General features: G+C 71.8%; 50 protein-coding genes and 1 pseudogene (1 of these 51 running past the window's edge). 32 read left to right on the top strand and 19 right to left on the bottom strand.

The window, feature by feature from the left end:
- The 4 genes from VH969_RS11905 to VH969_RS11890 form a co-directional block, all read right to left on the bottom strand.
- Positions 1-1220, bottom strand: partial view of a sensor histidine kinase gene (locus tag VH969_RS11905; protein WP_331973758.1) — the 5' portion only. It extends 1378 nt beyond the left edge of the window; the window shows 1220 of its 2598 coding nt (coding positions 1-1220); it begins with the start codon at positions 1218-1220; its stop codon lies beyond the left edge, outside the window.
- A complete protein-coding gene (locus VH969_RS11900) occupies positions 1217-1486 on the bottom strand; it encodes a hypothetical protein (RefSeq protein WP_331973757.1) in 270 nt (89 codons plus the stop codon). Before VH969_RS11900 ends, VH969_RS11905 begins: the two co-directional genes overlap by 4 nt.
- Positions 1483-2499 (bottom strand): ABC transporter substrate-binding protein, encoded by a 1017-nt coding sequence (locus VH969_RS11895; protein ID WP_331973756.1) that lies wholly within the window; start codon positions 2497-2499, stop codon positions 1483-1485. Before VH969_RS11895 ends, VH969_RS11900 begins: the two co-directional genes overlap by 4 nt.
- 128 nt (positions 2500-2627) lie before the next feature.
- Entirely contained in the window at positions 2628-3305 is a 678-nt protein-coding gene (locus tag VH969_RS11890; protein WP_331973755.1) for a response regulator transcription factor, read from the bottom strand.
- Between the two features lie 812 nt (positions 3306-4117).
- On the opposite strand from VH969_RS11890, the gene VH969_RS11885 reads away from it, so the two are divergent.
- Together VH969_RS11885 and VH969_RS11880 are read left to right on the top strand one after the other, a co-directional pair.
- Entirely contained in the window at positions 4118-5071 is a 954-nt protein-coding gene (locus VH969_RS11885) for a TIGR01777 family oxidoreductase (protein ID WP_331973754.1), read from the top strand.
- A 109-nt stretch (positions 5072-5180) separates the two neighbouring features.
- Positions 5181-6632: an aldehyde dehydrogenase gene (locus VH969_RS11880; RefSeq protein ID WP_331973772.1), complete on the top strand. Its 1452-nt coding sequence runs from the start codon at positions 5181-5183 to the stop codon at positions 6630-6632.
- Here the strand turns inward: VH969_RS11880 and VH969_RS11875 are convergent.
- Together VH969_RS11875 and VH969_RS11870 are read right to left on the bottom strand one after the other, a co-directional pair.
- Positions 6619-7578, bottom strand: coding sequence for a phage baseplate protein (locus VH969_RS11875; RefSeq protein ID WP_331973753.1), 960 nt, complete (start codon positions 7576-7578; stop codon positions 6619-6621). The two genes, VH969_RS11880 and VH969_RS11875, sit on opposite strands and share 14 nt — an antisense overlap.
- 115 nt (positions 7579-7693) lie before the next feature.
- The gene (locus VH969_RS11870; RefSeq protein ID WP_331973771.1) at positions 7694-9496 is read right to left on the bottom strand and encodes a sigma-54-dependent Fis family transcriptional regulator; all 1803 of its coding nucleotides are present in this window, start codon (positions 9494-9496) and stop codon (positions 7694-7696) included.
- Between the two features lie 165 nt (positions 9497-9661).
- Here VH969_RS11870 and VH969_RS11865 point away from each other — a divergent pair, with 165 nt between their 5' ends.
- The 11 genes from VH969_RS11865 to VH969_RS11815 all read left to right on the top strand — a co-directional run bounded on the left by VH969_RS11865 (position 9662) and on the right by VH969_RS11815 (position 21030).
- Positions 9662-9898 (top strand): hypothetical protein, encoded by a 237-nt coding sequence (locus tag VH969_RS11865; protein ID WP_414638484.1) that lies wholly within the window; start codon positions 9662-9664, stop codon positions 9896-9898.
- A gap of 162 nt (positions 9899-10060) precedes the next feature.
- Complete coding sequence (locus tag VH969_RS11860) at positions 10061-11713, top strand: ferritin family protein (protein WP_331973751.1); 1653 nt, start codon at positions 10061-10063, stop codon at positions 11711-11713.
- 120 nt (positions 11714-11833) lie between these two features.
- Positions 11834-12880 carry an NADH:ubiquinone reductase (Na(+)-transporting) subunit F gene (locus VH969_RS11855; RefSeq protein WP_331973750.1) on the top strand — a complete coding sequence of 349 codons (1047 nt, stop codon included), beginning with the start codon at positions 11834-11836 and terminating at the stop codon, positions 12878-12880.
- 42 nt (positions 12881-12922) lie between these two features.
- The gene (locus VH969_RS11850; protein WP_331973749.1) at positions 12923-14092 is read left to right on the top strand and encodes a ferritin family protein; all 1170 of its coding nucleotides are present in this window, start codon (positions 12923-12925) and stop codon (positions 14090-14092) included.
- Positions 14089-14469: a propane 2-monooxygenase effector subunit MimD gene (mimD, locus tag VH969_RS11845; RefSeq protein ID WP_331973748.1), complete on the top strand. Its 381-nt coding sequence runs from the start codon at positions 14089-14091 to the stop codon at positions 14467-14469. The genes VH969_RS11850 and mimD overlap by 4 nt, the downstream gene beginning before the upstream one ends.
- A gap of 109 nt (positions 14470-14578) precedes the next feature.
- Entirely contained in the window at positions 14579-15616 is a 1038-nt protein-coding gene (locus tag VH969_RS11840; protein ID WP_331973747.1) for an amidohydrolase family protein, read from the top strand.
- On the top strand, positions 15613-16365 hold the full coding sequence (locus VH969_RS11835; RefSeq protein WP_331973746.1) for a metal-sulfur cluster assembly factor: 753 nt from the start codon (positions 15613-15615) through the stop codon (positions 16363-16365). Before VH969_RS11840 ends, VH969_RS11835 begins: the two co-directional genes overlap by 4 nt.
- Positions 16362-17387, top strand: coding sequence for an NAD(P)-dependent alcohol dehydrogenase (locus VH969_RS11830; protein ID WP_331973745.1), 1026 nt, complete (start codon positions 16362-16364; stop codon positions 17385-17387). The genes VH969_RS11835 and VH969_RS11830 overlap by 4 nt, the downstream gene beginning before the upstream one ends.
- A gap of 17 nt (positions 17388-17404) precedes the next feature.
- Positions 17405-19096 carry a chaperonin GroEL gene (gene groL / locus VH969_RS11825; RefSeq protein WP_331973744.1) on the top strand — a complete coding sequence of 564 codons (1692 nt, stop codon included), beginning with the start codon at positions 17405-17407 and terminating at the stop codon, positions 19094-19096.
- Positions 19097-19289: 193 nt separating this feature from the next.
- Positions 19290-20561: an Nramp family divalent metal transporter gene (locus VH969_RS11820; RefSeq protein WP_331973743.1), complete on the top strand. Its 1272-nt coding sequence runs from the start codon at positions 19290-19292 to the stop codon at positions 20559-20561.
- Between the two features lie 241 nt (positions 20562-20802).
- The gene (locus VH969_RS11815; protein ID WP_331973742.1) at positions 20803-21030 is read left to right on the top strand and encodes a hypothetical protein; all 228 of its coding nucleotides are present in this window, start codon (positions 20803-20805) and stop codon (positions 21028-21030) included.
- An 18-nt stretch (positions 21031-21048) separates the two neighbouring features.
- Here VH969_RS11815 and VH969_RS11810 read toward each other — a convergent pair whose 3' ends face one another.
- Positions 21049-21621: a type 1 glutamine amidotransferase domain-containing protein gene (locus VH969_RS11810; RefSeq protein ID WP_331973741.1), complete on the bottom strand. Its 573-nt coding sequence runs from the start codon at positions 21619-21621 to the stop codon at positions 21049-21051.
- 631 nt (positions 21622-22252) lie between these two features.
- On the opposite strand from VH969_RS11810, the gene VH969_RS11805 reads away from it, so the two are divergent.
- From VH969_RS11805 to VH969_RS11785, 5 genes are read left to right on the top strand one after another with little or no spacing between them, the layout of a single operon-like run.
- Positions 22253-24121, top strand: coding sequence for a sensor histidine kinase (locus VH969_RS11805; protein ID WP_331973740.1), 1869 nt, complete (start codon positions 22253-22255; stop codon positions 24119-24121).
- The gene (locus tag VH969_RS11800) at positions 24106-24522 is read left to right on the top strand and encodes a roadblock/LC7 domain-containing protein (protein ID WP_331973739.1); all 417 of its coding nucleotides are present in this window, start codon (positions 24106-24108) and stop codon (positions 24520-24522) included. Before VH969_RS11805 ends, VH969_RS11800 begins: the two co-directional genes overlap by 16 nt.
- Before the next feature lie 2 nt (positions 24523-24524).
- Positions 24525-24935 (top strand): DUF742 domain-containing protein, encoded by a 411-nt coding sequence (locus VH969_RS11795; protein WP_331973738.1) that lies wholly within the window; start codon positions 24525-24527, stop codon positions 24933-24935.
- A complete protein-coding gene (locus tag VH969_RS11790; protein WP_414638483.1) occupies positions 24913-25536 on the top strand; it encodes a GTP-binding protein in 624 nt (207 codons plus the stop codon). Before VH969_RS11795 ends, VH969_RS11790 begins: the two co-directional genes overlap by 23 nt.
- Positions 25533-26096 (top strand): GAF domain-containing protein, encoded by a 564-nt coding sequence (locus VH969_RS11785; RefSeq protein ID WP_331973737.1) that lies wholly within the window; start codon positions 25533-25535, stop codon positions 26094-26096. The genes VH969_RS11790 and VH969_RS11785 overlap by 4 nt, the downstream gene beginning before the upstream one ends.
- Here the strand turns inward: VH969_RS11785 and VH969_RS11780 are convergent.
- The 3 genes from VH969_RS11780 to VH969_RS11770 all read right to left on the bottom strand — a co-directional run bounded on the left by VH969_RS11780 (position 26081) and on the right by VH969_RS11770 (position 30120).
- Positions 26081-27307, bottom strand: a complete 1227-nt coding sequence (locus VH969_RS11780; RefSeq protein WP_331973736.1) for an acyl-CoA dehydrogenase family protein — start codon at positions 27305-27307, stop codon at positions 26081-26083. The two genes, VH969_RS11785 and VH969_RS11780, sit on opposite strands and share 16 nt — an antisense overlap.
- Positions 27308-27508: 201 nt before the next feature.
- Positions 27509-29287, bottom strand: coding sequence for a sugar phosphate isomerase/epimerase and 4-hydroxyphenylpyruvate domain-containing protein (locus tag VH969_RS11775; RefSeq protein ID WP_331973735.1), 1779 nt, complete (start codon positions 29285-29287; stop codon positions 27509-27511).
- Complete coding sequence (locus tag VH969_RS11770; protein ID WP_331973734.1) at positions 29272-30120, bottom strand: shikimate dehydrogenase; 849 nt, start codon at positions 30118-30120, stop codon at positions 29272-29274. The genes VH969_RS11775 and VH969_RS11770 overlap by 16 nt, the downstream gene beginning before the upstream one ends.
- Before the next feature lie 49 nt (positions 30121-30169).
- On the opposite strand from VH969_RS11770, the gene VH969_RS11765 reads away from it, so the two are divergent.
- From VH969_RS11765 to VH969_RS11755, 3 genes are all read left to right on the top strand, one after another.
- A complete protein-coding gene (locus VH969_RS11765) occupies positions 30170-30802 on the top strand; it encodes a TetR/AcrR family transcriptional regulator (protein WP_414638482.1) in 633 nt (210 codons plus the stop codon).
- A 114-nt stretch (positions 30803-30916) separates the two neighbouring features.
- The gene (locus VH969_RS11760; protein ID WP_331973733.1) at positions 30917-32263 is read left to right on the top strand and encodes an MFS transporter; all 1347 of its coding nucleotides are present in this window, start codon (positions 30917-30919) and stop codon (positions 32261-32263) included.
- Between the two features lie 107 nt (positions 32264-32370).
- The gene (locus VH969_RS11755) at positions 32371-32793 is read left to right on the top strand and encodes an ATP-binding protein (RefSeq protein ID WP_331973732.1); all 423 of its coding nucleotides are present in this window, start codon (positions 32371-32373) and stop codon (positions 32791-32793) included.
- A 4-nt stretch (positions 32794-32797) separates the two neighbouring features.
- Here VH969_RS11755 and VH969_RS11750 read toward each other — a convergent pair whose 3' ends face one another.
- Entirely contained in the window at positions 32798-34012 is a 1215-nt protein-coding gene (locus VH969_RS11750; RefSeq protein WP_331973731.1) for a PP2C family protein-serine/threonine phosphatase, read from the bottom strand.
- A 43-nt stretch (positions 34013-34055) separates the two neighbouring features.
- Positions 34056-35297: an FUSC family protein gene (locus tag VH969_RS11745; protein ID WP_331973730.1), complete on the bottom strand. Its 1242-nt coding sequence runs from the start codon at positions 35295-35297 to the stop codon at positions 34056-34058.
- Positions 35298-35352: 55 nt separating this feature from the next.
- Between VH969_RS11745 and VH969_RS11740 the strand changes: the two genes are divergently transcribed.
- Positions 35353-36564 (top strand): MFS transporter, encoded by a 1212-nt coding sequence (locus VH969_RS11740; protein ID WP_331973729.1) that lies wholly within the window; start codon positions 35353-35355, stop codon positions 36562-36564.
- Between the two features lie 10 nt (positions 36565-36574).
- Here VH969_RS11740 and VH969_RS11735 read toward each other — a convergent pair whose 3' ends face one another.
- Entirely contained in the window at positions 36575-37000 is a 426-nt protein-coding gene (locus tag VH969_RS11735) for a hypothetical protein (RefSeq protein ID WP_331973728.1), read from the bottom strand.
- A gap of 219 nt (positions 37001-37219) precedes the next feature.
- On the opposite strand from VH969_RS11735, the gene VH969_RS11730 reads away from it, so the two are divergent.
- Positions 37220-37354 carry a hypothetical protein gene (locus tag VH969_RS11730; RefSeq protein ID WP_331973727.1) on the top strand — a complete coding sequence of 45 codons (135 nt, stop codon included), beginning with the start codon at positions 37220-37222 and terminating at the stop codon, positions 37352-37354.
- Positions 37355-37403: 49 nt separating this feature from the next.
- Here VH969_RS11730 and asnB read toward each other — a convergent pair whose 3' ends face one another.
- A complete protein-coding gene (asnB, locus tag VH969_RS11725; RefSeq protein ID WP_331973726.1) occupies positions 37404-39239 on the bottom strand; it encodes an asparagine synthase (glutamine-hydrolyzing) in 1836 nt (611 codons plus the stop codon).
- A gap of 204 nt (positions 39240-39443) precedes the next feature.
- On the opposite strand from asnB, the gene VH969_RS11720 reads away from it, so the two are divergent.
- Together VH969_RS11720 and VH969_RS11715 are read left to right on the top strand one after the other, a co-directional pair.
- Complete coding sequence (locus VH969_RS11720; protein WP_331973725.1) at positions 39444-40643, top strand: cation:proton antiporter; 1200 nt, start codon at positions 39444-39446, stop codon at positions 40641-40643.
- A 30-nt stretch (positions 40644-40673) separates the two neighbouring features.
- Positions 40674-43196: a glycoside hydrolase family 2 protein gene (locus VH969_RS11715; RefSeq protein ID WP_331973724.1), complete on the top strand. Its 2523-nt coding sequence runs from the start codon at positions 40674-40676 to the stop codon at positions 43194-43196.
- A gap of 235 nt (positions 43197-43431) precedes the next feature.
- On the opposite strand, the gene VH969_RS11710 is transcribed toward VH969_RS11715, so the two are convergent.
- The gene (locus VH969_RS11710) at positions 43432-44247 is read right to left on the bottom strand and encodes a mycofactocin-coupled SDR family oxidoreductase (protein WP_331973723.1); all 816 of its coding nucleotides are present in this window, start codon (positions 44245-44247) and stop codon (positions 43432-43434) included.
- Between the two features lie 44 nt (positions 44248-44291).
- Entirely contained in the window at positions 44292-45104 is an 813-nt protein-coding gene (locus VH969_RS11705) for a mycofactocin-coupled SDR family oxidoreductase (RefSeq protein WP_331973722.1), read from the bottom strand.
- 117 nt (positions 45105-45221) lie between these two features.
- Between VH969_RS11705 and mftR the strand changes: the two genes are divergently transcribed.
- The 7 genes from mftR to VH969_RS11670 all read left to right on the top strand — a co-directional run bounded on the left by mftR (position 45222) and on the right by VH969_RS11670 (position 53142).
- Positions 45222-45854 (top strand): mycofactocin system transcriptional regulator MftR, encoded by a 633-nt coding sequence (gene mftR, locus VH969_RS11700; RefSeq protein ID WP_331973721.1) that lies wholly within the window; start codon positions 45222-45224, stop codon positions 45852-45854.
- A 221-nt stretch (positions 45855-46075) separates the two neighbouring features.
- Complete coding sequence (locus VH969_RS11695; RefSeq protein ID WP_331973720.1) at positions 46076-47242, top strand: thioester domain-containing protein; 1167 nt, start codon at positions 46076-46078, stop codon at positions 47240-47242.
- A 173-nt stretch (positions 47243-47415) separates the two neighbouring features.
- Positions 47416-50310: a glycosyltransferase gene (locus tag VH969_RS11690; RefSeq protein WP_331973719.1), complete on the top strand. Its 2895-nt coding sequence runs from the start codon at positions 47416-47418 to the stop codon at positions 50308-50310.
- A 12-nt stretch (positions 50311-50322) separates the two neighbouring features.
- Entirely contained in the window at positions 50323-51168 is an 846-nt protein-coding gene (locus VH969_RS11685; RefSeq protein ID WP_331973718.1) for a DUF4397 domain-containing protein, read from the top strand.
- On the top strand, positions 51165-51875 hold the full coding sequence (locus tag VH969_RS11680; protein WP_331973717.1) for a class F sortase: 711 nt from the start codon (positions 51165-51167) through the stop codon (positions 51873-51875). Before VH969_RS11685 ends, VH969_RS11680 begins: the two co-directional genes overlap by 4 nt.
- 92 nt (positions 51876-51967) lie before the next feature.
- Positions 51968-52444: a helix-turn-helix transcriptional regulator gene (locus tag VH969_RS11675; RefSeq protein WP_331973716.1), complete on the top strand. Its 477-nt coding sequence runs from the start codon at positions 51968-51970 to the stop codon at positions 52442-52444.
- 77 nt (positions 52445-52521) lie between these two features.
- Positions 52522-53142, top strand: coding sequence for a hypothetical protein (locus VH969_RS11670; protein WP_331973715.1), 621 nt, complete (start codon positions 52522-52524; stop codon positions 53140-53142).
- A gap of 102 nt (positions 53143-53244) precedes the next feature.
- Here the strand turns inward: VH969_RS11670 and VH969_RS11665 are convergent, their stop codons facing one another.
- From VH969_RS11665 to VH969_RS11655, 3 genes and pseudogenes are all read right to left on the bottom strand, one after another.
- A complete protein-coding gene (locus tag VH969_RS11665) occupies positions 53245-55743 on the bottom strand; it encodes an Hsp70 family protein (protein WP_331973714.1) in 2499 nt (832 codons plus the stop codon).
- A gap of 20 nt (positions 55744-55763) precedes the next feature.
- Positions 55764-57233, bottom strand: a complete 1470-nt coding sequence (locus tag VH969_RS11660; protein WP_331973713.1) for a dynamin family protein — start codon at positions 57231-57233, stop codon at positions 55764-55766.
- Positions 57230-57671 (bottom strand): annotated as a pseudogene (locus VH969_RS11655) (Isoniazid-inducible protein iniA); the annotation flags it as partial. The gene VH969_RS11660 and the pseudogene VH969_RS11655, both read right to left, overlap by 4 nt.

Here is a 57671-nt window from a genome sequence, read left to right as displayed (position 1 = left end):
TGCCGTTCCACCAGCATGGCCGCGGTCGCCTGCACCCTGTTGAACGCGTGCGCGAGCTCGCCGACCTCGTCGCGGGTGGTCACCTCGATCGCGGCGAGCCGGGGCACCTGCTCGCTCGCCACCTCGGTGTCCGCGACGCGGACCAGCTCGGTGTCGGCCAGGTTGGCCACGTCCGTCGCGGCCGCGGTGAGCCGCCGCATCGGGCTCGCGATCGACCGGCTGACGACCACCGCGAGGGCGAGGACCAGCCCGATCAGCAGCAGCACGCCGCCACCGACGAGCCAGGCCAGGGTGGCCGCGCCGTCCGCCCGGGCCTGGGCCGCGTCGGTGATCTGTGAGGTGACCTGGTCCTGCGCGACCTCGCGGAGCTTCGACTGCGCGCCGACGCTGTTGTAGGCCGACGCGGCGAACGAGTCGGCCTCGCTCGGGCTGCGGGTATCGGTCGCGCGCTCGACGAGCGTCTTGACGGCGCGGGCCTCGTCGCCCTGCTCCACCGCGACGACGAGGCCCGCCTCGTCGATGTCCGCCTGCTGGACGAACCGTTCCGTCGAGATCTGCGCCTCGGCCTGGGCGTCGTCCAGGATCGGCAGGCCGGTCTCCTTGTCGGCCGCGGCGATGAGCAGCGCCATGCCGGCCAAAGTGGACTGTTCGTTCGCGCGGAGCAGCGCCTCGAGAGCGGTGAGCTGGCGGGTGCCCTCGGCGTCGCTGTTGCGCTGGGGAACCAGTCGCAGCGCGTCGATGAGCGCGTCGTCAGTGGCGCGGTAGGTACGGGCCAGGCTTTCCTGCGTGGCCGCCTTGTCGAGGACGGACTGGCGCAGGCTGTTCAGCGACGCGAGACCCTCCAGGGCCTGCGTCACCTCTTCGGACGCGTCCGCACCCAGGTCGGCCCGCACCCGCTTGGCGAGGTCGTCGACGATCTTCGTCTGCCGGGTCACGCTCTCGCGTTCGGTCACGTTCGAGAGGTAGGCCGACATCACGAGCCGTTCCCGCTGCAGCTCGGAGATGAGCGCGCCGAGCTCACGGGTCTGCCCGGACAACCGGGCGGTGCCCGCCGCGGACCTCGCGTTGTCGATCTGGACTATCACGAACGGGACTGCGACCAGCAGGATCGCGGCCAGCGGCAGGGCGACCAGCAGGTTCAGCTTGCCGCGGATGCGAAGTCTGTTGAGGACACCGCGTGCTGCGCCGGTGTAGCGGGCCAGCACATGTCGTCCACTCATGTCCCACTTCCTTTGCTCGCGGTGCCATGGTGCTGGGCACGGGCGGCGCCCTCGAGCGACGCGGGCAGCTCGAGGAGGTCCTGGTCGTGCTTGATCGCCAGTGCACGCCGGTCGCGCAACGGCGCCGTCAGCCGGGCGGCGATCCGGCCGGGGCCCGACGCCGGCACGACGGCATGCTGGCCGAGGAACACGGCCTCCGCCACATCGCCGCCGACCACGGGGTCGGCAGCGCTGGGCACCTCGTGCTCGTCGACGGTCGATCTCATTGCGCCGCGGCCTCCTTGACGAACTGGTCGTCGAGCAGGTTGTCGGTCTCCGGACGGATCGTCGCGAGCCCGGACTCGGTGAGGAAGTCCGCGATGTCCGCGGCCTGGAAGTTGAGGTTCTTCGGCGTGGTGCCCGGGGTGAACGCGTCGATGTTCTGCTGCAGCGTGTACGTCGAGAGACCGGCCGCGTAGCTGTCGTAGTCCTTCGGCTCCACGCCGACCTGCTTGGCGAGGATCTCGGTCGCGGCCTTCTTGTGGTCCCGGATCCAGGCCAGCGTGTCGAACCAGGTGTTGACCAGCGCCTGCACGTCGTCGGGCCGGTTCTTGATCATGTCTGCGGAGACGACAAGGTGGTCGGAGCACGCGTTCGGGAACTCCGCGGTCGTCGCGATCGCGTGGGCACCCTTGCGCTCCAGCGCGGTCGTCGTGAACGGCGGGTAGTTGACCACGGCGTCCACCTGGCCGTTGACGAACGCGGCGGTGGCGGCGTCGGTGGTCAGCAGGTCCAGCTCGACGTCATCGAAGGTGAGGTCGACCTCCTCGAGCGCGAGGCGCAGCCAGTAGTGGTCCACGATGCCCTCCTCGACCGCGATCTTCTTGCCCTTGAGGTCGTTCAGGCTCGAGATGCCCGGCCGCGCGATGATCTGGTCGGCGCCGGTGGAGGTGTCGTTGATGGTGACGATCTTCTGCGGCTTCGCGCCACCGCTCAGCATCGAAAGCGTGTCGTTGAGCGACTGGTTGTTGGCGTCGAGCGCGCCGCTCGCCATCGCGTTGTTGCCATCGCTGATGCTCTCGAAGTACTTCAGGTCGACGGAGATCCCGTTTTCCTCGAAGATGCCCTGCTCCTCGGCGACCTTCCAGGGCAGCCAGCCCGGGAACGCGCCGTAGCCGAGGGTGATTCTCTCGCCGGACCCACCGCCCTCCGCCGTACAGCCCGCGGTCGCGGCGACGGCGGACAGCGCGAGGACGCAGAGGAGTGCGGTGAGAAGTCGCTTGGGGCGGCGATTGGTCACGGTTGCTCCAGAGGGTGGGAGGAGAACTCGCATATAGCGGTCGGCTCGATCCGGCGACCGGTGGCAACTGGCTTGTGTTCCTGCCTCACATCCTGACTCTGGAACCCGTGGGCCACAGCAACATCGATTCACCCGCCGACCAAGTGGTAGGTATCGGGATCCTCGCCGCGCGACGACCGCTGCCTCGGCCCTCTGTCGAGATGCACGAGACCGATTTCGTATGCGTGAATGGCGGCGCTCACCCGATTGCGAACGCCGAGCTTGTTGAGCAGGTTCTGCACGTGCGACTTCACCGTGCTCTCGCCGAGTTGCAGGCGCGCGGAGATCTCCGCGTTCGTACAGCCCTCCGCGAGCAGCCGGAGCACGTCGACCTCCCGCGGGGTGAGCGAGTCGACGACGGCCGCGATGCGCCCGTTGACCGCATTGGACGGTCCGGGTGCGATGCAGTGACCTGCCGCGATCAGCCGCGCTGCCGCGATGAAGTGCTTCTCCGCGGCGGACTGCGGCAGCCACCCCCAGCCGGCCGGTGCGTACCGGCGGCCCAGCGAGTCCGGGAACCCGTCGCCACCGATCATGAGCAGCCTGACCGGCCACTGCGGCAGGGCCTCCGCCAACCGGCTGCACAGGTGAGCGGGATCGGTGGCCCCGGTGAACACCAGGACGTCGGCGCTCACACCCGCCGAACCGAGCAGCGAGATCGCCTCGTCGCAGTCGGTCGCCTCGGCCGTGATCTCCAGGTCGGCGGCTTCGGCGAGTGCGTCCCGCAGCGCCGCGCGAGTGATCCAGTGCTCGTCAAGCAGGAGCACACGCGCGGGTCGCTCGTCTGAGGTCTTTCGCTTGCGATCCACTGCGTCAAGTCACCTCGCGATGGCGCTGTGTGCAGAGCGGGTGCAGACTGCACCAGAACGGACGGACCGCACAACCTACTTTCGGCTTGGTCGGATGAGGGGAACGACGCCGCCTGATGGCCGACACGCTCCCCCGAAATATGGGGGACACCTACTCCTTTCGGCGGAGAACCGGCAGTTAGATCGTTTCAATCCCTGACTATCAGCGGCGACACCACCGCGCTGGCGTCGTTCGACCAGGATCGGCCCGGAAATTTCCGGTCGATGATCTCGCGGGGCAGCGTACCGGCGATCCGCCCGATCGGCGGACGGGGATCCGCCGTTCGTACCCTCCGGCGTCCGGACCCGCGCCACGGTTCCGGTCGGTCCCGCCGATCGGCTCCCCCGGCCGTCGCGACCTCCGCCATCCGGCTGCCACCACATGTCCACATTGGTCAGCTGACGACGTCCCACACCACCCGCCACCCGGCTGCGGAGCGCCCCGCCATCGGCCGTTCAGGATCGTCGAGCCGGGACCGTCCGGCGCCTGGTCGCGGGCCAGAACGACGGGTCCGGGAAGCGGGCCGGGACCGGCCTTCCCCACCGGCCGGATCGGCCGGTAACCGGAAGGCTGGCCCTGCTCTCTGAAGGCCAGGGCCGCACCCGAACCGGCCACCTCGCGGCACGTCCTCGCTCGCAGCCTTCGGGCGAACCGCTGGCGACAGGCTACCGGTCCACGTCCATGGCCCCGCTATCCTGCTTTTGAACACGTTCAAAACAGGAGGTGCGGAGTGCGGATCGTGCTGCCCGGCGGTACGGGCCACATCGGGACGTTCCTGAGCTCCGCCCTGGTCGCGGACGGCCACGAGGTCGTGGTCGTGTCCCGCGGAGCCCCGCGGCTGCCGGCCGGCGTGCGGGGCGTGCGGTGGGACGGCCGCACGCTCGGCGCGTGGGCGGCCGAGCTGGACGGGTGCGACGCGGTGATCAACCTGGCGGGTCGCAGCGTGAGCTGCCGCTACACCGACGCGAACCTGCGGGAGATGCTGTCCTCTCGGGTGGCCACGACGCGGCTCGTCGGTACCGCCATCGCCCGTGCCGCGCAGCCGCCGCCGGTGTGGCTGCAGATGAGCACGGCGACGATCTACGCCCACACGTACGGCCCGCCGCACGACGAGTCCGGCGAGCTCGGCGGCGCCGAGCCGGACGCGCCCGCGTACTGGTCGTACAGCGTGCGGATCGCGCGCGAGTGGGAGGCGGCGCAGTCGGCGGCGGACGCGCCGGCCACCCGCAAGGTGGCCTTGCGGACCGCGATCGTGCTGAGCGCCGTGCCGGGCGGCGCGTTCACCTTGCTGAGCAGGCTCGCCCGGCTCGGCCTCGGCGGCCCGGTGGCGGGTGGGCGGCAGTACGTGTCGTGGCTGCACGAGTCCGACTTCGTCGCCGCGGTCCGGTTCCTGCTGGCCCGCCCCGACATCGCCGGCCCGGTGAACCTCGCGGCCCCGAACCCGTTGCCGCATCGGGACTTCATGCGCGCGCTGCGCCGGGCCTGGCACGTCCCGTTCGGCCTGCCCGCCACCCGCTGGATGGCGGAGCTGGGCGCGTTCGCCCTCCGGTCGGACACGGAGCTGCTGCTGAAAAGCCGCCGGGTGATCCCGCGCCGGCTACCCGAGGCGGGCTTCGACTTCGCCCACCCCGACTGGCCGGCGGCCGCACGGGAGCTGGTGGCACGCGCGCGCGTCTCACGCTGAGACATCCCGTGGCGCGAGACGCCGCACGCGTCGTAGCGTGCCTTGCAGGGGTTGCGGGGGCACGGCCGAGGAGGCGGACGCGGTGGTAGACGAGCTCGAGCACTTCGCCATGCTGATCGGCGGCAAGGCCGTCGGCGCGCGGTCGGGCCGCACGTTCGAGTCGCAGAATCCCTACACCGGAAAGGCGTGGGCCGTGCTGCCCGACGCCGGGCCCGAGGACGTCGACGACGCGGTCGGCGCGGCCCGGGCGGCGCTCGACGGCGAGTGGGGTGCCACCACCGGCTTCGCGCGGGCCGCCCTCATGCGCCGGTTCGGCGATCTCATCGCCGAGAACGCCGACCGGCTCGCGCGGCTCGAGGTCAACGACTCCGGCAAGCTGTACCGGGAGATGATCGGCCAGCTGAGCGGGCTCGGCGGCTGGTACCACTACTACGCGGGGCTCGCCGACAAGATCGAGGGCAGGCAGATCCCGGCGCCGAACCCGAACTACCTGGTCTACACGCGACGCGAGCCCGTGGGCGTGGTCGCCGCGATCACGCCGTGGAACTCGCCACTGCTGCTGCTGACCTGGAAGCTCGCCCCGGCGCTGGCGGCCGGCTGCACGGTCGTGGCCAAGCCGTCCGAGCACTCCCCCGCCTCCACGCTGGGCCTGGCCGAGCTGTTCGAGCGGGCCGGGTTCCCGCCCGGCGTGCTCAACGTCGTCACCAGCGACTCGCGCGAGACCGGCGCGGCGCTCGCCGGGCACTCCGGTGTGGACAAGGTCGCCTTCACCGGCTCGACCGCGACCGGCCGTGCGGTCGCGCACGCCGCCGCGGAGAACCTCAACAAGGTCACCCTCGAGCTCGGCGGCAAGTCGCCACAGGTGGTCTTCCCCGACGCGGACCTCGCCGCCGCCGCGAACGGCGTGATCGCCGGCGTGTTCGCCGCGACCGGCCAGACCTGCATGGCCGGGTCCCGGCTGATCGTGCACGCCGACGTGCACGACGAGCTCGTCCGGCTCGTCGCGCAGCGGGCCGCCGCGATCAGGCTCGGCGACCCGGTCGCGGCCGAGACCGAGATGGGCCCGGTCGCCAACGCGCCGCAGTACGCCAAGGTGCTGGGCCTGCTGGAGACCGCGAAGGCCGAGGGCGCGACCGTCGTCCACGGCGGCGCCGCGGCGGCCGGCCTGGGCGGGTTCTTCGTGCAGCCGACCGTGCTCACCGGCGTGACGCCGGAGTCCACGATCTACCGCGAGGAGGTGTTCGGCCCCGTCCTCGCGGCGGTCATGTTCACCGACGAGGACGAGGCCGTGAAGCTGGCCAACGACACGCCCTACGGCCTCGCCGGTGCGGTGTGGACGAAGGACGTCCACCGCGCGCACCGCATGGCGGCCCGGATCAAGGCCGGCACCGTGTGGATCAACGCCTACCGCACGGTCGCACCGTCGGTGCCGTTCGGCGGGTACAAGAACTCCGGCCTCGGCCGCGAGAACGGCGTGGCCGCGGTCGACGAGTACCTGGAGAGCAAGTCCGTGTGGGTCGAGCTCACCGGCGGCACCCGCGACCCGTTCACGCTGGGCTGACGAGCACGTTCTTGTAGAAGATGTTGGCGTAGCGGTTGAGCTCGCCGATCCCGTCGTCACGGGAGCCGAAGCCGAGGAACAGCCGGGTCTCCCCGGCCACCGTGCGGTAGACGGCCATGCCCTCCGGCTCGCGGTAGACCAGAGTGCTGCCGGCGTGGGTGAGGAAGCGGTCCTCCTGCGCGCCGGTGTTCATGTCGATCCGGGTCACGTACGAGTCGATGTCGGCCGGGTCTTCGTGGCCGGATCCGTCCAGCGTGTACAGGTACTGGCCGTAGATCGCGTAGCCCTGGAAGACGGGGCCCAGCGGCGGCTCGGCGAAGTGCACCAGCGGCGAGCCGAAGTCACCCGCGGCGGCGTCGGCGAGCGAGTACAGGCTGTAGTGCATCACGCCGCCCTCCTTGCGGCGCACCACGATCCGTTCGTTGACCGGGTCGGTCGCGCAGGTGATCGTGTCGCTGCCGGTGAGGAACTTCCGCACCGACGGCGTCCCGCCGTTCACGAACTTGAAGCGCGCGAGCGCGGTGCCGCGCGCCGTGGGCCCGGTGCCGTCCGAGTCGCACTCCATCCAGATGTAGGAGTCCGTGCCGACGGGTTCGACACCGATCGAGACGCCGTGCCCGGCGCTGTCGAGGTGCATCGAGCCGACCTGGTTGCCGGCGAAGTCGAGCTGGTTGACGCACAGGTCGTCGCCGGACGACCCGTTCTGGGTCTGCACGACGAACAGCCGCCGGTTCACGTTGTCGAACGTGAAGCCCTGCATCACGTGGTGCGACTCGTGCAGCATCTTGCCGCGGAACAGGTCGTGCGAGTCCTTGGTGATGTCGAAGTACTCCGACTCCGGCACCGTGGCCGAGGCCGGCCCGGCGAGCGCCGTCCCGGCGCCCGCCAAAGCGGCGGTCGCGGCAATTCCGCCGCCGGCGCGCAGCAAACTACGACGTGAAAGCATGAGCTCCCCCAATACCCCCGATGTCAGCATTACGGCGCACGGCAGGAATGCCGTGTCGCCGTCATCCTCTCACGAACCGGAGAAGCCGTCCGCGAATTTCCACCGTCGGCTGAAATCAGGCCTGGGCCGGCACGACGATGCCGTAGTCGTGGATCTTGCGGTAGATCGTCGCGCGGGACATCCCCAGGAGCTTCGCCGCCTGGACCTTGTTGCCGCGGGCGTCCTCGAGGCCGCGCACGATGGCGTCGCGCTCGACCGCCTCGATGCGGTTGAGCGGGCGGCGCGGCGCGGTGCGGAACTCGGCCGGCAGGTCGGCCGGCTGGATCGCGCCCGCCCGCCGGTGCTGGGTCACCTGCTTGAGCACCTCGTAGAGCTGCGCGGCGTTCCCCGGCCAGCGCGCGCGGGTGAGCAGGTGCATGGTGGCGGGCGAGCAGGTCAGCGCGGCGCCCGCGCACAGCCGGTTGAGCATCAGCGGGACGATCTCGTTGAGGTCCTCGATGTGCCGGCGCAGCGGCGGCACGTCCACGGTCAGCGGGAACAGCGCCCACAGGTCCTTCGGCAGCTCGGCGTCGCCGCTCATCGTCAGCGTCACCCACGGGCCGCCGGCGGCCGCCCGGTTGTCCCGCGCCTCGCGCAGCACGGCGGCCATCGCCCGCGTGGTCTCCTCGTCGAGGCGGTCCACGTGCCGGACGACCAGCGTGTCCACCGGGTCGTCGATGAGCTCGGTGCGTACCTCGTCCGCGAGCCGGTCCGCCGGGATGGCCGCGGCGTCGAGCACGTGGATGCGGCCGAGCGAGTTGCGCCGCTGGTGCACGCCGCGAGCGACGGTCAGCTTCCCGACCCCGGCCTCGCCGGTCAGGATCAGCCAGTCGCCGCGCTCGTAGCCGGCGTCGACCTGGTGGCAGCAGCGCAGCCACGTCGACGCGGAACCCACCGCACCCGGCAGGAACATCGGCAGCACCGGGCCGGCGCTCGCCACCCGCTCCTCGTCCGCGTCGAGCAGCTCGGCCTGGATGACGCCGCCGGCGACGTCGTCGGCGTCCTGGCCGGCGACCGGCCGCACCCGTAGCCGCACCTTGGTCCCGGTCGCCAGCGTGGCCGTCGCCCCGCGGCCGCGCTCGGTCAGGATCTGCGTCGCCTGGCCGATGATGACCGACTGGTCACCCGGGTCCAGCAGCTGGCGGGCGCGGTCGTTCATCATCACGAGGTCGCTGTTGAACGCGATGACGATGCCGGTGGTGCGCCGGCAGGCCTGCAGGTACGAGCGGAACAGCGTCAGCTCGCGCATGTCGCTGTAGGTGAGCAGCGCCTGGCGGATCTGCTCGGCCGTGCTGCGGGCCAGCGCGACGAGCAGCCGCCCGGCGTCGCGCCGCCAGCAGGTCAGGTCGATCGCGCCCAGGGTCTTGCCCGAGATGGGGTGCCGGATGGGCACGCCCGCGCACGCGAGGTTCTCGAGGTTCTCCGCGTAGTGCTCGTGCCCGAACACGTGCATCGGCCTGCCCTCGGCCAGCGCCGTGCCGATCCCGTTGGTGCCGACGAACTGCTCGCCGTAGCTGAAGCCGGGCGCGAGCTCGACGCGCTCGAGGTGGCGGTGCAGGTCCGGGTCGCCCGTGTACTGCATGAGCACGACGCCGGTCGGGTCGGTGAGGATGAGGCTGATGGGCTGGCCGTCCAGCTGGTCGGAGAGCCGGCGCAGCACCGGTGCGGCACTGTGTGTGAGCGGCGTGTCCAGGTGTGGCCGGCCGGTGTAGGGCAGGTCGATGCGGTCCGCCGGCACGTCCAGGCGCCGCGACCGCCACCAGGAGGCGAGGATCGACTGGCGCACCTCGTCGGGCGCCACCGACTCCTCGGTCAGGAAGCGAACTCTGGTGTCGGCGAGCCCCACATCGTCGGCCGGGATCGGGGCCCGGGTCAGCATCGAGTCCGGGGTGCTCGCCGTGTCCGCCACATCCAGCTCCCTTACCGCGCGGTGCCCCAGACCAGCGTAAGCGGGTTCGCCACCACCCGGTGTCTCACATTGAGACATCCCGCGGCCGGGGAGAGCGGTCTCATGGACCAAAACACCTCCGGCGAGGGGCGAGACGTGAACGAACAGCAACCTGACGAGACCTACAGCCCGTGGACCGTGGTCAACCTGATCTTCGGCCATCTCGTCGACGAGGGCCTGCACCCGACGCTCGGCGCCGCCGGCAACCCGGGCGAGCCGGCGGCCGAGCTGCTGCGCGCGCTCGGCATCCGACCGGCGCTGGAAGGCGACTCCCGAGTCGGCGAGGCGACCAAGGAAAAGCTCGCCGAACTGCGGGCGACGATGGACGACTGAGACACCGCGCTGTCCAAAATTGAGACTCGCGTCACCGCCGCGGGGCGTTGTAATTCGTCTATCGGACGTGTGCCTGCCGCCCAGTCGGTGAGACCCACCAAAAACGGCCGGGTGTAGGTGAATCTGCCACCGTCAACCTGAGCGGTCGGGTTAGGAGAAAACATGAGCCGCCAGAGTGTTGCCAAGGCCCACCAGAAAATCCAGGAATTGTCCTGGGAACCGGCTTACCACACACCAGTCTCCCAGTACGGGACGGACTACACATTCCAGAAGGCCAAGAAGAAGGACCCGCTCAAGCAGGTCCTGCGCTCCTACTTCCCGATGCAGGAGGAGAAGGACCACCGCGTGTACGGCGCGGAGGACGGCGCGATCCGCGGGAACATGTTCCGGCAGGTACAGGAACGCTGGCTGGAGTGGCAGAAGCTGTTCCTGTCGATCATTCCGTTGCCGGAGATCTCCGCGGCGCGGGCGATGCCGCTGCTGTTCCGCACGGTGCCCAACCCCGAGCTGCACAACGGCCAGGCGATCCAGATGATCGACGAGGTACGGCACTCGACGATCCAGCAGAACCTGAAGCGCCTGTACATGAACAACTACATCGACCCCGCTGGCTTCAACTCCAGCCTGCGCAACTTCCAGAACGACTACTGCGGCACAATCGGCCGCCAGTTCGCGGAAGGCTTCATCACCGGTGACGCGATCACCGCGGCGAGCATCTACCTGACGATCGTCGCCGAGACCGCGTTCACCAACACGCTGTTCGTCGCCATGCCGGCGGAGGCCGCCGCCAACGGCGACTACCTGCTGCCGACGGTGTTCCACTCGGTGCAGTCCGACGAGTCGCGCCACATCAGCAACGGCTACGCCACCCTGCTGATGGCGCTCTCCGACGAGGCCAACCACCAGCTGCTCGAGCGCGACCTGCGCTACGCGTGGTGGAACAACCACCGCGTGGTCGACGCGGCGATCGGCACGTTCATCGAGTACGGCACGAAGGACCGCCGCAAGGACCGGGAAAGCTACGCGGAGATGTGGCGCCGGTGGATCTACGACGACTACTACCGCAGCTACCTCGTACCGCTGGAGAAGTACGGCCTGGTCGTCCCCCACGACCTCATCGAGGAGGCGTGGAACCAGATCTGGAACAAGGGCTACGTGCACGAGGTGGCCCAGTTCTTCGCCACCGGGTGGCTCGCCAACTACTGGCGCATCGACCCGATGACCGACGCCGACTTCGAGTGGTTCGAGTACAAGTACCCGGGTTGGTACGACAAGTACGGGAAGTGGTGGGAGAACTACAACCGGCTGTCGATCCCGAACGGGCACAACCCGATCGCGCTCGAGGACGTCGACTACGTCTACCCGCACCGCTGCTGGACGTGCATGGTGCCGTGCCTGGTCCGCGAGGACATGGTCATGGAACAGGTCGACGGCCAGTGGCGGACGTACTGCCACGAGGCCTGCCGCTGGACCGACGCCGAGGCGTTCCGGCCGACGTTCCAGGGGCGCAGCACGCCGAACATGGGCCAGCTGATCGGCTCCCGCGAGTGGGAGACGCTCTACCACGGCTGGAACTGGGCGGACGTGGTGTCGGACATGGGCTACGTGCGTGACGACGGCAAGACGCTCGTCGCGCAGCCGCACCTCAACCTCGACCCGAAGAAGATGTGGACGCTCGACCACCTGCGCCGGTGCCCGCCGCTGCAGAGCCCGAACGTCCTGCTGAACGAGATGACCGACGAGGAGCGCGCGGCGTTCCAGGCCGACTACAACCGGCAGGGGCCGGCCGGCCGGCCCGCTCCCGCGAGCGCCTGACCGCCTGGGGGAGCACCGGGGAGGACTCCGTCCCGCCAACGGGGTCCTCCCCATGCCACCCCCATGCCACGAACGGATCGGTACGGATCGGTACAGCAGCGGCGATCGGGTGAGGAATCCATGGCAGACAAGCACGTGGTGCGCTTCGAGCCGGTGGGCGTCGAGATCGAGGTCGACGAGGACCAGACGATCCTGCGCGCGGCCGCGGAGCAGGGCATCATGCTCATGCACGGCTGCAAGGAAGGTCAGTGCGCCTCCTGCAAGTCGTTCATCCTCGACGGCGACGACGTGGAGCTCGAGCGGTACTCCACGTTCGCGTTGCCCGAGTTCGAGAAGGACGAGGGCTACACGCTGCTGTGCCGGGCGCACGCGTACGAGGACCTCACGATCGAGCTGCTCAACTACGACGAGGAGATGATCCACTCAGGACTGCCGCTGCAGCGGGCGGTCGTGGAGGTGGAGTCGAACGAGAACGTCACGCACGACATGCGCCACCTGGTCGTGCGCCTCGTGGAGCCGACCACGTTCAAGTACTTCCCCGGCCAGTACGTGGACTTCACGATCCCGGGGACGGACTGGACCCGGTCGTTCTCGATGGCCACCACGCCGAGCACCGACGGCGACAAGCTCGAGTTCGTGATCAAGGTGTACCCGGAGGGCCTCTTCTCCCACTTCCTGGACACCGAGGTCGCCGTCGGCGACCGGCTGGAGATCAACGGTCCGTACGGGATGTTCACCCTCCGGGACGCGCCGGACAAGCCGATCGTGTTCGTCGGGGGCGGAGCGGGGATGGCGCCGATCCTGTGCCTGCTGCGGTCCATGGCCGACCGCGGCATCGACCGGCCGGCGACCTACTTCTACGGCGCGCGCCGGCGCCGCGACCTCTGCTTCGAGAAGGAGCTGACCGCTCTCGAGGAGAAGCTGCCGTCCTTCCACTTCGTACCGGCGCTGTCCGAGCCCGACGGCGAGGACTGGGACGGCGAGACCGGGCTGATCACCGATGTGGTGCGCAGCCGCGCCGCGGACCTCGCGGGCGCCGACGCGTACGTGTGCGGGCCGCCGCCGATGGTTGAGGCGGCACTCGAGCTGCTGCCCGAGCTCGGTGTGGCCGAGAAGCGCATTTTCTACGACAAGTTCACGACGACCGGCGACCCGGACGGCCCGTAGCCGCCGGCAGGGATGGGAACGGCCTGAGAGAAGGAAGTGTCGATGACCACCACGACAGAACGCAGTGTGCCGAAGCCGGTCTTCACCGACGCCGAGGCGGGCGCCAAGGTGTTCCCGGACTCGACCTCGCGTACGTTCAACTACTTCAACCCGGCGAAGCGCAAGCAGAGCCACTACGAGGACGTCACCGTCGAGGTCCAGCCCGACCCGCGGCACTACCTCGCCCAGGGCTGGCTGTACGGCTTCTCCGACGGCAAGGGCGGCTACCCTCTCGAGTGGACCGCGCTCAAGGCGTGGGGCACCGACCGGCCGGAGCCCACGCGCGGTCCGGGGTCGGGCGGCAAGGGCTACGACTGGCCGGCACACGGCTGGCACGAGTTCCGGGACCCCAACGAGGAGTGGGAGCTCACGCTCTACCGCTACAACGCGAACGTGGTCCGCCAGCTCAACCAGAACGTCGAGGCCGCCCGCCAGGCCAAGGCGTTCGAGCAGTGGAACCGCAACTGGGTGCAGTTCGTGGCGCAGCACGTGGGCGCGTGGATGCACGTGGACCACGGGCTCGGCCTGTACCTGTTCGCCAACGCCAACCGCCGGGCGCCGACGAACATGCACAACAACGCGATCTCGGTGAACAGCATGCACCGCATCCGCGCGGCGCAGGACCTCGCGCTGTACAACCTCACGCTCAGCGAGGAGATCGAGGACTTCGACGGCGCCGCGCACCTGACCACCTGGGACTCCGACCCGGCATGGCAGGGCGTGCGGGAGACCGCCGAGCAGCTCACGGCGATCTGGGACTGGTGCGAGGCGATCTTCGCGGCGAACGTGGTCTTCGAGCCACTGGTCGGCGAGATGTTCCGCAGCAACCTGGTCCAGCAGGCCGCCCCCGCCAACGGCGACTTCGTCACCCCGACGCTGGTCGGCGCCGAGGAGTACGACTACGCCGAGCGCGACCTGCGCTACACCCGGCCCATGTTCCGGCTGCTCGTCGACGACAAGGAGTTCGCCGACCACAACAAGAAGATCCTGCAGCAGTGGCTCGCCGACTGGGTGCCCCGGTGCATCGCGGCCGTGCGCACGCTGCAGCCGCTGTGGTCGCAGCCCGACGCCAAGCCGCCTCGCTTCGAGGACGGCCTCGACCGGGCGAAGAGCCGTTTCGCCGGGATCCTGTCCGATCTGGGTCTGCAAGCACCGAAGGAGCTGAGCCAGTGACCTCCGTCAAGTCCTTCAAGACCGCCGAGAGTCCGTACAAACAGGACAACACGGCGTCCAACAAGTGCGGGTTCACGCTGATGAACAACCAGGTCGGCGCGATCGTCGCCGCGGTCATGGCGCGCGAGTCGAACGTGACGATCACCCCGCTCCCCTCGATGATCCGCGTCGACGCCGTCGGTCGCATGGACGTGGTCTACGCCGACGTCGACGAGGCGGCCGGGGAAGAGGAGGGCTGGTTCAACGCGGCCGAGTTCGAGGAGAGCATGTCCACCCACTACGGGCGCATGGTGCACCTCGACGACCGCACGATCATGTTCGCCAACCCGGAGGACGCCGCCGAGTACCTCGACTTCGACCTGAAGCCGGTCAAGTAGCCCAGCCGACCCGATTGCAGTGTGAGGGTCCGGTTCGCCGCCCGGCGGTCGCCGATCCGCCGGCGGTGCGCCGGACCGTCACCCGCGACACACGCAGTGGAGTTGAAACATGTACACGAAGGACGGCGAGAACTACTTCGTGGTCGACGGCCACACCCACTTCTGGGACGCGAGCCCCGCGAACTGGGTACCCGGCCAGGAGCAGTACGCCAAGGGCTGGATCGAGTGCTTCCACGCCTACCAGGGACTCGGCCCGGCGGACACGCACTGGCCGATCGAGAAGTTCCAGAAGTACTCCGAAGAGACGATGATGCGTGACCTGTTCGACGAGGGCCACGTGGACATCGCGATCTTCCAGCCGACCAGCCTGAAGCAGTGGTACACCAACGGGTTCAACACGACGGAGAAGAACGCAGAGCTGGCCGAACGCCACCCCGGCAAGTTCATCGTGAACACCAACTGGGACCCCCGCGAGGGCGATGAAGGCCTCAAGGCACTCGAGGAGCGGGTGGCGCGCTTCGGCTGCAAGGGCGTCAAGCTCTACACCGCCGAGTGGCGCGGCGACTCCCGCGGCTGGAGCCTGAAGTCGCCGGAGGCGGCGCGCTACCTGGAGAAGTGCCAGGAGCTCGGGGTCCGGAACATCCACGTCCACAAGGGACCGACGATCTGGCCGCTGGACAAGGACGCCTTCGACGTGTCCGACGTCGACTACGCCGCGACCAACTTCCCCGAGCTGAACTTCATCGTCGAGCACGTGGGCCTGCCCCGCATCGAGGACTTCTGCTTCATGGCCACCCAGGAGCCGAACGTCTACGCGGGCCTCGCCGTGGTGATCGGCGGCCTGATGCACGCCCGCCCGCGGTTCTTCGCGAAGGTCATGGGCGAGCTCATGTTCTGGCTCGGTGAGGACAAGCTGATCTTCGGTGCGGACTACGCGATCTGGGAACCGAAGTGGCAGGTCGAGGGCTTCGTCGACTGGCAGATGCCGGACGACGAGGAGATGGCCGACTACGCCCCGCTCACCGTGACGCAGAAGAAGAAGATCCTCGGCCTGAACGCCGCGCGCCTGTACGACATCAAGGTGCCCGGCGAGCTGGAGGCCGAGAAGGAGAAGACCACCGAGCCGGTGGGGGTGCCTGCCTCGTGACGACCCCCGCCACCCAGACCGCCGGCGACACCGCGGCGATCCGGTCGGCGGTCTGGTCGGCACTGGGCACGGTGCTGGACCCGGAACTGGACGAGCCACTCACCGACCTGGGTTTCGTCTCGCACTGCGAGGTGAACCCGGCCGGTGAGGCCCTCGTCCGGTTGCGGCTGCCGACCTACTTCTGCGCGCCCAACTTCGCGTTCCTGATGGTGGCCGACGCCTACGACGCCGTGTCGGCGGTGGAGGGCGTCGGGCGCACGGTCGTGGAGCTGGACGACCACTTCGCCGCGGACGCGATCAACCGCGGCGTCGCCGCCCGGGCCGGCTTCCTCGGCACGTTCGCCGGGGAGGCCGCCGACGAGCTGGACGGCCTGCGCGCCGACTTCCTGCGCAAGGCCGTGCTCGCCGGCACGGACCGGGTGTGCCGGGCGCTGGTCGCCGCCGGCGCCGACCCCGCGAGCCTCGCCGGGCTCGCGCTGGGGGACGCGCCACCCACCGCCGACCGCGAGCGGCTGCGCCACCGCCGCCGCGAGCTCGGCCTGCCCGACACCGACCGCGACCCGCTCGTCCTCGACCCGGCCACCGGCGCCGGCGTGGACGAGCCGGGCATGCGGCGCCATCTTGGCCTCGCCCGCCTGACGCGGGTGAGCCAGGAGGCCAACTCCGGGGTGTGCCGGGGCATGCTGCGCGCCCGGTATCCGGAGTCCGCCCGTGACACCGCGACACACGGACAGGAGCACCAATCATGAAAGCAGTGCGGTTGCACAAGTATCACCAGCAACCCGTGATCGAGGAGGTACCCGAACCACGGGCCACCGGACCGTTCGACGTGGTGGTCAAGATCGGCGGCGCCGGGGTGTGCCGGACCGATCTGCACATCATCGAGGAGCAGTGGGCGGAGAAGTCCGGCGTCACGCTGCCCTACACGATCGGCCACGAGAACGCCGGCTGGGTCCACGAGGTCGGCCCCGGCGTGACCAATGTGGACGTCGGCGACACCGTCATCCTGCATCCCACGCCCACCTGCGGACTCTGTCCGGCCTGCCGCGGCGGCGACGACATGCACTGCGAGAACTCGGCGTTCCCCGGCATCGACAGCGACGGCGGGATGGCCGAGTACCTGCTCACCTCCGCCCGCGCCTGCATCAAGCTCGACCCCGAGACCAGGCCCGAGGACGTGGCGGCGCTGGCCGACGCCGGCATCACCGCGTACCACGCGGTGCGCAAGGCGGCGCCCAGGCTGCACCCGGGCACGGTGTGCGTCGTCAACGGCGCGGGCGGGCTCGGCCACATCGGCATCCAGTCGCTGCGCGCGCTGACCGCGTGCACGGTGGTCGTGGTGGACCGCAACGCCGCGGCACTCGACCTCGCGGCCGAGATCGGCGCGCACCACACCGTGCTGGCCGACGGCAAGCACGTCGAGGCCGTGCTCGACCTGACCAACGGGAACGGCGCCGAGGTCGTGCTCGACTTCGTCGCCGAGCAGGGCGCGCAACAGGACGCCTTCGCGATGACCCGGCGCAACGGGTCGCAGTTCATCATCGGCTACGGCAGCAACATCGACGTGCCGACGATCGACATCATCTCGACCGAACGCAACATCATCGGCAACCTCGTCGGCACCTACAACGACCTGGCGGAGCTGATGGTGCTGGCGCAGAGCGGCCAGGTCACGTTGCACACCAAGAAGTACCCGCTGGAGTCCGCTCTCGACGCACTCGCGGACCTCGACGCGGGCAAGGTCCGCGGCCGGGCGATCCTCACCCCCTGACGAGACAGGAGCACACGATGGCTAAGGAACTGCGTTTCGGTCCGGAGGCCCGCGACCTGCTGCTGTCCGGAGTGGACAAGCTGGCGGAGGCGGTGAAGTCCACGCTCGGTCCCAAGGGCCGCAATGTGATCATCGAGAAGATCACCGGCTCGCCGGTCGTCACGAACGACGGCGTGACGATCGCGCGCGAGATCCACCTCAAGAACCAGTTCGAGAACATGGGCGCGCAGCTGGTGAAGGAGGCGGCGATCAAGACCAACGACGTGGTCGGCGACGGCACGACCACGGCGACGGTCCTCGCCCAGGCGATCATCCGCGAGGGCATGAAGGCGATCGGCGGGGGCGGCAACCCGGTGCTGATCAAGCGGGGCATCGACAAGGCGGTGGCGCTGCTCGTCGGCCACCTGGAGAAGGTGGCGCACCCGGTGACGTCCGAACAGGACTACGCGCGGGTGGCCGCGATCTCCGCCAACGACGACGACGAGGTCGGCGCCGCGATCGGCCGCGCGCTGCACACGGTCGGCGAGGGCGGCGTGGTCACCGTCGAGGAGTCGGCGGCCATCGGCATGTCGGTGGACTTCGTGGAGGGCTTCGAGTTCGACAACGGCTACCTCTCGCCGTACCTGGTCACCGACCCGGGCCGGCTCGAGGCGGTCCTCGACGACCCCTACATCCTGATGTGCAGCGAGAAGATCACGAAGGTCCAGGAGCTGATGCCGATCCTGGACAAGATCATGCGTGATCCGCGCCCGCTGGTGCTCATCGCCGAGAACGTGGAGGGCACGGCGCTGTCCATGCTCGTGCACAACCACGTCAACGGCGCGTTCCAGTCCGTCGCCGTGCGGGCGCCCGGGTTCGGCGACCGCCGGCTGCACAAGCTGGAGGATCTCGCCGCGGTGGTCGGTGGCGCCGTGCTGAGCAAGCACTCGTCGTTCTCGCTGGACAGCATGGGCGTCCAGCACCTCGGCCGCGCCAAGCAGGTGCGGGTCACCGAGAACATGACGACGATCGTGGGCGGTGCGGGGTCCGCCCAGGACGTCGAGTTCCGGGTCGGTCAGCTGCGGGCGGAGCGGGAGCGCGCACAGTTCGGCGTGGACGAGGACGTCCTGACCGAACGGATCGGCGCGCTGACGGGCAAGGTCGCGGTGATCAAGGTCGGCGCGGCGACGCCCGCCGAGCTCAAGGAGCTGCAGCACCGGGTGGAGGACGCGCTGTCGGCCACCCGCGCCGCGATCGCGGAAGGGATCGTGGCGGGCGGCGGCGCCGCGCTGCTGCACTCCGAGCACGTGCTGAGCGGGCTCGCCCTGACCGGTGACGACGAGATCGGGGCGGCCATCGTCCGCGCGGCACTGTCCGAGCCCGCGTGGCTGATCGCCAGCAACGCCGGGCATCCGGCCGCCGAGGTGCTCGCGAAGACCCGCGAGCTCGGCCCCGACGAGGGGTTCGACGCGCTGCACGGGCGCTACGTGAACCTCGTCGAGGCCGGCGTCATCGACCCGCTGCGGGTCTGCCGCTCCGCGCTGCAGAACGGCGCCTCGGTGGCGGGGCTGCTGCTCACGACCAACTCGCTGATCGCCGAGGAGCAGACCCCGTGGGGCGGCAGCCCCGCGCTGATGACCGAGTTCGGCCCGCTCGACGAGGGCCTGCACCAGCCGTCGCCCGACGCCAGCACACCGCAGTCGCTGGGGCTCGGACCGTCGGTCGGCTGACGGATCCGCCTACCGGAATTTCATGCGGTGGTCTCGTCCCAGCGAACGATGCGGCAATCCGGTTGATTGTGGCTGGGTGCCGTCACGGTCCCCCTGAGGTTCCGGTGATCGGTACAAGACCTTCGCATGATGATCCACGAGGGAGACCTGAACCCTCAACACGACAACGGACGGACGCGGGGAGGTCGCGGCGGTGCTGAAGCGCAACCCGGTTGGTGACGTGACCTTCCTGCGTCCGGCGCCCAGGCCGCGCCGGACGGGGCTGGTGGTGTACGGCCCCGCCGTCGTGGCGAGCGTCGCGTACATCGACCCGGGCAACTTCGCCACGAACATCACCGCGGGCGCCCAGTTCGGCTACACGCTCGTGTGGGTCATCGTCATGGCGAACGCCATGGCGATCCTGGTGCAGTACCTGTCGGCGAAGCTCGGCATCGCCACCGGCCGCGACCTGCCGGAGATGTGCCGCGAGCACATGTCCCGGCCGGTGTCGGTCGCGCTGTGGATCCAGGCCGAGCTGGTCGCCATGGCGACCGACCTCGCCGAGTTCGTCGGCGCCGCCATCGGGCTCAACCTCCTGTTCGGAGTGCCGATGGCGGCGGCCGGCGTGATCACCGGCGTGGTCGCGTTCGCCCTGCTCGCCCTGGAGCAGCGCGGCTACCGGCGCTTCGAGCTCGCGATCGCCGGGCTGTTCGGAGTGGTGTTCCTGGGCTTCGCGTACAACGTCATCTGGGTCGGCGCGGACAGCGCCGGCATCGCGGCCGGCCTCGTGCCGAGCTTCGCCGGCACGGACAGCGTGCTGCTCGCGGTCGGCATCATCGGCGCGACCGTCATGCCCCACGTGATCTACCTGCACTCGGCGCTGACCAAGAACCGCGCGCGCTGGCACGACGAGCCGTCCCGGCGCCGGCTCCTGCGCTCGCAGCGGGTCGACGTGGCGGTGGCCCTCGGCGCGGCCGGCGTGACCAACCTGCTGATCCTCGTCCTCGCCGCGTCGCTGCTGCACGACGGGAACAGCGGGGCCGGCCTCGGCGACCACGACCCGATCGAGTTCGCGCACTCCGAGCTCGGCCGGGTGGTCGGGGGTGGTGCGGCGCTGGCGTTCGCGGCGGCGTTGCTCGCGTCCGGACTGTCGTCGTCGAGCGTCGGCACTTACGCGGGTCAGATCGTCATGCAGGGGTTCATCAAGCGCCGGGTGCCGCTGCTCGTGCGGCGCGGCGTGACGATGCTGCCCGCGCTGCTCGTGCTCACGCTGGGCCTGCCCGCGACGCAGGTGCTGGTGATCTCCCAGGTGACGCTGTCCTTCGGCATCCCCTTCGCCCTGGTGCCGTTGCTGCTGCTCACCAGGCGCAAGGACCTCATGGGCGTGTTCGTGAACAGGCCGCTGACCACCGCCACCGCGGCCTCCTGTGCGGCGTTGATCATTGGGCTCAACACGTTCCTCATCGTGGGGACGTTCGGCTCATGACCGCGCGCCGCACCCTCCCTCGACCGACGCCGGTTCCCGTCCGGCAGCGGTCGGCCCGGTCGCGGGCGGGGCGAGTCGCGGCGCCCGTCCCGCGGCCGGGCGCAGTTCCGCCCTGTTCCGCCTCCCCGGAATTCAGACTTTTGGTGACCGTGGGCAGGTGCCGTCCGGTTCGGTGCGTACCGGTGGCCGGGTTGCGTCCCGGTCCCCTTAGGTGCCGGTTGACAAGCAGTCAGGCTGTGTCATGGATGTAGAGGTTGCCCGGGAGGTCGCGGCCGCGCTCGTTCTGTTCGGGGCGACCGGGACCGTGTCGATGACCGTTTACCAGCTCGCGCTGAAGTCGTTCGACGTCGACCTCCTGCCGGCCGCGCTGGCCGGCCGCGTGCGGTGGTGGCGGGGCCACCGGCTCGCCGCGACCGCGTTCAGCGCGTGCCTGCTGGTGCTGGGCCTGCTCGGCCTGCTCGTTCTCTGATCTGCCGGCCGTGCTGTCTCAGCTGGACGGTTGCGCGACCGGGTGGCGGCCCTCGGCGAACTCCTCGACGACCTTGGCGCAGAACGCCGGCAGGTCGTCGGGTTTGCGGCTGGTGACCAGGCCGTTGTCGGTGACGACCTCCTGGTCCACGACGTTGCCGCCGGCGTTGCGGATGTCCGTGCGCACGCTCGGCCAGGACGTCAGCGTGCGGCCACGCACCACGTCGGCCTCGACCAGCATCCACGGGCCATGGCAGATGGCGGCGACGGGCTTGCCGGACTCCACGAACGTCCGCACGAACGACACCGCACTCGTGTTCATCCGCAGCCGGTCCGGGTTGCACGTGCCGCCCGGAAGGATCAGCGCGTCGTAGTCGCCGGGGTGCACGTCCGCCACCTGCGCCTCGACCGCGAACCGGTCGCCCTTCTCGGTGTCGTGGTTCATCGCCTGGATCTCGCCGTCGTGCGTCGAGATCAGCGTCGCCTGCGCGCCGGCCCGCTCGACCGCCTCGCGCGGCTGCTCGTACTCGACCTGCTCGACCCCGTCGGTGGCCAGGATCGCCACCCGGCGCCCATGTAGTTCGTCGGCCATCGGGACAACACCTCTCCGCTCGTTGGTTCGATGGGCTCAAGGCGCGGCTACCCGGCCGTACGCCGGTGAAACGCGGGCTCCGTTCGGGCACGCGCGTTGCGCCGGACGGGTCAGCCACGGCTGCCTGTCGAGGGCGAACGGAATTGATCGGCGGTCGACCCGTTGCGCGCCGTGGACCTCTACCGATCCACGTGCGCATGTCGGGAGGAACCGGCGCCGGGATTCGCCCCTCGGCGCCGGCTCGCCGGATCTAGGTCCCCCCGCCGCCACGGGCGGGCCTCGGCCCGACGAGCCCGTGGCGTCCTTCCCGGTGCGGGACCGGGAAGGACGCCACGCGGGGCATGCCAGCGGAACGTTCCGCTCACCTCACCGCAGCCGCGCCGCGCGACCTCGGAAAACGGCCGCCTCCGGATTTCTTCGAACGCCATACCCGCACGTCGGAAATCCGCCTCGTACAGCACCTAATTGGGTGAATGTGGTTGCGGTAACATCGCCGGGCCCACCGCCTCGTCCCGCGGGAAGCTGCCGACGCCGCACGGCTCGCACGCGTCACTCCCCGCCGGTCCGCTGGTACGGAAAGGACCAGATGTCTGACTTGCCCCGCACCGAGCCCTCTACCGAGCCTCGCGGGTTGCGACTGCCCTACGGCCCCATCGCACCGGCGCACGACGCTGCCGAGCAGATCGGCAGGCTCAGAAACCAGCTCGTGAACACGGCGATCATCGCGGGGTGCGTGATCGTGTTACTGGCCGCGGCCGGGTTCGGCGCGATCGCGGCGGGGTGGTACCCGACGACGAACGTCGCCTTCGGGCTCGCCGCCGGCACGGTCGTGGTCGGCATCGCCGCGGCGCTGCGCGTGTTCTTCGTTTTCCGCGCCCTGCAACAACAACCGCTGCCGGCGCCGATGCCGGCACCCGCGCCGCCGCCACGCGAGACCACCTATGTGGAGCCCGAGCCGTGGTCGCCGCCACCGGTGAAGGTCGAGCGCCCGCCGCCGCCGCTGTCGCCACCGGCCGCGATCGCCGTGCCGACGTTCGCCGCCGACGGCATCGAGCAGTGGGGCGACGTCTTCGGCAAGCTCTCCCGCCGGCTGCAGTCGCTGGTCAACCGGCTGATCCGCAGCATCGACAAGATGGAGCACGAGCTCGAGGATCCGGACCTGCTCGACATGCTCTGGGGCATCGACCACCTCGCCACCCTCGTGCGGCGCCAGGCGGAGAACATCGCCGTCCTCGGCGGGGAGACCCTCGAGCGGCGCTCCGACAACCCGGTCGACGTCAACGCCGTGCTGCGCTCGGCGGTCGCGGAGATCCAGCGCTACCGCCAGGTCGTCACGATCCCCATCCGTGACGCCCGTATCCACGGCCACGTGGTCGCCGAGATCATCCACCTGCTCTCCGAGCTGCTCGACAACGCCACGACGTTCAGCCCCGACGACGCGCCCAAGGTCGCCTTCCGCGCCCAGTACGTCACCGCGGGCCTCGCGATCCAGGTGCAGGACCGCGGCATCGGCATGAACAGCGAGGACCTGCGGCGCATCAACCACCTGCTCGACCGCGCCACGCACCTCGACGTCGGCGAGCTGTTCAAGGACGGCCGTATCGGCCTCGCCGTGGTGAAGGAGCTCGCGCGGCGGCACAACGTCGGCGTCGAGCTGCAGCCGAACATCTACGGCGGCATCGACGCGTCGATCGTCGTGCCACACAAGCTGCTGGACTCGCGGATGATCGACGGCCCGGCCACGCGCCGGCCCGCCGCCGCACTGCAGGAGCCGGCGCAGAGCCAGCCCGCGCGGACCGCCGTGGCGGAGAAGCCGTCGCTGGCCCCGGCCGCCCCGCCGGCACCGCAACGCCCGCCGCAGCCGGTGGCGCAGGCGGCGCCGGCCGCAGCCCAGCCGGCGGCACCCGCACCGCAATCCGCACCGCAACCGGCACCGCAACCGGCACCGCGACCGGCGCCGCAGCCGGTCGCCGTACCGGCGGCACAACCGGTCGCGCAGACGCAGGCGGCCCAGCCGGTCGCGGCCGCCCAGCCCGCGAGCTCCTCGTTCACCCCGCAGCAGCCCGAGGAGGCGCCGCCGAGCCGCGAGCGGGGCACGGCGTACGCCGCGATGCGTGCGGGACACAAGGCTGGCGCCGCGGGCGCGGCGACCACGTCCACGCCCACCACGACGGCTACCACGACGACCGCGGCCGGGGGGCAGGGTCCGCTCCCCGACCAGCCGGCGCCCACCGCCGGCGAACGTCCGGCCCTGCCGCAGCGCCGGACGCAGCCCTCGCACCTGCGCCCGGAGCTTCGCCAGGCACCCGTGCTGACCCGCCCGATCCCCGGGCACAGCCCGAACCTCCTGGCGGACCTCCAGCTCGGCCGCGTCGCGGGACAGCAGGAGATCGCGCAGCAGGAGGAGGCGAGCGGGTCGGCAGCCGACCAGGACGAGCAGCAGCAACGTGCGGACGAGCGCAACACCGAAGGAGACAAAGGCTCATGGCCGACGATCTGACCTGGCTACTCCGCCGTCTCGTGGAGGCGGTGCCCGGTGCGCAGAGCGCCGTGCTGTTGTCGGTCGACGGGATCGCCAAGTACTCGCACGGCCTTTCGCCGGAAGGCGCGGACACGCTCGCCGCGCTGTCGTGCGGGATGCTGTCGCTCGCGCAGCAGGTGGGGAAGAACTTCGGCAAGGGTGAGACCGACGGCGTGCGCCAGGTCGCCACGGAGCTCGACCACACCATCCTGTTCGTCACGTCGGCCAGCCTCGGCAGCCTGCTCGCGGTGGTGGCCAGCCGGGAGGTCGACGCCCGCGTGCTCAGCTTCGAGATGACCAAGCTGTGCCACCAGGTTCCGGCCTTCCTCGCCACGCCGAGCCGCCAGCAGAGCTCGACCGTCGGCAACGGTTCCCGGTGAGCATGACCGGCGACCAACCCGAGCAACGGACCGACCACCCGGCCGAACCCAGGACCGAACAGGACAGCCCCGCGAGCCACGACATGTGGGTCCGCCCCTACACCGCGACCTACGGGCGGACCCAGCCGAGCACCACGCTCGACCTCATGTCGCTGGTGAAGGCGACCGGCCGCAGCCGGATCTCGCTCGACCGCCTCGGCTACGAGCACGCGCAGGCGCTTCGGCTGTGCCGCGTGCCCATCGCCGTCGCCGAGGTGGCCGCGCACCTGCACCAGCCGGCGAACGTCGCCAAGGTCCTGCTCTCCGACCTCATCGACGCGGGCGCGGTGATCACCAAGCCGCCCGCGCACGACTCCTACACCAACAACCCGGAAATCCTGGAGGCATTGCTTGTTGGTCTCCGAAATCTCTGACGCCGACTTCCCGCGCCAGATAAAGATCCTCGTCGCGGGCGGCTTCGGCGTCGGGAAGACCACGTTCGTGGGCTCGGTGAGCGAGATCGAACCGCTCACCACCGAGGCCGCGCTGACGACCGCGAGCGTCGACTCCGACAGCGTGAGCGGTGTCGAGGGCAAGACCACGACGACCGTCGCGATGGACTTCGGCCGCATCACCTTTCCCGGCCCCAACCTGATGCTGTACCTCTTCGGCACCCCGGGCCAGGACCGGTTCTGGTTCATGTGGGACGAGCTGTCCCGCGGCGCGCTGGGAGCGGTGGTGCTGGCCGACACCCGCCGGCTCGCGGACTGCTTCGCCGCGGTCGAGTTCTTCGAACGGCGCGGCATCCGTTTCCTGGTGGCGCTCAACGAGTTCGACGGTGCCATCCGGTACGACACCGACGAGGTGCGGACCGCGCTCGACCTCAAACCCGAGATTCCACTGGTGCGCTGCGACGCGCGGGACAAGCACACCTCGTGCGCCGCGCTCATCGAACTCGTGGAACACGTCCTCGCCACCACGCGGGCCCGCTCCGCGAACGGTGACCACGCACAACCGATCCGGAGCAACCGATGATTGACGAGCACACCGACCGACGACTGCTCACCGCGCCGCTGGACCCGGAGGTCCACCAGCGCATGGCGCGCCTGCAGCAGCTCGGGCTGGGCAACCGTCCGGTCCGGGAGTTCGACGAGTTCGCCGCCCGCCTGGCGAGCTGGGCCCGCACCCCGCTGGCGATGGTCAACTTCATCGGCGAGGACCAGCAGTACTTCGCCGGTCTCTACGCGGGGAACAGCACCAACCAGGGCGTGCTCGAGGCGGCACAGTCGTCCTCGAACGCTTCGGTCAGCCGCGTCATGGCACGCGACCACGGCTGGTGTCCGTACGTCGTGGTGCGGCGCAAGGCTTTGGTGCTCGACGACGTCTGCGCGTACCCGCGCTTCAGCGGCAACCCCGTGGTGGACGAGATCGGCATCCGGTCTTACATCGGAGCGCCGCTGATCGACAGCACCGGCGTCGCGCTCGGCACGATCTGCGCGGTGGCCGACCACACGAGCGACTGGGGCAGGCCGGGGCTGGAGACAATCAAGTCGATGGCCGCCGAGCTCGTCGACATGATTCAGCGCCGGCGGTAGCCGCCCGCGCCCGCGGCCGAGGTCGCCCGCAGCGCCGCGCTGCTCGATCTGAGCCGTTCGGACAGTCGGTCCGACCACTGGCGCTTCGTGTCGCCCAGCGCGACCTCGGCGAGCCGGAGGCGCTGGATGTCGGAAGTGCCGGCCGGTGCGTAGATGTGGTGCGCATCGCGCAACAGGCGCTCGAGCTTGCGGCCCGCGGACAGCCCGTGCGCGGCGTGCACCTCCATCGCGGTGCGCGCCGCGTTGAGCGACAGCTCCACATTGACCAGCTTCGCGTTCATGAGCTCCGCGTCGCAGGGCAAACCCTCGTCGAGCATGTGCACGGCGTGGTAGAGGTTGATGCGCGCGGTCATCAGGTCCGACTGCAACTGGCCCAGCTTCTGCGTGATGGTGGGCATCTCGCTCAGCGGCCGGCCGTTGCGCACCCGCCGTTGTGCGAACTCGACAGTCTCCTCGACGATCGCCTGGTGCAGGCCGAGCGACACCGCGGCGAGGTTGGGCCGGCCGTAGAGGACGCTCGACGAGTAGGCGACCTCGAGCCCGTGCCCCTCAATGCCGAGGAGATTTTCGGCTGGGACACGGCAATTGTCGAAAATGAGCTCGCCGAAACTGAAGCCGGCCAGCCCCATAGACGGTTCGTGCTCGGCGAGCGCGAGCCCGGACGTGTTCGACTCCACCAGGAACGCGGAAAGGCCCGTGGAGCCGAGCCCGGTGCGGGCCACTACCCCGTGCAGGTCACCGATGTGGCTGTTGCCGACGAATACCTTGCGTCCGTTGAGCACGTAGTGGTCACCGTCGCGGGTCGCGGTGGAGGTCATGCCGAGGACATGACCGCCCGTCTCCCGTTCGGTGACGGCGATGGTGGGCAGGCAACGGCCGTCGCTGACGGCCGGCAGCCAGCGGCATTTCTGCTGTTCAGTGCCATAGTGCAGGATCTTTGCCGTACCGAGCTGCGAGGCCTGGACCATGGCGCCCATCGCGCCGCTGACCCGGGAAATCTCCTCGATGACGATCGTCTTCGCCAGGTGACCGAGACCCATCCCGCCGTACTCGGGGTCGACGGTGATACCGATCCATCCTTGCGCTGCGATCATCCGCGCGAGCTCGACCTCCACCGACCGGGACTTCTCCATGGCTGGTACCCGGGGTGCAATCTCTGATTCGGCGAAGGTGCGGACCTCGTCACGGAGTCGATGGTGGAGTTTGGTCATGAAATAGCCGTCCGAGACTATCCCCGTATGCAATTCGACGCCCCAATTTCGTCAATGACCAACACGATCTCCGGACTGATGTGCGACCTTTCCACTTTGCCAGTGACAGACAGGAAAGTGGTACCGCCTACATGGTGATGCAGACCACGTTGTGGATCACCATCGTCACTGCGCGCGACGAGAGGGGTTGCGCCCGGACGGTCAGAGACGGGACGGCTGTTCGACACGCAGCCGGCGATGTGCGGCCATGCGCACCGGCGAGTTGAGCACACCGTAGCCGGTGTAGCCAGCGATCCGTTGCACCACCTCGAAAAACACCCGGCCACCGAGGATCGCGGTGTAGAAGTGCAGGTACTCACCGTGCTCGTCCCGGTCGTACAGGACCGAGCCCACGCGCAGCTCGTCGAGCCGGGACGGCGCGAGCCGGGCGTCGAGGTCATCGTAGTAGTTGTCGGGGATGTCCAGCAGGGGCACACCGTTGTCCCGCATGCAACCGGCGGTCGCGATCGCATCCACCGTCGTGAAAGCGATGTGCTGCGGGTCGGGGACCGCCGGCGCCCACTCGCCGCGGCGCAGCATGGCCACGTTGTGCGCAATGCGAACGCGCTTGTCCGGGTCGCTCGCGGACAGTCCACGGACGAGCCCGAACGGCGCCGCGAACTCGACGTCCGGCTCCGGCTCGAGGCCGAGCACGCTGCGGTAGAACAGCGCGGTCTGGTCCACGTCGTCGTACGGGGCGGCGAGCGAGAGGTGGTCGATGCCGGTCAGCAGGCCGGGTTCGCCTTCCTCATGCCCCACGGTGAAGGCGATGGCCGTCCCGTCGGGAGCCGCGACCGTGCCGTCCGGCCGGGACCGGGCGAGCAGCCGCTCGGCCCGCCCGCGCGCGACGGCCGGGTCCGCACTGTCCACTTGGAACGCCGCGACGCGGGCCGTGTCCTCGTCCGTCGCGCGCACCAGCACCGACGCGGCGCCCTGCGTCCACAGCTTTGCGTCCGTCCCGGCGTCCCGGGCGCGGAAACCCATGGCCCGCAACGTGTTCGCGACCTCGGCCGGCTCCGGCGCCGCGACCACTGTGGACGCAAAGCCCGACAGCGGCGGGGCCGGCGGCAGGTCGCGCACCCGCACCCGCTCCCGCACCGCCGGCGGGCCGCTCGCGGCCGTGCGCTCGCGCAGCACGACGAGCGAGCGCATCGCGTCCACGGCCGTGCGGTACGGATCCGCCTGGCGGAACACGTCGTTGAAGACCTCGAGCGACAGCGGGCCGGCGTACCCGGTGGACAGCACGTGCCCGACGAACGCCGGCAGGTCGAACGCGCCCTGGCTCGGGAAGAGCCGGTGGTGGCGGCTCCATTGCAGGACGTCCATGCGCAACCGCGGCGCGTCCGCCAGCTGCACGAAGAAGAGCTTCTCGCCGGGGATGACCCGGATCGTGGCGGGGTCGCTGTCGCGGGAGAGGATGTGGAAGCTGTCCAGGCACAACCCGAGCGCCGCGTGGCCGGCCCGCCGCACGATGCGCCACGAGTGGTCGAAGGTGTCCACGAACCGGCCCCACGCAAGGGCTTCGTAGGCGATCCGCATCCCCCGCCGCGCGGCCCGTTCGGCGAGCGTGTGCAGCTGCTCCGCGGCGAGGTCGTCGTCGTCCACGGCGTCCGGCGAGACCGACGAGCACACCAGCATCGTGTCCGCGCCGAGCCGCTCCATCACGTCGAACTTGTGCTCCGCGCGCCGCAGGTTCGCCGCGAGCACGTCCGGCGGGACCGCCTCGAAGTCCCGGAACGGCTGGTACAGGTCGATCGTGAGGCCGAGCCCGGCGCAGCGCCCGCGGACCTGCTCCGGCGACCACGGCGAGACCACGAGGTCGTTCTCGAAGATCTCCACGCCGTCGAACCCGGCCGCGGCGACCGCGGCGAGCTTGTCGTCGAGCGTCCCGGACAGGCAGACGGTCGCGATGCCGAGCCGCGGGCTCACGGGGCCGGGCACGGCGCCTCCAGCGTGGCGAAGTGCGCGAGCATCCGGTCCGCGTCCGGCGTGTGGCCGGTGAACAGGCGGAACGAGTCGGCGGCCTGGAAGACCGCCATCCGCCCGCCGTCGAGCACCCGGCAGCCCCGCGCGCGGGCCGCCGCCACGAGCGGCGTGTTGAGCGGGCGGTAGACGATGTCGGCCACCCACAGCCGCCGGTCCAGCGCCGCGGCGGGCAGCGGCAGGCCGGGCTGGGCGTCCATGCCGGTCGGGGTCGCGTGGACGAGCCCGTCGGCGGCGGCCAGCGCGTCGTCGAGGTCCCGGATCGCGACCACCCGGTCCGCGCCGAGCCGGTCGGCGAGCGCGGCGGCCACCTCCGGCTTGCGGTCGAACACGTCGACCCGTTGTGCGCCAAGGGAGAGCAGCGCGTGCGCGCACGCCGCGCCCGCGCCGCCGGCACCGAGCAGGACGACGCGGTCGAGCGGGACGCCGGGCAATCCCACCTCGACCGCCCGCGCGAACCCGGTCGTGTCGGTGTTGTGGCCGATCGCGCGGTCGCCGGCGAACACCACGGTGTTGACCGCGCCGAGCGCCGCGGCCGTGGGGTGGACGTCGTCGAGGTGGGCGAGGACGAGCTGCTTGCACGGGTGGGTCACGTTGAGCCCGTCGTAGCCGGCGAGGCGGGCCGCGGCGAGGACCTCGCCGACGCGTTCCGCGGGCAGTCCGAGCTCGTCGAGGTCGAGCCGGCGGTAGAGGTAGCGCAGACCCAGCCGGCCGGCCTCGCGCTCGTGCAGGGCGGGACTCAGCGACGGACCGATGCCCGTCCCGACGAGGCCGACGAGAAAGCTGTCCACGCGAATTAACGTACCAGATAGTTAGTAAGCGCCGCGCTACATTTGCGGAGTGGCACAGCCCGACCGGACCCGCGACGCCGAGCGCACCCGCGCAGAGATCATCGAGGTGGCCACGCGCGAGTTCGCCGACAACGGCTACACGGGTGCCCGGGTGGACGAGATCGCCGCGAAGATGAGCACCACCAAGCGGATGATCTACTACTACTTCGGCAACAAGGAGCAGCTCTACGTCGAGGTGCTGGAGCACGCCTACGCGGGAATCCGCGCCATCGAACGGGGTCTGGACGTCGAGCACCTCGACCCCGTCGAGGCGATCCGGCAGCTGGCCGAGCTGACCTTCGACCACCACGAGTCGCACCCGGACTTCATCCGGCTCGTCAGCATCGAGAACATCCACCGCGCCGAGCACATCTCCCGCTCGACCGTCCTATCCGGACTCGCGAACCCGGCGCTGGACGTGCTGGCCCGCATCCTCGACCGCGGCCGGGAGGCCGGCGTGTTCCGCGACGGGGTGGACCCGCTCGACGTCCACATGGTGATCAGCTCCTACTGCGTCTTCCGCATCGCGAACCGGCACACGTTCAACGCCATCTTCAAGCGGGACATGCTCGATCCCGCCCGCCGCGGCCACCACCGCCAGCTGCTCGGCGACCTGGTGGTGGACTACCTGACCGCCGGCTGACCCGGGCGAGCCGCCACCCGCCCTCTTGACAACCCGGTGCCGACCCTCGTATTAACTATCCAGTTCGTTCGTACGCCTCCCGGTCCGCGACGCCGTACGACGAGAGGAGCCACCGTGAGCACCGAACCGGCCGAGTCCCCCACCGTCCACGGAAAGCCACGGCAGGCCGCGGTCGCCGCGTGGATCGGCAGCGCGCTGGAGTACTACGACTTCTTCATCTACGGCACCGCCGCCGCGCTCGTCTTCAACAAGGTCTTCTTCCCCGACTCCGACCCCGCGACCGGCACGCTGCTCGCGGTCGCCACGTACGGCGTCGGCTACGCGGCGCGCCCGATCGGGGCGTTCTTCCTGGGCCATGTCGGCGACCGGTTCGGGCGCAAGAAGGTCCTGGTCTTCACGGTGGTGCTGATGGGGATCGCGACGTTCCTCGTCGGCTGCCTGCCCACCTACGCGCAGGCCGGCGTGCTCGCCCCGGTGCTGCTCGTCGTGCTCCGGCTGCTGCAGGGCCTGTCCGCGTCCGGCGAGCAGGCGGGCGCGAACTCCATGAGCCTGGAGCACGCGCCGCCGAACCGCCGCGCGTACTACACGAGCTACACGCTGAGCGGCACCCAGGCCGGCCAGATCCTCGGCACCGCCGCGTTCCTGCCCGTCGCGGCCCTGCCCGAGGACGCGCTGCTGTCGTGGGGCTGGCGGATCCCGTTCTGGGCCAGCGCGATCGTCGTGGTCGTCGGCTACGTGATCCGGCGGCGGCTCGACGAGACACCCGTGTTCGCACGGCAGGCCGCGACCGCGGGCCTCGCCCGGCTGCCGGTCGTCGAGCTGTTCCGGGACCACTGGCGCGCGGTGCTGCGGGTCATCTGCGCGTCGTTGATCGCGACGGTCAGCACGATCTTCACCGTCTACGCGCTGAGCTTCGCGGTGAACACGGTCGGGCTGGACCGCACGCCGATGCTGTGGGTGGGGGTCCTGGCGAACGTCGTCGCGCTCGCCGCGCTGCCGCTGTGCGCCACGCTCGCCGACCGCGTCGGTCGCAAGCCGGTGTTCATCACCGGCTCGCTCGGCTGCGCGGTGCTGATGTTCGGCTACCTCGGCGCGATCGCGGCCGGCAACTACGTGCTGATCTTCGTGGTCGGGATCGTCATGTTCGGCGTCGTCTACAGCGCGACCAACGGCATCTGGCCGGCCTTCTACGGCGAGATGTTCTCGACCCAGGTGCGGCTGTCGGGGATGGCGATCGGCACGCAGATCGGCTTCGCGATCGCCGGCTTCTCCCCCACGATCGCCGCCGCGCTCGACGGCGAGGACGGCACGAGCTGGGTGCCGGTCGCGGTCCTCACCGCGGTGTTCTGCCTCGTGAACGTGCTGGCCGTGGCGTCCGGACGGGAGACCTACCGGGTGCCGACCGAGCAGCTCGGCAGCGAGCCGGCGGCTCCGTCCGCCGCCAGGCCCGTGACCGCCTGACGCGTTCCGCGCCACATTCGCGTCCGGCCCGTTTCGATCGCGGGCACATTGGGTAGCCGACCGGGCACCAGCCTTGAGCAGACAGGGCGTTGCGGAAGGGGACCTCGATGACGGCCGGTCTCGACCAGGAGAGGCGACCTTCCGAACTGGGTTTGCTGCCCGCTCAACCGCCACCACTCGCCGACGTGCGCACCTGGCTGTCCGCGGAGCTGGCCCGCCTCGGCGAGGACCACCTGTCGGTCGTGCTGCTCGTGGCCAACGAGCTCGTCACCAACGCCTACGAGCACGCCCGCTCCCCGCTGCGCATCGGCGTGCACCACCTGGACGGCCCCTGCCGCGTCCGGGTCGAGATCGTCGACGGCTCGGACGAGAACCTGACGCCCGGCCGGTCCCGTTTCGGCGACAACCGCGGCCGCGGCCTGGTCCTCGTGGACCGGCTCGCGCACGCGTGGGACGTCGACTTCCACCACGTGGGCAAGACCGTCTGGGCCGAGATCGACTGCGGCGAGGGCGGCATCGACCGCTGCTGAGAGATCAGTTCTCCGGCTGGTGACGGGCGGCGAGCAGCGCGATGTCGTCGGTCGCCGCCCGGGTGCCGACCATCGCCGACATGATCCGTGCGCACGCCACCTCCGGCGGTTCGGGCGCGACCGTGGCGAGCAGCCGGTCGAGCCGTTCGTCGAGGTCCTCGCCGCGGCGCTCGACCAGGCCGTCGGTGAACAGGGCGACGAGCGCGCCCGGCGGCACCTCGATCCGGCCGCTTCGCCTGCCCTCGATCGCGAGCCACTGCCCGACCGGCGGGCCGACCGGCACGTCGACGTAGACGGCGGGGCGACCCGGGACGGCGAGGACGGGCGGCAGGTGGCCGGCCAGCGCGAGGCGCAGGTGCTGCAGGTCGGTGTCGATCATCGCGTAGCCCACGGTGGCCATCGTGTTGTGCTCGAAGTGGCTGGCCTTGCGGTCGAGCCGGCCGAGCACCTCGGCCGGGTCGTCCAACTCCAGCGCGTAGGCACGAAGCGCGCTGCGCAGCCGGCCCATCACGACCGCCGCGGCGAGCCCGCTGCCGACGACGTCGCCGATGACCACCCCGAGCCGGCCGTCGGGCAGCGGGAAGACGTCGTACCAGTCGCCGCCCACCCCGCTGTCCGTGCCGGACACGTAGCGGGCGGCGAGCTCCCAGCCGGGCACCGTCGGCAGGTGCGCCGGCAGCAGGCTCGCCTGCAGCATCGTCGCGGCCGCCCGCTCGGAACGGGAGCGGTACGCGTTCGCGGCCAGCGCCAGGCGGTCGGCCACGAGCTGCAGCGAGCCGATGTCGGAGTCGGTGAACCGGCGCGGGACCGTGCTGCCGATGTGCAGCACACCGATGACCTGTCCGCCGACCACCATGGGCACGCCGAGCAGCACCTGCAGGCCACGCTCCCACAGCAGCGGGTTGACCACCGTCGACGGCCCGACCTGCTCGATCACCAGCGGCTCGCGACGGGCGGCGACCCGGCCGGCGAACCCGGAGCCGACGGGGACCCGGACGCCCTGGTAGACCTCCTCCTCCAAGCCGGCGGCGGCGGTGGCCACCAGGCGCTCGCGGGCGTCGTCGAGGAGCAGCACGGTCACGGTGTCGACGCCGAAGAGGTCGCGGACACGGCGCAGCAGGACGTCGAGGAGCTTCTCGAGCTCCAGCTCCGTCAGCGCGTTGTCGGTGACCGCGTCGAGCACCTGCCGACGGATCTCCGTGTCTCTGTCCCCGACCACGGATCCACCCTATCCGGGCGGCCGCGCCATCATGCGACACGACTCAGCGACGGCGCGCCCGCCGCAGCCGCGGCGGCCACGCTCGCCGGGTGCGGCGCTGCTCCACCAGGCGCTTCACGGCGCGCCGCTGCCGCTCGGTGATCGGCGTCGGCCGCCAGGTCTCGTCGGAGTGGCGCGCCGCCGACTCGATCTCCACGCGAAGCCGGTCGACCGCCGTCAGCAGCGCGCCGTGCTGCTGCCAGGCGCCCGGGTCGGCGTGCGGGTCGACCATGAGCAGGGCGGCGAGCCGGTCGCGGCGTCGTTCGAGCTCGGCAAGGTGGTCACCGACTCGCTCCCGCTCGCCGGCCACCGGCGTCGCCCCGGCCAGCTCGCCGACCGTGTCGGTCGCGTCGGCGGTGGCCTCGAGAAAGCCGGCGAGCGCGGCGCGGACCTCCTCGCTGTAGGCGGCGGTCAGCTCCTCCTCCGGGACGAAGTAGGTGCGATCGAGCAGCGCGCGGGTGACCTCGCGCAGCGACAGCTGGCAGCGTTCGAGGCCGGTCAGCGCCGTGCGCAGGCGCGGCTGCTGGCGCTTGATCGGCGCGGCGCGCGGGTTGAGCCGGGCGCTGGCCTCGGCCCGGGCGACGACCCGGTCGGCGCGGGCGACGTCGTCGTTCAGCGCCCGGGCCTCGTTGAGCCAGCGGTCGGCGTCGGCGCGCGACCACGGCCCCTCGAGCAGCGCTGCGGCCACGTTCCGGCTGAGGCTCGCCATCCGCGCGGCGAGGTCGCGCACCGCGTCCCCGGCCGGCTGCAGGTACAGCGGCGGCGCGACGACGAAGTTGACCAGTACCCCGACCGCGGCGCCGACCAGCGTCTCGTAGATGCGGCTGTCGGCCACGTCCTGGTCGCCGCCGACCGCGAGGATCAGCATCGCGGAGATCGGCATCTCCAGCAGCTGCGGGCCCAGCCGCAGCAGCGTGCCGGTCAGGAGGGAGACGCCGACGACCGCGCCGAGGCTCCACCAGGTGAGCCCGACGACGGCGGCCACCGCGACCGCGACGAGCACCCCGGCGACGACGCTCGCGACGCGCTGCAGGCTCTCGCGGACGGTGTCGTACATGGTCACCTGGATGACCAGCAGGGCGGTCAGCGGCGCGAGCACGGGCGCGTTGCTGGTCCCGATCCAGTCGGCGACCGCGTAGGACAGCATCGCCGCGAGGGTGGTCTTGGCCATCCGCAGCCCGGTGGTGCGGCCGCGCCGGCCCAGGTCGGTGACCCGTTCGGAGAGGACGCGATACGTCGATGCCATCGGGGCATGGTCTGCCCAATCCGCCCGTTCGCGAAACCGTGACTACCGTTGCGCCGTGACCTTCGACGGGACCTCCGCCGGGACCTTCGACGGGACCTCCGACGCGGCCCGTCGCCGGGCCGGGTGGCCGCTCTACGCGGCCGGGTTCACCACCGCTTTCGCGGCGCACGGGGTCGCCGCGAGTCTGGGTGCGGGCAGCGCCGACGCGGTCACCTCGCTGCTCGTCCTCGGTGGCCTGCTCGCGCTGTACGACGGCGCGGAGGTCGTGCTCAAGCCGGTCTTCGGCGCACTCGCCGACCGGATCGGCGCGCGGCCGGTGCTGCTCGGCGGGCTCGTCGCGTTCGCCGCCGCGTCGGCCCTGTACGCGGTCGGCGACGCGCCCGGCTGGCTCTGGGCGGCGCGGCTGGGCCAGGGCATGGCGGCGTCCGCGTTCTCGCCGGCCGCGTCCGCGCTGCTGGCCCGGCTGAACCCGGCCGGGCGGCACGGGCGGGTGTTCGGTGGGTACGGCTTCTACAAGAGCGTCGGCTACACGCTCGGCCCGCTGCTCGGCGGTGTGCTGGTGTGGGCGGGCGGGCTGGCGCTGCTGTTCGCGGTGCTGGCCGGTGTCGCGGTGGTGGTCGTGGTCTGGGCCGCGCTCGCGGTGCCGCGCGTGCCGCCGCTGCCCCGGGCCCGGCAGAGCGTGCTGGACCTGGCGAAGCGGCTCGCCGCGCCGGAGTTCTGGCAGCCGACCGCGGCGCTCGCCGGGGCGACCGCCGCGCTGTCGGTGGGTGTCGGGTTCCTGCCGGTCCGCGGCGCCGCGGCCGGCCTCGGCACGATCGCCACCGGCGCGGCGGTGTCGGTCCTGGCGGCGACGGCCGCGGTCGCGCAGCCGCTCGCCGGCCGCGCCCGCGACGCCGGCCGCATCGGTACCCGTGCCGGGCTCGTCGGCGGCCTGGCGGTCACCGCGGCCGGCCTGGGGTGCGCGATGCTGCCCGGCCTGGCCGGGATACTGGCCGCCGCGGTCCTGGTCGGGGCGGGTACCGGCCTGATCACGCCGCTGGGCTTCGCGGCGCTGGCGTCGTCGACGCCGCCCGAACGCCTCGGCCAGACCATGGGCGCGGCCGAGGTGGGCCGCGAGCTCGGCGACGCGGGCGGCCCGTTGCTGGTGGCCGCCGTCGCCACGGCCGCGAGCCTGCCCTACGGGTTCGCCGCGCTCGCCGTGGTGTTGCTCGCCGGCCCGGCCGTCGCGGCCGTCCGCCGGCCCGGCGAACGCGCCGCCAAGACGTGAGCGGCCACTGCTACCGGCCGGCCCGGCGGGCCAGCTCGTCGCGGGTCGCGCGCAGCCGGTCGGCCGGCTCGCCCAGCGAGGGCGCGATGGCCCGGCGCACGGCCGCGCGGTGCGCCGTCTTCGGGAAGGCGAGCCGCAGGGCGTAGTGCAGCAGCTGGCAGTGCTGCATGAGCAGCAGGGCGAGCAGCTCGCGCAGGGAGTCCCCGTCGGGGAGGTGGTCGGCGTCGGCGGCCCAGCCGTGCAGCCGGTGGTACTCGCCGGCGAGGTAGCCGCCCTCGCGGGCGAGCGCGGGTCCGGGCGGGTCCGCGGTGGCGCAGCGGCGGAGCACGGCCTCGGACCGCTCCTGCAGCTCACACCCGCGATCGGCTACCGCGAGCAACCCGAGCAGCCGCAGCTCCGCGCTGTCGGCTGGACTGTCGCTCCGGGAACCCGGCATCACCGGATTCTACGGCCGCCCGGACCATGCGACGGGCACTCGACTGAATCGCAACATTGCCTGGTCACGGCACGAAACGTGCGCATTTTCGACTCACGAGAACACGACAGAAAGTTGACGCCGTACCGATGTCGGACAATTCGCGGGCCAGGCACAGTAGTGTCGTGGGGTGCGCGGCGTGTGGGAGCGTCCGCGCCGATGGGGATTTGGGGAGGAACCATGTCCGACCGCGGTGTCACGACCACACCCATCTTCGACGAGCTCGCCCGGGAGATCGGCATCGAGATCGCCGGCACGGACGAGCCCGCGAAGGAGCCGGCCGAGGCCGCCGAGGAGGTCCGGAAGGCCGGCTGAGCCGGGGCCCAGGACGACAGGCCAGGACGGCGGCGTCAGAACAGCGGCGTCAGGACAGCTTCAGTACCGGCGAGTACATGTCCAGCCACACCGCCAGGTTCAGCACGCGCTCCAGGCCGAACCGCGCCCGCATGTCCAGCGACTCGACCTCGACGGTCCGGGCGAGCCAGTCGCGGCGGATCAGGTCGAACACCGGGTGAGCGGGTTCGGCCAGGTACTCGCGCGCCTGCCGCTGGAGGGCCACGACGTAGTTCGCGTCCTGTGTGGACGGATACGGCGACTTGACCCGGTCGGCCACCGACTGGGGCAGCACGTCCCGGGTCGCGCCGCGCAGCAGGGACTTCTCGCGGCCGTCGTAGTTCTTGAACGACCACGGCGTGTTGTACACGTACTCGACGAGCCGGTGGTCGCAGAACGGCACCCGCACCTCGAGCCCGACCGCCATCGACATGCGGTCCTTGCGGTCGAGCAGGATCCGCACGAAGTGGGTCAGGTGCAAAAAGCAGATCCGGCGCATGCGCCACTCGAGGTCGGACTCACCGTCGAGCCGCTGGATGTGCGCGACCGACGTGGCGTACGCGTCGCGCACGTAGCGCTCGAGGTCGAGTGACGCGGCGAAGCCCGGCGTGAAAAAGCCGTCCTCCTCGCCCGCGTGGCGCTGGAACTGGACCAGCCAGGGGAACGTGTCCGCCCGCCGCGCCTCGGGATCGAAGAACTGCCGGTACCCGCCGAACACCTCGTCGGCCGACTCCCCGGACAACGCCACCGTCGACTGCCCGCGGATGGCCTTGAACAGCAGGTACAGCGACGCGTCCAGGTCGCCGAGCCCGGCCGGCAGGTCGCGGGCCCGGATCACGGCCTCGCGCACGGCCGGGTCGGCGAGCTCGTCCGCGTTCAGCACGATGTCGCGGTGGTCCGTGCGCGACTTCGAAGCGACGTCGTGCACGAACGGGGCGTCGGGCGTGGGGCGGAACTCGTCGGCCACGAAGTTCTCGGTCTGGCCCACGAAGTCGACCGCGAAGCTGCGCACGGTCTCGCCGACCGCGCCGAGCTGCCGGGCGGCGATCGCGGTCATCGCGGAGGAGTCGAGGCCGCCGGAGAGCAGCGTGCACCGCGGCACGTCGGCGACGAGCTGGCGGCGCACGATGTCCTCGAGCAGCTCGCGCACGCGCGCGACGGTCGTGTCCTGGTCGTCGGTGTGCTCGCGGGTCTCGAGCGTCCAGTAGCGGGTGGTCCGCGGCCCCGACCGGTCGACGGTGACGACGGTGCCCGGCTCCACCTCGCGCATGCCGTCCCAGACGGCGTGCCCGGGCGTCTTGACGAACGCGAACAGCTCGCGGAACCCGTCGAGCGTGACGGTGGGCTCTACGGCCGGGTTCGCCAGGATCGCCTTCGGCTCGCTGCCGAACAGCACGCCGTCGGCGGTCTCGGTGAAGTAGAAGGGCTTGATGCCCATGCGGTCGCGGACCATGACGAGCCGCTCGGCGCGGCCGTCCCAGATCGCGAACGCGTACATGCCGTTGAGACGTTCCGCGAGCGCGGTGCCCCACTCGAGGTAGGCGTGCAGCACCACCTCGGTGTCCGACTCGGTGGTGAACGCGTGCCCGCGGCCGGCGAGCTCCGCGCGCAGCTCGGCGAAGTTGTAGGTCTCACCGGAGTAGACGATGGCGACCGGCCCGTCCGGCGTCGGCACGCTCATCGGCTGCCGCCCGCCCGGCAGGTCGATGATGGCGAGCCGCCGGTGACCGAGCGCCGCGTGCTCGGCGGAGAACGTGCCGACGTCGTCCGGCCCGCGGCAGGTCATCGTCGCCGTCATCGCGTCCACGGTCTCGCGCTCCGCGCGCAGGTCGCGCCGGAACGCGACCCAGCCCGTGATGCCGCACATCTGCCCTCCCGACTCGTGCGCATGCCGTCACGCAACGTGCACGTCCATTCAACGCCTATGTAAATCCGGCGGGCCGGTGGTGTTGCGGCGAGATGCCGGGAATGCCGCAAAGGCCGGACCCGGAAAGTCGGCGTTTACGCATGTCAGCCCGACTGCGACGAATAGTGTGAGGTGCGCCACCGGCGCCGCGGCCGAAGGATTCACGTGGACGGTGAGATCGGGATCAACTCGTTGCTGGCTGTCTCGGTCGTGTCGTTGCTGGCGCCGATACTGCTCGGCCTGCTCCCGGCTCGCTTCCGGGTGCCGCAGGTGGTGGTCCTGCTGGCGGGCGGCGTGCTCATCGGGCCGCAGGTGCTCGGCCTCGGGTCGCCGGGCGACGTGCGGCTGCTGGCGGAGGTCGGGCTCGGGTTCGTGTTCCTGCTCGCGGGCTACGAGGTGGACCTGCGGCTGTTCTGGCAGGACGCGGGCAAGCGCGCGATCGTCGGGTGGCTGATCTCGGTGGTGCTCGCGCTCGGCGTGATCGGGGTCCTCGCGCTGAGCGGGCTGGTGCGCGCCTACGTGCCGGTCGCGCTCGGGATGACCACGACCGCGCTCGGCACGCTGCTGCCGGTACTGCGCGAACGCGACATGCTCAGCGGGCGGCTCGGGCGGTGCCTGCTCGCGGCCGGCGCCGTCGGTGAGCTGTTCCCGATCATCGCGATCGCGATCTTCCTGGGCACGCAGAACCGGTTCGTCGCGCTCGCGTCGCTCGGCACCGTCGCGGTGCTGGCGGTCGTGCTGAGCTTCACCCCGCAGTTCGTGCGCCGCAGCCGGCGGCTGGCCGACGTCATCGAGCACGGCCACCACGAGACGTCGCAGATCATCCTGCGGGCCACCGTGCTGCTGCTGATCCTGCTGATCGCCGTGACGAACGAGTTCCACCTCGACGCCGTCCTCGGCGCGTTCCTCGCCGGCATGGTGCTCCGCCGCTGGGAGGGCGCCTCGGCACCGACGCTCGAGTTCAAGCTGGACGCGGTCGGCTACGGCTTCTTCGTGCCGGTCTTCTTCGTCTACTCCGGCATGGGCCTGAACATCCACTCGATCGCGGAGGCGCCGCTTCGGGTGCTGCTGTTCTTCGCGCTCATGCTCCTCATCCGCGGCGTGCCCGCCCTGCTGGTCTACCGCCGTGTGCTGAGCCTGCGCGAGCGCACGGAGGCCGTGCTGATCACCGCGACGACGCTGCCGCTCCTGGTCGCGCTGGCCGAGATCGGGCTGCGCAACGGCACGATGCTGTCCGAGAACGCCGCGGCGCTCGTCGGCGCCGGCGTGCTCACCGTCCTCGTCCTGCCCGCGATCGCGACGGCCCTGCACCGCCCGGAGGAGCTCGGCTCGTGGCATCCTTCCGAGGAGCAGCCAGAACGGTGACCGGTCGGGGGGCGGGACATGACCGCGGACATGACCGCAGTGTGCGCGGTGTCCAGTGTGGACCAAGGTTGGGAGCTGCGCGGGTTCCTCGGGGACGACTGGCAGCTGCACCGCGCGCAGCTGCACGCCCGCCGCGACGACGGCGCGGAGTGGGTGCCCGCGCGCGTGCCCGGCTCGGTGCTCGCGGACCTGGTCCGGGCCGGCCGGGTACCCGATCCGTACGTCGGGCGGCAGAGCCTGCTCAGCGAGTGGGTGCCGCAGCGGACGTGGGTCCACCGGACCCGGCTGGTGGCGCCGGCGGGTGGCGAGCGCTCCTTCCTCGAGTTCGACGGCATCGACCACGCCGCCTCGGTGTACCTGGACGGCGAGCGGATCGCGCGCCACGAGGGGATGTTCGTGCCGCTCGTGGTCGAGGTGAGCGGGCGGCTCGGGCGGGGCGAGCACAGCCTGTCGGTGGTGGTCGACCCGGCGCCGGTGAGCGAGCCGCAGGTCGGCTACACGGCGGCGGTGACTGTCCACAAGAGCCGGATGGGCTACGGGTGGGACTTCTGCCCGCGGCTGGTGCACCAGGGCCTCTGGGGCCCGGTCCGCCTGCGCACCACGGGCCCGCTGCGCCTCGCGGACGTGTGGGCGCGCACCGGCCCGTCGGGCCGGGTCACGGTGTCGGTGACAGTGGACGGTGGCGCGGACGGTGGCGCGGACGGTGACGTGGCCGGGGCGACCCTGGCGTGCACGCTGCTCGACGCGGACGGCACGGTGGCCGCGTCGGCACGCGGGCCCGCGACGGAGGTCGTGGTCGAGGTGCGCGACCCGAAACCCTGGTGCCCCAACGGTTCCGGTTCACCGCATCTGTACACACTGCACACCACGCTGCGCGACGCGCTCGGACGGGTCAGCGACGAGCATCGCGTGCGCGTGGGGATCCGCGACGTCCGGTTCACCCGGGACGCGGGCGCGCCCGCGGGGTCGCTGCCCTACCGGCTGACCGTCGGCGGGCGGCCCCGGGTCGTGCAGGGCTGGAACTGGGTACCGGCGGACGCGCTGTACGGCGCGGTCGGCGCGGATCGGCTGCGGCACCTGCTCACGCTCGCGCGCGACGCCGGGGTCAACATGCTGCGGGTGTGGGGCGGCGGGCTCGTCGAGTCCACGGCGTTCTACGACCTGTGCGACGAGCTCGGCATCCTCGTGTGGCAGGAGTTCGCGCAGTCGAGCTCGGGCATGCGCAGCGTGCCCAGCTCGGCGCCGGCGTTCGTGGCGCGGATGGCCGCCGAGGCGGAGCGGATCGTGCCGGCGCGGCGCAACCACCCGAGCCTCGCGATCTGGTGCGGCGGCAACGAGCTGCAGCGAGCCGACGGCGTGCCGCTGACCGACGGCGACTCACCGGTGCTCGCCGCGCTGCACGAGGTGGTGGCACGCCTCGATCCCGGCCGGCAGTGGCTGCCGACCTCGCCGTCGGGGCCGGTGTTCGGCAACACGCTCGACGACGTCGCGGCGGGCGCCGAACAGCACGACGTGCACGGGCCGTGGGAGCACCAGGGCCTCGACGACCACTACCGCCTGTACGACTCCGGGCGTGCGCTGCTGCAGAGCGAGTTCGGCGTGGAGGGCATGACGAACCTGCGGGCGATCGCCTCGGTGGTGCCCGTGGCGGACCAGGTGCTGCCGACCAAGGGCAACCCGGTGTGGGACCACCTGGGCCGGTGGTGGAACAACGAGCCGCTGGTGCGCGCGGCGTTCGGCGTCGACGACCTCGAGGGGCTGTCCCGCGCGAGCCAGTTCCTCCAGGCCGACGGGCTGCGCTACGCGGTCGAGGCGAGCAGGCGGCGGCCGGCGAGCTGCGGGGTGCTGCCGTGGCAGTTCAACGAGTCCTTCCCGAACGGCTGGTGCACGGCGGCGGTCGACTACTTCGGCGAGCCGAAGGCGGCGTACCACTACGTGCGCCGGGCGTACCGGCCCGGGCACGTCTGCGCCGAGCTGCCCGCGCCCCGGATCCGCGGCGACCTCGTGGCAGTGGTGTGGGCGTGGGCGGAGCCGGCCACCGAGCCGGCCACCGAGTCGCCCGCCGGCGTCACCGCCCGCGTCGTCCTGCTCGACGGCCGGGAGCTGGCTCGTGAGCGGTGGACATGCGCGCCCGGTGCGCCGCGCGCGGTCGGCGAGATCCGTTGTGCGGCAGGCGATCTCGCCGGGCGGGTGTTCGTGCTGGACCTCGCGGCCGGTCCGTGGACCAACCGCTACTTGCTCACGGCCGGCGCGGACTTCGCCGAGCTGACGACGCTGACACCGGCCCGCGTGGCGGCCGAGGCGCGCACCGACGGTCCGGAGTGGACCGTCTACCTGCGACACGAGGCCGGCCCGGTCGCCCCGTACGTCCGGCTGCTCGACGACCGCCCGGCCGCCGACCCGGGCCGGCTCCGCTGGAGCGACAACGCGATCGACCTGCTCCCCGGCGAGACGCGAACGCTGCGTGCCACGTGGGACGGCGTCCCGCCCGGACGCCGCCGGGTCCGGTTGGACGGCTGGAACGTCGAGCCGCGGGTGCTCACCGGCCCGTGACCAGCTCGCTCAGCGCGGGCGCCACGTCCCGGTGCGCGCGGATCCGGAACACGCGCCCACGACCCGCCGCCGCGAGCTCACGTGCGAGCGCCACAGCACGAGGTCGAGCTCGTGCCGCCGGCCGACCAGATGCCTCCGACGTCGCGGACCTCGGCCAGCGTGCCTGCCACCAACCCGCCTTCCCGGAACTCTCGATCTCTGGTCAGGTGGCCTGCTCACGGCACGTTTCCCCTCCCTACTTCTTGTTCGTGAAGCCGGCGTCGACGGGCAGCGTCACGCCGGTGACGTAGCGCGCGTCGTCGGAGACCAGCCAGAGGATCGCGTTGGAGATGTCCACCGGCTCGACCATGTCGACCGGCAGCGCGTTGGACATCGCCTGGGACAGCTGCGGGTCGGCCGCGAGGAACTCCTGCATCACGTCGTTGACGATCATGGGCGTGTTCACGCCGGTCGGGTGCACGGTGTTGACGCGGATCCGGTGCTGCGCGAGGAGGTTCGCGTACGAGCGCATCAAGCCGACCACGCCGTGCTTGGCCGCGGTGTAGCCGAGCCCGCCCGGCGCGCCGCCGCCGATGCCGTTGATGCCGGCGGTGGAGCTGGTCAGCACGATCGCGCCACCCTGCCCGCGTTCGATCATCGAGGGCGTGGCCACCTCGACCGTGTGGAAGACGCCGGTGAGGTTGACGTCGATGACGTCCTGCCACTCGTTCGGCTTGACCTCCATGGACATCGGCGCGATGCCGGCGTTCGCGAGCACGATGTCGGCGACGCCCAGCTCGGCGACCCCGGCGTCGTACGCGGCCTGCAGCGCGGCCCGGTCGCGCACGTCGGCCTCGGTGGCGACGATGCGCCGGTCGAGCGCCTCGACCTCCTTGACGGTCTGGGCGAGGTCCTCCGAAGTCGCCATCGGGTAGCTCACGCTCGCGATCTGCCCGCAGATGTCGACGGCGATGACGTTCGCGCCCTCCTGGGCCAGGCGGATGGCGTGGCTACGCCCCTGGCCGCGGGCCGCACCGGTGATGAACGCGACCTTCCCGTCCAGCTTTCCCATGTCTTCGTCCTCCTCGTCGAAGTCCTGTCAGTGTTGAAGTCCTGTCAGTACTGGGTGTTGCCCGCGTCGACGGTCATGGTCAGCGCGGTGACGTAGCGGGCCTCGTCGGAGGCGAGGAAGAGCACGGCGTTGCTGATGTCGGCGGGCTGGGTCACCTCGACCGGCAGGCTGTTGACGAACATCCCGCCGAGCCGCGGGTGCTCGCCGATCCACCGCTGGAGCAGCTCGCCGCCGTCGCCCGCGCCCATCGGGGTGTCCACACCGGTCGGGTGCACGGAGTTGACGCGGATGTCGTGCTCGGCGAGCTCGTGCGCGAACGCGCGCATCAGCCCGACCATGCCGTGCTTGGCGGCGACGTACGGGGAGAGGAACGGCAGGCCCTTGAGGCCCGCGGCGGAGCTGGTGAGCACGATCGACCCGCCGCCGGCGGCGACGAGGTGCGGCGCGGCAAGCTGCACGGTGTGCCACGCCCCGGTGAGGTTGATGTCGATCGTCTGCTGCCAGACCTCCGGGGTGACCTCGTCCCAGGGCGCCATTATGCAGATGCCCGCGTTGGCCACCACGACGTCGAGATGGCCGAGCTGCGCCACGGCGTCGTCGAGGACTCCCTTGAGCGCGTCGCGGTCGCGGACGTCGGCCTCGGCGGCGACGATCCGGCGGTCGAGCGCCTCGACCTCCTTAACCGTCTGCGCCAGGTCTTCCGGCATGGCGTGCGGGTACTGCAGGTTCGGGATCGGGCCGCAGATGTCGACCGCGATGATGTCCGCGCCCTCCTGCGCGAGCCGGACGGCGTGGCTGCGGCCCTGCCCGCGCGCCGCCCCGGTGATGAACGCGACCTTGCCATCGACACGCCCCATCGCGTGCCTCCTCCCGTGTGCTCGACCGGTGACGTAGAGTTTCGGCACTGAGTGCATCTTTGCGCTGCCCACGCTAATGGCACCCAGTGCCAGAAGGAAGACCTCGGGAGGGGCGAATTGCCGGACGACGGTGCGCGCAACGGTACGGCCGGGACGGCCGCGCCCGGTGCGCCTCGGCCCGGCCGGCGGCCGGCGACGACCCGGGACGAGCTGACCCACCTCGCCCTGGAGCTCTTCGCCGCCAAGGGGTTCGATGCGACCACCGTGGACGACATCGCGGCCGCGGCCGGCATCGGCAGGCGGACGTTCTTCCGCTACTTCGCGTCCAAGAACGACCTGCCCTGGGGCGACTTCGACGAGCGGCTCGAGGACATGCGCAAGCACTTCGCGCGGATCCCCGACGGCACGCCGCTGATGGAGGCGGTGCGGATCGCGACGATCGAGTTCAACCGCATGCCGCCGGCAGAGGTCCGCTACCACCGCGAGCGGATGGCGCTGCTGCTGCGCGTGCCCACCCTGCTCGCCCACTCGACGCTGCGGTTCGCCGCCTGGCGCCAGGTGGTGGCCGAGTTCGCCGGACACCGGCTCGGGCTGCCCGAGGGCGACCTGCAGCCGCAGGCGATCGCGTGGGCCGCGCTGGGTATCGCGCTGTCGGCCTACGAGCAGTGGCTCGACCACGAGGACAGCGATCTGTCCGAACTGCTCGATCGGTCGCTGTGCATGCTCAACAGCGGTTTCTCGTCGCGCTGACCCGGGTTCGTTCGCACTTGTAACGGTCTTGCGCCGACGACCAGCAATTTTTGAACGCTGGGCCAACCGGTTCCGTATTCGGGTGTGCTACCGGTGTCACCGCCCTCGGCGGCTCCGGCGGCACCCAGGCATGCGCGCCTCCGCTCCGCGGGCTCTCCCTGTTGCCCGCACCGGTGGGGACGCGTTCACGAGGGCTGTTCGTGGGACTGACAAGGAGAGTCATGGCCAGCAGGTTCAAGTTAGCCCGTGCGGGTGCGGGAGTCACTGGCGCCGCGGTGGTGCTGATGATGTCCGCGGCCATACCGGCGTCCGCCGACCCGGTCACCGGCACCGTCGACGGCGGCGCACTGGGGTTGAACGTCGACGTGGGCGACGGCTTCAAGAACGACCTCTCGACGCAGCTGATCGGGCTGACCCTCGATGACGGCACGAAGCTCGGCACGTACTGCGTCGAGATCGACACCGGGCTCGACCGCGCGCAGCCGCTCGTCGAGAAGGACTGGTCCGACTACCCCGACCAGCGCTCGCCGTTCAACGAGAACAAGGAAATGATCAACTGGATCCTGCACAACGGGTTCCCGGAGAAGAACACCACGGAGCTCGGGCAGGTCCTCACCAGCCGCGGCACCGCGCTGAACGACGGCGCGCTGTCCGTCCAGGAGGCCGTGGCCGGCACGCAGGCCGCGATCTGGCACTTCAGCGACCGGACCGACCTGAACCAGACCGACCCGGTGCCCGGTGACGCACGCTCCGGCGCCGACGTGCTGGCGCTGTACGAGTTCCTGATCGGCCCGGACAACGTCGGCCTGCGCGACGAGCCGACCGCGGCGCTGCAGATCGACCCGAAGTCGAAGTCCGGTACGGCCGGCGAGCGCATCGGGCCGTTCACGGTGAAGACCACCGGCACGATCTCGAAGCTCTCCACCGCCCTGCCCCCCGGCGTGCGGATCACCGACGCCGACGGCAAGCAGGTCAAGGCCGCGCAGATCAAGAACGACTCGCAGCTGTTCTTCGACGTGCCGGCGGAGATGGAGGACGGCGGGGCGGCCTTCCGCCTGACCGCGGCGGCGAACGTCGACACCGGTCGCCTGTTCGTCGGCCAGGACTACCTGGAGGGCAAGCCGACCCAGTCGCTGATCGTCGCGCAGTCGGACAAGACGACGCTGACGGCGAAGGCGGAAGCCACGTGGCAGGAAGTGGACGCGGCACAGGGCTCGCCGCCCATCGCGCAGGGCAGCAACGGGGTCGACGAGGACGTCGACGGCAACCTCGCCGAGACCGGCGCCTCGATCCTGGTCCCGTCGGTCATCGGCGGCGTCCTGATCCTCGGCGGCCTCGGCGCGCTGATCTACCTGCGCCGCACGCGGGGTCGGGCTGACACCAGGTAGGTAATCCCCTCATCGACGGTCGCCCTCGCCCTCACGGGTGAGGGCGACCGCCTTCTTACCAGGCTCAGGCAACGGCCCTCATGCATTTGCATGAGGGCCTTTGCGCCGCCGTCGGGCACAGTCCTGCAGGTGGGAGCGAGTGAGCTGAGCCTCTTCGCCGACGGCGCGCGGGTATGCGCATGATGGTCGCCGGCCTCGTCGCGCTCATCGTCATCGGGCCCAGCCTCCTCGTCCACGGCATGGTCTGGCTGGCCCGCCGCCGGCGCCGCCCCGCCCCCGCACGCCCCGTCGATCCCGCGACCGCGGGCGTCGCGATCCTGGTCGTCGCGCACGACGAGGAGGACCGGATCCTCGACGCGCTCGCCACGGCGCGTGCGGTCGTGCCGGCGGAGAACGTGCACCTGGTGTCCAACGGCTCGACCGACGGCACCGCCGGGCTCGCGCACCGGCTCGGCGCCGAGGTCGTCGAGACGCTCGGCACGCTCACCACGGCCGGCGCCGTCGCGGCCGGCGTGCACGCCTTCCACCTGCTCGACCGGTTCTCCTATGTCCTCGTCCTCGACGTCGGCATCCGGCTCGCGCCCGGGCATCTCGAGCGCGCGCTGCCGCTGTTCGCCGACCCCGGCGTGGCGGCCGTCGACGCCCGGGTCGCGCCGGACTGGCTGCCGCCGCGCCGGATCCTCGCCGCGTACCGGGCCCGCCGGTACGTGCTCACCCAGTCGTTCGGCCGGGGACCGAAGGGCCCGCCGGCGACCGTGGCGCGCGGGCTGCCCGCGGTCGGCCGGATCTACCGGACCGCGGTCCTGGCCGAGCTGGAGCTGGACCCGCCGGGGCTCGTCGAGCCGGACCTCGACCTGACGCTGCAGGTCTACCGCCGCCGCCTCGGCCGGGTGACGCTGTGCCCGGGCGCACCCGCGGTCACCGCCACCTCGCTGCGGCTGCGCGACCACCGCAGGCTCACCCGCCGCGCGGTCGCCGGGCTCTGGCAGACCGCGCATCGCGGGCGGGTCGGCCCGGCACTCGCCGCGCAGCTGCTCGAGCTCTTCGTCGCGGCCCTGGTCACGACGCTCGTGCCGCTCGCGGTCCTGCTGCTCGCCCTGCCGCTGGACTGGGCCCCGCTCGACGCGGCGCGGTCGGCCGGCACGCCGGTGGAGCTCGCCGGCGGCCTCGTCGCGGCCGACGTCCTGCTGACCCTCGCGGCCGCGGTCGCCGCCCGCCAGCCGCGCTACCTCCTCGCCGGCCCGCTCTTCCCGCTGCTGCGGATCGTCGACGCGGTCGGCGTGCTGCGGGCCACGCTCGCCCGCCACCCGACGACCGCCGGGCGGATCGAGGCGCCCGCCGCCACCGTGCCCGAACCGCGCGCGGCACCCGACGACGAACCGGCCCGCGAGCGCCGGGCGGTCCGCTGGTCGGTGCCGCTGGGCTGGGCGTTGTGGACGGCCGCCGCGGTGGCGCTGGTCGCCCGGGTCGTGGCCGTACTGCCGGTACTGCCCGCCTCGGCCGCGGAGGTCACGCTCAGCCGGTCCGGCTACGAGCGCTTCGCCGGCCTCGGTGGCGGCGTGCCCGGTCCGCTCGCCGCCACCGACCGCCAGCTCGCCGCGTACGCGTGGCTGACCGACCCGTTCGGCCGCCACGGCAGCGTGCTCACCAGCGCCCGCGAGCTGTCCGTGGTCGCGCTCGTGGTACTCCTCGCCGCGCTGCTCGTGCTCACGGTCCTGCTGCGGCTGCACCCGCTGGTCAGCGCGGCCGCGCTCGCCGTGCTCGCGGCCGTCGGGCCGTCGGTCGCGGTGCTCGGCCCGATCGGTCCGGGACTGGTGGCCGCCGCGTGGCTCGGCCTCGCCGCGGTCGGGGCGCTCCTGCTCGCGCGGGCGTTCGCCCGCGACCGGCTGCTGCTCGTCGCGGTCGCCGCGCTGCTGACGCTCGCCACCGGGCTCGCCGCGGCCGCGACCGCACCGCTGCTGATCATCCCCGCCGGCGTCGCCGTCACCACGTGGCTGTGGTTCCTCGACGTCGAGCGGTACGAGCCGGACGCCACCTGGCGCGGGCACGCCGCGGTCGTGCTGTTCGCGACCGCCAGCATCGCGGCGCTGCTGTGGCGGGCGGACCTGATGCTCGCGCCGACCGGCGGCGTGCTCACCGGCATCCAGCGGCCCGCGCTGCTGGCCGCGGTCACGATCACCGCGGGCGCCGGGCTCGTCGTACCCCGCATCCGGCCGCTGTCGGTCGGCACGCTGACCGGCGTCGGCCTCGCGGCGGGCGTCGGCGCGCAGGCCGGCGTGCTCCTGCCGGCGCTCGTGGCCGCCGCGGCCGTCATCGCGGCGCTGCTGCTCGACGCGGCCGTGCGCTCCCCCGCGCCGGCCCTCGCGGGTGGGGTGGCCGCCGCGCTCACCGCCGCGGCGGCCGTCGCCGGCCTGCTGATCGCGCCCCCGGCCGCGCCGCCCGCCGACCACCTCGCGCTCGCCCGGTGGGTCGGCCGCCAGCTGGAGGCGAGCAGCACGCTGACCGTGCCCCCCGACGTGTGGGCCGACCTGCACCGCGACTTCGCGCGGACGCATCCGCGGACCGCGGTGCGGCGGGCCGGCGACGAGCCCGCCGAGGGTCTGGTCGTCCTGCACGGGAAGCCGTCGGGCGGGCACATGCTCGGCCGCTTCGGCGGGCTGACGCTCGTCACGACGCTGCTCGACGAGAGCTACCTCGACCCCGCGCCACGCGTGCGGGCGGGTGCGCAGCTCGTGCGCAACGAGCACCTGACGCCGTCCTCGCAGGCGCGTGCGGCGCTGGTCGCGGGCCGGGTCGACCTGCGTGCCATGGCCGTGCTCGCCGGCCTGTGCGCCGAGTACGACATCAGGCTCGTCCGGACCGGCAACTCGCCGCACGAGCGCGGCTCGGGGCTGCCCGACCGCACGATCGTCGTATCCACATCGGACGGACAGGCGGGGAGCGAGGCCGTGCTGAGCTGGCTCGCCGCGCAGGAGTCGCCGTTCGCGCCGGACGTCGCCCGGCCCACACCGGAGGGGATCGCGATCGGGTGGCGCGTGCCGGAGTCGCTGGAGGGGGCTACTGGATGAAGGGCTGGTCCCATGAGGAAGTTCCAACCGAAGACGTGGGGCGCGGTGGCGCTCGCCGGCGCGCTGACCGCCGCCCTCATCGGCGTGCCGCCGGCATCGGCCGCGGCCGGTGAGTCGTACCTGCGCCTCGCGCACCTGTCGCCGGACACGCCACGCGTCGACGTGTACCTGACCGCGTTCGGCAGACCCGACTTCCACCTGCGCGTGAACGGTGTCGGGTACGGCGACGTGTCGGACTACCAGACGATCCAGCCGGGCGAGTACACGATCGCGATGCGGCCGGCCGGCGCACCCCCGTCGACCAAGCCGGCGATCTCGACCACGCTGTCCGCCCGGAACGGCCGGGCGTACACGGTGGCCGGCCTCGGCTCGTTCGCCGACCTCGCGCTGAAGGTCCTCGACGACGAGATCTCCCTGCCGCCGGCCGGCCAGGCACGCATGCGCGTGGTGAACGCCGCGCCGCACGCGGGCGACCTCAGCATCAAGCGCGCGGGCACCGCGGTCATCGAGCACGTGGCGTTCGGCGACGCGAGCTCCTACGTGTACGTCCCGGGTGGACCGACCTCGCTCACGGTGCAGCCGGTCCAGGCCGAGCCGACGAGCCTGCCGGTCACGCTGGCGACCGGCAGCGTCTACACGGTGCTGGTGCTGGAGAAGAACGGCGCGCTGTCCGCCGGGGTCCGGCAGGACGCCAGCGGCGCCAAGGTCGTGCCGCACGGCGCCGTCGAGACCGGCCTGGGTGGACCGTCCGGTTCGGACACCGGGCTGCGGCTCGTGCTGCTCGTGGCCGCCGCGGCCGCGGGCGGTGCGCTGGTGCTGACCAGGCGGCGCAACCGGATCACCAGCCGGGCCGCGTGAGCGGCCGGCACCGCAGGACCAGCGTGGCGGTGGGCCGTACCGCCACGCTGGCCGGCGCGGTGACCGCCCTGCTCGTGACGGGCGTGGGCGCGCTCGGCGCGGACCAGCCCGCCGTCGTGGCCCAGGCCCGGCCGGTCGCCGCCGCTGCCCTGCCCGCGCCCCCGGCCCCGCCGCCGGTAAGGAAGTCGGCGCCGAACTGGGCACCGGTCCCCACGCCGACGACGACTCCCACGTGGACGGACGCGCCCGCGGCACCCGCGGCGAGCGCCGCCCGGCCGGTCCGGCTGCGGATCCCGGCGATCGGTGTGGACAGCCGGATCGCCGACATCGGCGTGGCCGCGAGCGGCGCGCTCGTGCCGCCGCGGGCGACCGACGTGGCCGGATGGTTCAGCGCCGGTCCGGCACCGGGGGACAACGGGCCAGCGCTGCTCGCCGGGCACGTCGACTCCTACACCGGGCCCGGCGTGTTCTTCCGGCTCACCGAGCTGCGGCGGGGCGATCAGGTCGTCGTGGCGCGGGCCGACCACAGCTCGGTGACGTTCGTGGTCGACTCGGCGAGGCGGGTGTCGAAGGCGGCGTTCCCGACCGAGCTCGTCTACTCGCCGAAGCCCGTCGCGATGCTGCGGTTGGTCACGTGTGGGGGTGCGTTCGACCCCGCCGCCCGAAGTTACCGGGACAACATCATTGTCAACGCCACGATCAGGTGAAACGGTTTCGCCTCCCACGCGATGAACGGGCGGGGCAGTAGGGCCGGGCGGGGTGGACCGCCGCTGACCTGCGAGCGTTTGGGGTGGTCGGGATGGACAGGCACGCCACGGGACACCGGGGCGGCGACGCCCCCCACGCGACCGTGCTGAGGACCGTGGGCAGCGACATCGCGCTGCTGTGCCGGCAGGTCGAGTCGATCCGGACCGACGAGGGCGTCCCGCGCGACGTGCGCGAGCGGCTTGCGATGATCGACAACGAGCTCTCCCGGATCGCCCGGCTGACCGGCAGCGCAGCCGTGGCGCCGCCCGTCCCGCGGCTGCCGGACGACGCCGAGAGCGCCCACCGGCTGGCCGGACACCTGACCGAGCGCGAGTGGCAGTGCCTGGAGCTGCTGGTCCGGGGGCTGAACACGCGGGCGATGGCGCGGGCACTGAGCGTCTCGGTCACGACCGTGCGCACCCACGTGCAGTCGCTGCTGGCCAAGCTCGGCGTCAACTCGCGGCTGCAGGCGGTGGCGCTCACCGTGCGGACCGGGCTGCTCGACCAGCCGCTACGCCGGGGCGGGTGACCGGCGCCACGGCGGTTCGGGGGTCCGGTGGGGGTTTCCCCGACGCGTGGACCGGCCCGGGTTCCTAAGGTGGTGACATGGCTTCTGGGCGTCCTCTACACGAGCTGCTGTCCGACCTCGTCGGCGACGCGGATGCCGCGCGGGCGCACGGCGCCCCGGAGGCGTACCTGGCCGCGAACGGCCATCCCGACCTGCCGCCCGACCTGGTGGCGGAGGCGGTGGTGAGCTATGCCGACACCGCACCGGTGGACGTGGCCGAGCACCTGGCCCCGTACGTGATGACGCATTCGGCCGTCCCGGCGGAGCCGGCGGACGAGCCGCCGGCGCAGGACTGGTTCGGCCTGCTCACGACGGCGCCGGAAGGTCCGCCGGAGCTCGACGACATGTCCGGCGACCTGTCCGCCGGCCCCGACGACGGGGCGGGTCCGTGGTCTCCGGACTCCGGCTCCGCCCACCACGACCCGGCGGCCCTCGACTTCGGCTCCGGCTCGGTCGACGACGGCGGCGCACCCGCCGACGACTCCCCTGACGGCTCGCCCGACGACTCCGCCGACGACTCCGGACCGTCCTCGGCGGCGGACGACGCCGACGGGCAGGAGGACGCGGCCTGGAACGACCTGGAGCCGGAGAACGTGGACCTGGACGTCGTCCCGGCCGACGACGCCGACGAGACCGGCGACCTCGACGATCTGGACTGACTGCCGCACACACGACGAAAGGCCGGGCACTCGCCCGGCCGTTCGTCGTGAACCAACCGCCGCTCGAAGGCCGGGCCATCGCCCGGCCTTCGCCGTCTTCGGTTACGGAGCCGACGGCGGCGCGTCGGGCGGGGTGTCGTCGGTCGTCGGTGGTGTGGTGGTCGTCGTCGGTGGTGTCGTCGTGGTCGGCTCATCGGTGCGCGGCGCGTTGTTGCCGTTCCCGTTCCCGTTGCCGTTCCCGTTGCCGTTCTGCTCCTGCGACGTCTCGGTGGAATCGGTCCGGCTGATCGGGACGCAGTTGCCGGTCACGTACTTGCCCTTCTTGTCCCGCACGAGCATGTGGTCGGCGTTGGCGATGCGGGCGCAGACCTTCTTCGCGTCCCCGATCGCGGAGACGAAGTGCCTGTCCGTCACGTCGAGGACGACCGGCTTGTCGGCCGTGTTGTACCACTCGCCCTGCTCGCTCTCCGGGACCTGCGCGCCCATGATGCCGGCGGGCGGGTTCTTGCCGTCGCTGCCGTAGATGTGGATGTGGATCGCGTCCATGCTGAACGGCTTGCCGTCGTTGCGGTAGTCGATGATGATCTTCCCGTCGGCGATGACGGCCGACGTGAGGCAGACCCAGCGCGGGTTGGCCTTGATCGCGTCGGTGCACCGCTCGTCGGGAGGCAGCGAGTCCTGCGGCGTGCTGGAGGCCGGCTGCTGACCGGCCGCGGTGGTCCGCGGGTTCTCGTTGTTGCCGCCGAAGACGTTGAGCGCCAGGGCGACCACGGCCAGCACGACGAGCACGATGACGGCCGACGCGCCGATGAGCACGCGCCGCCGCTTGTCCCCCGTCTCCGGCGGGGGCCCGATGGGCTCGCGCTCGGTCTCGAGAGGCGAGGTCGCCTGCGCGCCGCCCCGCCCGGTCGGTATCCCCCCGGCCGGCGTCCGCGGCCCGCCACCTGCCGGCGGCCGTGGTCCGCCACCGGCAGGCATCCCGCCGGGTGGCGTGCGGGTGCCACCCGGCGGGATCCGCTGAGTCCCGGCCGCGGCGCGGAAGGCCGCCTCCGGCCCGGCGGGAAGACCACCCGGCGGCGTCCCCGGTCCGGCATCCGGTCCGCGCACCCCGGTTCCCGGCCCGCGCCCACCGGCGAAGCCGCCGGGCGGCGTCGCCGGGCCGCCGAGCCCCGCGGCGGGCGCCGCACCGAACTCCCCCGGCGCGCCGGCACCCTGGCCACGGCCGATCCGGCCGCCACCCGGCGCCGTGCCGTCGCCCGCTCCCGGTCCGGCACCCTGCGCTGCAGGACCGCTTCCCGGTCCGGCCGGACCGGCGCCGCGGCCGGCCGGTCCCGAGCCGGCGGTCGGCCGGGCGGCCGGCGCGGTCCCCTGCCCCGCGCCGGCCGCGAGGCCCGCCCCGAGCCCGGCCCCTGCGGCCAGCCCCGCGGCGGCACCCACACCGGGCCCTCCCGCCCGGCCCGGCCCACCGGCAGCGGACCCGCCACCCGGTCCGCCCGGTGCACCTGAGCCAACCCCGGGGGCCACGCCACCCCCGAGCCCGCCGATCGCGCCGCCCGCGAGCCACGCCGCTCCCAGCGCGACCGCGTGCTTCGGATGCGTGTCCACCGCCACGGGCGGGCCGAGCTCGGCCGACACCAGCTGCCCCACGATCGGCATCCGCGACGAGCCGCCGACCAGCAGCACGGAGTGCAGCTGGTCGGGCTCCAGCCCCGCCGACCGCACCGCGCGCTGCAGCGCCTCGATCGAGCCGTGCAGCGACGGCCGCACCATCGCCTCCAGCTCGGCACGCGTCAGCCGAACCTCCGTCGTCACCGACGGCAGCAGCACCGGGATCGCCGTGTCCGTGTCGGCCGAGAGCGCCTCCTTCGCCGCCACGCACTCCTCGCGCAGCCGCGCCACCGCCGAGATCGCGGCCGGGTCGTCCTCGTCGAGGTCGTCGAGCTTCGAACCCAGCGACGTCCGGACGTGGTTGAACACCGCCGCGTCGAAGTCGATGCCGCCCAGCCGCTCGATGCCCTCCGGCTCACCGAGAATCGCGAACCCGGTGGGCGTGCGCCGCAGCACGGCCGCGTCGAACGTGCCGCCGCCGAGGTCGTACACCGCGACCACCGCGCCGACGCCGAGCCGCTGCTCCTGCGCGTAGTTCACCGCCGCGGCCTCGGGCTCCGTGGCGAAGGTGACCGACGGCAGGTCAGCCATGCGCACGGCCTGCCGCAGCAGGTCGATCTTGTACGGGCCCCAGTTCGCCGGGTGCGACACGCACACCGAGGACGGCGCCCCGCCCTCGCGAGAGACCACTTCGGCCACGACGGCCCGCAGCAGCTGGGACATCAGCGACTCGGCCGAGTGCGGGGTGCCGCCCAGCAGGATCGGGGTCGTGTCGCCGAGGCGCCGCTTGAACTCGCGCGCCACGCGGTTGGGCTCGGTCAGCCCGCGTCTGTTCGCCGCCTCGCCGGTCAGGAACGTCTCGTCCTCGCGCAGCAGCACGACCGACGGGATCGCGGCGCCGCGACCACCCAGCGACACGATCTGCGTGCGACCGTCACGCCATACCGCCGCGGCGGTGAACGTGGTGCCGAGGTCGATGCCGAGTGCGTACATGGGGAAGCTCCGGATTGGGTTCAGGGACGGGACAGGTCTGCCAACATGCCTTCGCACGAGCGGACGGCCACCCGGGCGGCGACCGCGAGCTCGTAGGTGGTGAGCGGGTTCTCCGCGCGGCGCTGCCACCGCGACAGCGCCTCGGACGCCGCCGCGGTGAGGTCCGGGGCGGCGGCGTCGGCGGGCAGCCGCAGCCGCTGGTGGGTCGCGCCTCCGGCGCCGCCGATGACCCGCTCCAGCTCGGCGACGACATCGTCCTTTCCGGACACCCAGCCCGACCGCAGCCCGGACAGCACGCGCAGCTCGTTGAACGGGTGCGCGGACGCGACGACCGACTCGACCTCCGCGGCGAGCGAGTCCGAGCCGGGCAGCGACAGCGTCCGCACGACCTCGGCCACCGCGAGCAGCGCCGAGCGGCACTTGAGCACGTCGCGCCGTTCGAAGAACAGCGACGACAGCAGCTCCTGCAGATCGCCCAGCCCGCTGCGCTCGGCCAGCTCGCGCGCCAGGTCGGTCGCGGTGGCCGCCGCCTTGCGGCGCAGCATCGTGCTCGCGAGCCGCACGCCGAACAGGCCGAACCGGTCGAGCAGCGCATTGCGCTCGATCTCGGTGAGGCCCAGCTCCGGGCGGCTCGAGACGAACCGGTCGGCCGACAGCAGCAGCTCCTCGGCGTCGGCCACCTCGAGGTCGGCGATCTTGCGCAGCTGCCCGACCTCATCCTCGGTTAGCGTCACCGCAGTCTCGGCGAGCAGCCCGGCCACCGGCAGCACCGACTGCACGAGCCGGCGCACGTTCGGGTCCGCGCCGAGCCGGGCCGCCACCCGCCGCGCGGAGGCCATCGAGTCGAGCCGGCCCACGGCGATCTCGTCGGCCCGCGACAGCACGCCGATCGCGTTGACCGGGCTGGGCCGCGAGACCTCCGAGTCGTGGAACGCGCGCAGGAACTCGACGTCGCCGGCGTGCAGGTGGCGCATCAGGTAGACGACCGCGTCGGCCGGCGTCTCCTCCTCGTCGGGCACCAGCAGGTCCCACGTGCGCCGCGACGCGGACTCGGTCAGCGAGCCGATGCCGGGCGTGTCGACGAGGGTCACCGCGCGCAGCGCCTGCGCCGGCCAGGTCACCACGAGCTCCGACACGTCGTCGGCCGCGAGCCCGCCGAGGTCGATGTCGAGCTGCCCGTTCTCCCGGGTGAAGCGCAGCTGCCGCGGCGGCTGCCGGTCGAGGCTGGCCTGCACCTGGTAGGTGTGGCCGTCCTGGTACCAGGTGACGATGCGGGTGCACTCGCCGGCGTCGGTCGGCGCGAGCCGCTCGCCGACGAGCGCGTTGAGCAGCGTCGACTTGCCCGCCTTGACCCGGCCGGCGACGGCCACCCGCAGCGGCTGGTCCAGCCGGGCACGCAACCCGGCCAGCCGCTGCGCGTGCGGGGTGCCGCGGTAGACCTCGCACGCGTGCGAGAGCACGGTCCGGGTCCGGTCGACGAGGGTGGTCACTTGGCCACCGCCCGCGCCAGGTCGCGCAGCTGGCCGATGCGGGTCAGCTCGGCTTCGACGTCCTTGAGCCGCTTGTCGCGGTCCGCCTGGGACTTCTTCGCCGCCTCGGTCGCCGCGGTCAGCGCCTTCGCGTTGGACTTGGTCAGCTCCTCGGCGAGCGTGGTGTAGTGGTCACGCAGCTCGCGCTGGATACCACGCAGCGTGTCCTTCGAGTCCTTGGCCGCGACGAACGTGATCTTGTCGCAGTACTTGCGCATCTCGTTCTTGGCGTCGCTGCGCCGCTTGGCGATCTGGCGCTTCTTCTCCTCGCGCAGCCCGCGGTGCCCGAGCACCAGCCCGATGCCGATGCCGATCGGGCCGAGCATGATGCCCACCATGCTGCCGATGACGGTGAACATCATCGCGCCGCCGTAGGCGCTCTTGAGCGCGACGAGGCCC

The sequence above is a fragment of the Actinophytocola sp. genome (assembly GCF_036555685.1).
Taxonomy (GTDB): Bacteria; Actinomycetota; Actinomycetes; order Mycobacteriales; family Pseudonocardiaceae; genus Actinophytocola.
This window is presented reverse-complemented; position numbering and strand designations above follow the sequence as displayed.

Coding starts and splice junctions, on each gene's coding strand:
- VH969_RS11900 (WP_331973757.1), bottom strand. CDS start 1,486: ATGAGATCGACCGTCGACGAGCACGAGGTGCCCAGCGCTGCCGACCCC.
- VH969_RS11880 (WP_331973772.1), top strand. CDS start 5,181: ATGCTGATCGGCGGCAAGGCCGTCGGCGCGCGGTCGGGCCGCACGTTC.
- VH969_RS11875 (WP_331973753.1), bottom strand. CDS start 7,578: ATGCTTTCACGTCGTAGTTTGCTGCGCGCCGGCGGCGGAATTGCCGCG.
- VH969_RS11870 (WP_331973771.1), bottom strand. CDS start 9,496: ATGCTGACCCGGGCCCCGATCCCGGCCGACGATGTGGGGCTCGCCGAC.
- VH969_RS11860 (WP_331973751.1), top strand. CDS start 10,061: ATGAGCCGCCAGAGTGTTGCCAAGGCCCACCAGAAAATCCAGGAATTG.
- VH969_RS11855 (WP_331973750.1), top strand. CDS start 11,834: ATGGCAGACAAGCACGTGGTGCGCTTCGAGCCGGTGGGCGTCGAGATC.
- VH969_RS11850 (WP_331973749.1), top strand. CDS start 12,923: ATGACCACCACGACAGAACGCAGTGTGCCGAAGCCGGTCTTCACCGAC.
- VH969_RS11840 (WP_331973747.1), top strand. CDS start 14,579: ATGTACACGAAGGACGGCGAGAACTACTTCGTGGTCGACGGCCACACC.
- VH969_RS11830 (WP_331973745.1), top strand. CDS start 16,362: ATGAAAGCAGTGCGGTTGCACAAGTATCACCAGCAACCCGTGATCGAG.
- groL (WP_331973744.1), top strand. CDS start 17,405: ATGGCTAAGGAACTGCGTTTCGGTCCGGAGGCCCGCGACCTGCTGCTG.
- VH969_RS11815 (WP_331973742.1), top strand. CDS start 20,803: ATGGATGTAGAGGTTGCCCGGGAGGTCGCGGCCGCGCTCGTTCTGTTC.
- VH969_RS11810 (WP_331973741.1), bottom strand. CDS start 21,621: ATGGCCGACGAACTACATGGGCGCCGGGTGGCGATCCTGGCCACCGAC.
- VH969_RS11800 (WP_331973739.1), top strand. CDS start 24,106: ATGGCCGACGATCTGACCTGGCTACTCCGCCGTCTCGTGGAGGCGGTG.
- VH969_RS11795 (WP_331973738.1), top strand. CDS start 24,525: ATGACCGGCGACCAACCCGAGCAACGGACCGACCACCCGGCCGAACCC.
- VH969_RS11785 (WP_331973737.1), top strand. CDS start 25,533: ATGATTGACGAGCACACCGACCGACGACTGCTCACCGCGCCGCTGGAC.
- VH969_RS11780 (WP_331973736.1), bottom strand. CDS start 27,307: ATGACCAAACTCCACCATCGACTCCGTGACGAGGTCCGCACCTTCGCC.
- VH969_RS11755 (WP_331973732.1), top strand. CDS start 32,371: ATGACGGCCGGTCTCGACCAGGAGAGGCGACCTTCCGAACTGGGTTTG.
- VH969_RS11745 (WP_331973730.1), bottom strand. CDS start 35,297: ATGGCATCGACGTATCGCGTCCTCTCCGAACGGGTCACCGACCTGGGC.
- VH969_RS11735 (WP_331973728.1), bottom strand. CDS start 37,000: ATGCCGGGTTCCCGGAGCGACAGTCCAGCCGACAGCGCGGAGCTGCGG.
- VH969_RS11730 (WP_331973727.1), top strand. CDS start 37,220: ATGTCCGACCGCGGTGTCACGACCACACCCATCTTCGACGAGCTCGCC.
- asnB (WP_331973726.1), bottom strand. CDS start 39,239: ATGTGCGGCATCACGGGCTGGGTCGCGTTCCGGCGCGACCTGCGCGCG.
- VH969_RS11715 (WP_331973724.1), top strand. CDS start 40,674: ATGACCGCAGTGTGCGCGGTGTCCAGTGTGGACCAAGGTTGGGAGCTG.
- VH969_RS11710 (WP_331973723.1), bottom strand. CDS start 44,247: ATGGGAAAGCTGGACGGGAAGGTCGCGTTCATCACCGGTGCGGCCCGC.
- VH969_RS11705 (WP_331973722.1), bottom strand. CDS start 45,104: ATGGGGCGTGTCGATGGCAAGGTCGCGTTCATCACCGGGGCGGCGCGC.
- VH969_RS11695 (WP_331973720.1), top strand. CDS start 46,076: ATGGCCAGCAGGTTCAAGTTAGCCCGTGCGGGTGCGGGAGTCACTGGC.
- VH969_RS11690 (WP_331973719.1), top strand. CDS start 47,416: ATGCGCATGATGGTCGCCGGCCTCGTCGCGCTCATCGTCATCGGGCCC.
- VH969_RS11685 (WP_331973718.1), top strand. CDS start 50,323: ATGAGGAAGTTCCAACCGAAGACGTGGGGCGCGGTGGCGCTCGCCGGC.
- VH969_RS11675 (WP_331973716.1), top strand. CDS start 51,968: ATGGACAGGCACGCCACGGGACACCGGGGCGGCGACGCCCCCCACGCG.
- VH969_RS11670 (WP_331973715.1), top strand. CDS start 52,522: ATGGCTTCTGGGCGTCCTCTACACGAGCTGCTGTCCGACCTCGTCGGC.
- VH969_RS11665 (WP_331973714.1), bottom strand. CDS start 55,743: ATGTACGCACTCGGCATCGACCTCGGCACCACGTTCACCGCCGCGGCG.